This is a genomic window from Paenactinomyces guangxiensis (assembly GCF_016055185.1).
Lineage (GTDB): Bacteria > Bacillota > Bacilli > Thermoactinomycetales > Thermoactinomycetaceae > Paenactinomyces > Paenactinomyces guangxiensis.
On the sequence record NZ_JAECVR010000017.1, the window covers coordinates 1 to 57,671 of the forward strand.

Annotated in this window: 35 protein-coding genes and 1 riboswitch (1 of these 36 running past the window's edge); of the genes, 8 read left to right on the forward strand and 27 right to left on the reverse strand. The window is 46.0% G+C overall.

Annotated features, from left to right (window positions below):
* The 8 genes from I8U27_RS14825 to gcvT form a co-directional block, all read right to left on the reverse strand.
* Positions 1–1,554: condensation domain-containing protein (locus I8U27_RS14825; RefSeq protein WP_198065888.1), on the reverse strand; the 1,554-nt coding region annotated here is incomplete at its 3' end.
* A gap of 16 nt (positions 1,555–1,570) precedes the next feature.
* The gene (locus I8U27_RS14830) at positions 1,571–9,265 is read right to left on the reverse strand and encodes a non-ribosomal peptide synthetase (RefSeq protein WP_198065889.1); all 7,695 of its coding nucleotides are present in this window, start codon (positions 9,263–9,265) and stop codon (positions 1,571–1,573) included.
* A 55-nt stretch (positions 9,266–9,320) separates the two neighbouring features.
* Entirely contained in the window at positions 9,321–16,805 is a 7,485-nt protein-coding gene (locus I8U27_RS14835) for a non-ribosomal peptide synthetase (RefSeq protein WP_232345535.1), read from the reverse strand.
* Positions 16,806–17,473: 668 nt separating this feature from the next.
* Positions 17,474–18,241 carry a 2,4-dienoyl-CoA reductase gene (fadH, locus tag I8U27_RS14840; protein ID WP_181753457.1) on the reverse strand — a complete coding sequence of 256 codons (768 nt, stop codon included), beginning with the start codon at positions 18,239–18,241 and terminating at the stop codon, positions 17,474–17,476.
* 231 nt (positions 18,242–18,472) lie between these two features.
* Positions 18,473–19,522 (reverse strand): Ldh family oxidoreductase, encoded by a 1,050-nt coding sequence (locus I8U27_RS14845; RefSeq protein ID WP_181753459.1) that lies wholly within the window; start codon positions 19,520–19,522, stop codon positions 18,473–18,475.
* A gap of 200 nt (positions 19,523–19,722) precedes the next feature.
* The gene (gene gcvPB, locus I8U27_RS14850) at positions 19,723–21,171 is read right to left on the reverse strand and encodes an aminomethyl-transferring glycine dehydrogenase subunit GcvPB (protein WP_181753461.1); all 1,449 of its coding nucleotides are present in this window, start codon (positions 21,169–21,171) and stop codon (positions 19,723–19,725) included.
* Positions 21,168–22,514 carry an aminomethyl-transferring glycine dehydrogenase subunit GcvPA gene (gene gcvPA / locus I8U27_RS14855; protein WP_181753463.1) on the reverse strand — a complete coding sequence of 449 codons (1,347 nt, stop codon included), beginning with the start codon at positions 22,512–22,514 and terminating at the stop codon, positions 21,168–21,170. Before gcvPA ends, gcvPB begins: the two co-directional genes overlap by 4 nt.
* Positions 22,515–22,610: 96 nt before the next feature.
* A complete protein-coding gene (gene gcvT, locus I8U27_RS14860; protein ID WP_181753466.1) occupies positions 22,611–23,705 on the reverse strand; it encodes a glycine cleavage system aminomethyltransferase GcvT in 1,095 nt (364 codons plus the stop codon).
* Between the two features lie 153 nt (positions 23,706–23,858).
* A riboswitch (glycine riboswitch) is annotated at positions 23,859–23,951 on the reverse strand.
* 426 nt (positions 23,952–24,377) lie between these two features.
* On the opposite strand from gcvT, the gene I8U27_RS14865 reads away from it, so the two are divergent.
* The 3 genes from I8U27_RS14865 (at position 24,378) to I8U27_RS14875 (ending at position 28,417) form a co-directional block, all read left to right on the forward strand.
* Positions 24,378–26,105, forward strand: coding sequence for a DEAD/DEAH box helicase (locus tag I8U27_RS14865; RefSeq protein ID WP_181753594.1), 1,728 nt, complete (start codon positions 24,378–24,380; stop codon positions 26,103–26,105).
* A complete protein-coding gene (locus tag I8U27_RS14870) occupies positions 26,086–26,913 on the forward strand; it encodes a YqhG family protein (RefSeq protein WP_181753469.1) in 828 nt (275 codons plus the stop codon). The genes I8U27_RS14865 and I8U27_RS14870 overlap by 20 nt, the downstream gene beginning before the upstream one ends.
* Before the next feature lie 88 nt (positions 26,914–27,001).
* A complete protein-coding gene (locus I8U27_RS14875; RefSeq protein WP_181753471.1) occupies positions 27,002–28,417 on the forward strand; it encodes an amino acid permease in 1,416 nt (471 codons plus the stop codon).
* Between the two features lie 95 nt (positions 28,418–28,512).
* Here I8U27_RS14875 and I8U27_RS14880 read toward each other — a convergent pair whose 3' ends face one another.
* The 6 genes from I8U27_RS14880 to zwf form a co-directional block, all read right to left on the reverse strand.
* Positions 28,513–28,950: a helix-turn-helix domain-containing protein gene (locus I8U27_RS14880; RefSeq protein WP_181753473.1), complete on the reverse strand. Its 438-nt coding sequence runs from the start codon at positions 28,948–28,950 to the stop codon at positions 28,513–28,515.
* A gap of 4 nt (positions 28,951–28,954) precedes the next feature.
* Positions 28,955–29,491, reverse strand: coding sequence for a DUF6932 family protein (locus tag I8U27_RS14885; protein WP_181753475.1), 537 nt, complete (start codon positions 29,489–29,491; stop codon positions 28,955–28,957).
* A 189-nt stretch (positions 29,492–29,680) separates the two neighbouring features.
* The gene (locus I8U27_RS14890; protein WP_181753477.1) at positions 29,681–30,442 is read right to left on the reverse strand and encodes an amino acid ABC transporter ATP-binding protein; all 762 of its coding nucleotides are present in this window, start codon (positions 30,440–30,442) and stop codon (positions 29,681–29,683) included.
* 16 nt (positions 30,443–30,458) lie between these two features.
* Complete coding sequence (locus tag I8U27_RS14895) at positions 30,459–31,148, reverse strand: amino acid ABC transporter permease (protein WP_181753480.1); 690 nt, start codon at positions 31,146–31,148, stop codon at positions 30,459–30,461.
* Positions 31,149–31,368: 220 nt separating this feature from the next.
* A complete protein-coding gene (locus I8U27_RS14900) occupies positions 31,369–32,001 on the reverse strand; it encodes a cyclase family protein (RefSeq protein ID WP_181753482.1) in 633 nt (210 codons plus the stop codon).
* A 21-nt stretch (positions 32,002–32,022) separates the two neighbouring features.
* Positions 32,023–33,567: a glucose-6-phosphate dehydrogenase gene (gene zwf / locus I8U27_RS14905; RefSeq protein WP_181753484.1), complete on the reverse strand. Its 1,545-nt coding sequence runs from the start codon at positions 33,565–33,567 to the stop codon at positions 32,023–32,025.
* A gap of 396 nt (positions 33,568–33,963) precedes the next feature.
* On the opposite strand from zwf, the gene gndA reads away from it, so the two are divergent.
* A complete protein-coding gene (gene gndA / locus I8U27_RS14910; protein WP_181753486.1) occupies positions 33,964–35,379 on the forward strand; it encodes an NADP-dependent phosphogluconate dehydrogenase in 1,416 nt (471 codons plus the stop codon).
* Positions 35,380–35,726: 347 nt separating this feature from the next.
* Here gndA and I8U27_RS14915 read toward each other — a convergent pair whose 3' ends face one another.
* From I8U27_RS14915 to I8U27_RS14930, 4 genes are all read right to left on the reverse strand, one after another.
* Positions 35,727–36,515: a transporter substrate-binding domain-containing protein gene (locus I8U27_RS14915; protein WP_181753488.1), complete on the reverse strand. Its 789-nt coding sequence runs from the start codon at positions 36,513–36,515 to the stop codon at positions 35,727–35,729.
* A gap of 176 nt (positions 36,516–36,691) precedes the next feature.
* A complete protein-coding gene (locus I8U27_RS14920; RefSeq protein ID WP_232345533.1) occupies positions 36,692–37,468 on the reverse strand; it encodes a carbon-nitrogen family hydrolase in 777 nt (258 codons plus the stop codon).
* 55 nt (positions 37,469–37,523) lie between these two features.
* Positions 37,524–37,868, reverse strand: a complete 345-nt coding sequence (locus I8U27_RS14925; protein WP_181753492.1) for a hypothetical protein — start codon at positions 37,866–37,868, stop codon at positions 37,524–37,526.
* A 447-nt stretch (positions 37,869–38,315) separates the two neighbouring features.
* Complete coding sequence (locus tag I8U27_RS14930; RefSeq protein WP_181753494.1) at positions 38,316–39,641, reverse strand: anti-phage deoxyguanosine triphosphatase; 1,326 nt, start codon at positions 39,639–39,641, stop codon at positions 38,316–38,318.
* Positions 39,642–39,822: 181 nt separating this feature from the next.
* Here I8U27_RS14930 and I8U27_RS14935 point away from each other — a divergent pair, with 181 nt between their 5' ends.
* Positions 39,823–40,905: a PQQ-dependent sugar dehydrogenase gene (locus tag I8U27_RS14935; RefSeq protein WP_181753496.1), complete on the forward strand. Its 1,083-nt coding sequence runs from the start codon at positions 39,823–39,825 to the stop codon at positions 40,903–40,905.
* A gap of 37 nt (positions 40,906–40,942) precedes the next feature.
* Here the strand turns inward: I8U27_RS14935 and I8U27_RS14940 are convergent, their stop codons facing one another.
* From I8U27_RS14940 to I8U27_RS14950, 3 genes are all read right to left on the reverse strand, one after another.
* Complete coding sequence (locus I8U27_RS14940; protein ID WP_181753498.1) at positions 40,943–42,679, reverse strand: ABC transporter ATP-binding protein; 1,737 nt, start codon at positions 42,677–42,679, stop codon at positions 40,943–40,945.
* Positions 42,648–44,432 carry an ABC transporter ATP-binding protein gene (locus I8U27_RS14945; protein ID WP_181753500.1) on the reverse strand — a complete coding sequence of 595 codons (1,785 nt, stop codon included), beginning with the start codon at positions 44,430–44,432 and terminating at the stop codon, positions 42,648–42,650. Before I8U27_RS14945 ends, I8U27_RS14940 begins: the two co-directional genes overlap by 32 nt.
* 816 nt (positions 44,433–45,248) lie before the next feature.
* Positions 45,249–46,169 (reverse strand): LysR family transcriptional regulator, encoded by a 921-nt coding sequence (locus I8U27_RS14950; protein ID WP_181753502.1) that lies wholly within the window; start codon positions 46,167–46,169, stop codon positions 45,249–45,251.
* 212 nt (positions 46,170–46,381) lie between these two features.
* On the opposite strand from I8U27_RS14950, the gene I8U27_RS14955 reads away from it, so the two are divergent.
* On the forward strand, positions 46,382–47,701 hold the full coding sequence (locus I8U27_RS14955) for an APC family permease (RefSeq protein WP_181753504.1): 1,320 nt from the start codon (positions 46,382–46,384) through the stop codon (positions 47,699–47,701).
* A 99-nt stretch (positions 47,702–47,800) separates the two neighbouring features.
* Here I8U27_RS14955 and I8U27_RS14960 read toward each other — a convergent pair whose 3' ends face one another.
* Complete coding sequence (locus I8U27_RS14960; protein WP_181753506.1) at positions 47,801–48,340, reverse strand: AAA family ATPase; 540 nt, start codon at positions 48,338–48,340, stop codon at positions 47,801–47,803.
* Between the two features lie 284 nt (positions 48,341–48,624).
* On the opposite strand from I8U27_RS14960, the gene typA reads away from it, so the two are divergent.
* Entirely contained in the window at positions 48,625–50,454 is a 1,830-nt protein-coding gene (gene typA / locus I8U27_RS14965; protein ID WP_181753509.1) for a translational GTPase TypA, read from the forward strand.
* Positions 50,455–50,758: 304 nt separating this feature from the next.
* Here the strand turns inward: typA and I8U27_RS14970 are convergent, their stop codons facing one another.
* Positions 50,759–51,403 carry a flavin reductase family protein gene (locus tag I8U27_RS14970; protein WP_181753596.1) on the reverse strand — a complete coding sequence of 215 codons (645 nt, stop codon included), beginning with the start codon at positions 51,401–51,403 and terminating at the stop codon, positions 50,759–50,761.
* Between the two features lie 13 nt (positions 51,404–51,416).
* Positions 51,417–52,574 carry a homogentisate 1,2-dioxygenase gene (locus I8U27_RS14975; protein ID WP_181753511.1) on the reverse strand — a complete coding sequence of 386 codons (1,158 nt, stop codon included), beginning with the start codon at positions 52,572–52,574 and terminating at the stop codon, positions 51,417–51,419.
* A 701-nt stretch (positions 52,575–53,275) separates the two neighbouring features.
* Between I8U27_RS14975 and lepB the strand changes: the two genes are divergently transcribed.
* On the forward strand, positions 53,276–53,815 hold the full coding sequence (gene lepB, locus I8U27_RS14980; protein ID WP_181753598.1) for a signal peptidase I: 540 nt from the start codon (positions 53,276–53,278) through the stop codon (positions 53,813–53,815).
* A gap of 236 nt (positions 53,816–54,051) precedes the next feature.
* Here lepB and I8U27_RS14985 read toward each other — a convergent pair whose 3' ends face one another.
* From I8U27_RS14985 to I8U27_RS21065, 3 genes are all read right to left on the reverse strand, one after another.
* Complete coding sequence (locus I8U27_RS14985; RefSeq protein ID WP_181753513.1) at positions 54,052–54,684, reverse strand: FMN-dependent NADH-azoreductase; 633 nt, start codon at positions 54,682–54,684, stop codon at positions 54,052–54,054.
* 255 nt (positions 54,685–54,939) lie between these two features.
* Complete coding sequence (locus I8U27_RS14990) at positions 54,940–57,234, reverse strand: right-handed parallel beta-helix repeat-containing protein (protein ID WP_181753515.1); 2,295 nt, start codon at positions 57,232–57,234, stop codon at positions 54,940–54,942.
* A 333-nt stretch (positions 57,235–57,567) separates the two neighbouring features.
* On the reverse strand, positions 57,568–57,671 hold the 3' portion of the coding sequence (locus tag I8U27_RS21065) for a hypothetical protein (RefSeq protein ID WP_258567801.1). 31 nt of this gene lie beyond the right edge of the window; the window shows 104 of its 135 coding nt (coding positions 32–135); the start codon falls outside the window, past its right edge — the gene reads right to left on this strand; its stop codon occupies positions 57,568–57,570.

Below are 57,671 nucleotides of genomic sequence, written 5' to 3' on the forward strand. Positions count from 1 at the left end.
GATGATCTGATCCCGCCGGACCCCTTTTTCCCGCAAGACCCGGGCCAGCTGGTTGGCCCGTTCATTTAACTCCCGGTAAGTCAACTGTTCTGCTCCAGACACCACGGCCATATGATCCGGTGTTTTCTGCACTTGCTCTTCAAACAGCTGATGGATGGTTTTCTCCCGGGGATAATCAGCTTTTGTATCATTAAACTCCAGCAACAGCTGACGCTTCTCTTCTTCGGAGACGATTTCTATATCTTCCAGCTGAATGTGTGGATTAGCTACGACAAGCTCCGCTACTTTTTTAAAGTGTTTGCAAATGTTCTCGACAAACTCCCGCGAATAGATGAATGGATTAAAACTAAACTTCACCGTTAATTCTTTACCGGGATTGACAAGGACAGTAAAATCGTAGTTCGTCTGTTCAAAAACATCTACATCTATGATTTGGAAGTCAAGCGCTTTCATGCTGTTGTCCAGGGCATCCCTGTCTACAGGATAACTTTCAAAAGCGATAATATGATCAATGAGATCTCCGGATAGTGCCGTATTTACCTGGATATCAGCTAAAGATAAATAATCATACTCTTCTGATTGCAGGGCGGATCGCTGCACCCTTTTGATCAGTTCGCCAAATGTTTCTTTCTCCCGGCTCCGGACCCGCACCGGAATGGTATTGATGAATAAACCTACTATTTTTTCTACATCTTGAATCTCTGATGGCCGTCCGGATACGACCGCGCCAAACACCACATCTCTGGTATTGTTATACTTTTGCAGCAAAACACCCCAGATGGTCTGGAAAACAGTATTTAATGTGACCTGATGCATTCCGGCCAGCCTGGACAATTGATTCGTCAGCCCTGCATCCAGACGGCATATAACCTCTTCTTGGATATTTTTTTCGTTTCCCTTGCGGGCTTGTCTGGGGACGACTGCTGGCCGCTCATAATCCTGTAAATAATTTTTCCAGTATGCACGGGCCCTTTCCTGGTCTTGCTCTTCCAACCACTCTATATAATCACTGTACGGAGCCACTCTTTCCAGTAAAACCGGCTGTCCGTTTACCCGGCGCTGATACATCCGGAACAGATCGTTAAATAAAATTCCGATGCACCAGCCATCAAACAAAATATGATGAAAGCTGCAAATCAGTTGATAACTTTGGGAACCTGATTGTAACAGGGAGAAGCGAATAAGCAGATCGCGGGAGAGATCAAATCTTCTCTCCCGGTCTTTCTGTTTAAATTCTTCAATGCAGATCTGTTTCTCTTTGTCCGTCATGTACGAAAGATCTTTATAAAAGATCCTGGCTTTTCTCTCTTTTAACACCACTTGAAGCGGTTCATTCAAGTTTTCATAAAGAAAAATGGTTCGTAACAAATCGTACTTTTGAATCAGTCCATTCAGGCTTTCTTCCAGGCAGGAGATATTTAACTGACCCTCAATTGAAAGAGTTATTTGCTCAAAATAAGCATGACTTCGTTCATCTTTTAAGCTATGAAACAACATCCCTCTCTGCAAAGGGGACAATCCGTATATATTTTTCAGGTTCCTTCTGTCCACCATCTTTGGCACCCCATTCTTAGTAATCCCTGCTGTTCTCCAATACTTCCAAAACATGATCCAGATCTTCAAAGGTTAACCTTTTTGCAGTAAAATCACTTGGAGTCCATCCTTCTTCATTCTGTTCCATACAATGACGGATACATTGCGACAAGTAATATTTGTAACGATTTATCAAGCCTTCTATCGTTTTCCGCTGGTATACTCGCCGATTGTATGTGAATTCCATCTGCAATGTTTCGTTCGCAACTGCACCGTTGATATCCAATGCGTAAATAGACGTATTTTTAGAACTGATCCGTTCTCCCGCCGGCATAGAAGACAGACTCAGCCCTTCTGCTTGTTGGAGATCTTGATCAAATTGTCCCAGATAGTTAAAACTGATCTCCGGCTGTAATTGAAATGAGATCGATTCTTTTTTGTCCGGGGGAGTCAAATATTTCAGAATGCCGTATCCGACTCCTTTATCAGGGACCTGCCGCAACGTTTCTTTCACTAATTTGATCGTGTAAAACAGATCGTCTGTGTTAAGGTCAAAAACAATTGGATAGGAGGATGTAAACCAGCCTACCGTCCTTGTTATATCCACACCCTGTACAATTTCTTCACGGCCATGCCCCTCCAGGTTGACAGCTACTTTCTCTTCCCCGGTCCACTCTTTGATCGTGAGTCCAAGCGCAGTGAGTAAAAGATCATTCACGTCCGTGTGGTAAGCCCGATGGACATCTGTCAATAACCATTTGGTTTCTTCTGCGGTCAGACTCATGGTGATCGTTTCTGTGTCTTTTAACAGGTTTTTACCGGTTTCCCGCCGATCTTTCGGAAGCGCCGGAACAATCGTTTCCTCTACTTTTTTCCAGTAAGGCAGTTCTTTTAAAAGTTTTTCGCTGTTCGCATACTCCCGTAACCTTTGACTCCACATTTGATAAGAGCTGGTTTTTGGTGGAAGGCTGATCTCCCGATGCTGAATCGCTTGCCGATATCCTGTTGCCAAATCCTCCAATAAAATTCGCCACGAGATGCCGTCAACTACTAAGTGATGGATGATGATAAGGAGATGGTCTCCTTCTGACGTTTTAAACAATCCCGGCTGAATCAAAGGTCCACGGCTTAGGTTCAGGCTTTGTTGTAACCGGTTGGCCTCTCGCTCCACTCGTGCCCGTACATCAATTTCACCCGACAGATCTAACACTTCGAGTGTAAAAAGTTTTCCTTCTGGTGCACGGCTTGTTTGTACTACGGGACCTCTGCCTGAGGAATAAACCATCCGCAATGCATCATGGTGTTCCACAAGTTTATGAAAAACCTGCTCAAGATATTTCTTCTCCCATCCTTCCTTGCTATATAGCATCACCGCCTGATTCCAGTGGTGAGGATGAGCCAGTTCCTGTTCAAAGAACCACTGCTGGATCGGAGTTAACGGAACTTTACCTTCGATGAAACTTTGTTCAACCGCAGTTTGAATCAACTGAACACAGGGAGCCAGATCAAAGATCGTTGGATGCTGGAATAAGTCTTTCATCTCCAGCTTCCGGTTTTGTTTGTGGAGACGTGCAGCGATCTGGATGGCCTTGATGGAGTCTCCGCCGATTTCAAAGAAATTGTCATGGATTCCCACCCGTTCAATGCTCAATACTTCCTGCCAAATCCCCGCGAGCAGCTTTTCGGTTGGATCTGACGGAGCGGCATACTCCACACCTGTCTCCACTCGTCCCAACGGTTCGGGTAAAGCTTTTTTATCCACTTTTCCGTTTGTGGTCAACGGCAGTGTTTCCAGTTCAACAAAATACGATGGGATCATATAATCCGGCAGTGTTTGCCCCAAATGTTGCCGCAGTCCGGAGATATTCCAGTCTCCGTCTGTCACCAGATACGCACACAAGGCGGGGGAACCTTGCTCATCAGTCCGTACGGTCACCACCGCTTCCCGCACCGAAGGATGCTCCAGCAGCCGTGTTTCAATTTCTCCCAGTTCAATCCGGTATCCCCGGATCTTCACCTGGTCATCCATGCGTCCCAGGTATTCCAACTCACCGTTCGGAAGCCGGCGCACCAGATCTCCCGTTCTGTACATCCGTTCTCCCGGAACAAACGGGTTGGGCACAAACCGTTCTTCAGTCAGATCAGGCCGGTTTAAATACCCCCGGGTTACTCCCTCTCCACCGATGTATAATTCGCCTGGTATTCCCACCGGCTGCAATTGCTGATCCCCATCCAGCACATACATGCTCACAGTAGGCAGCGGTCGCCCGATATTGCTGGTATTGGACCGGATCTCCTCTGCTGTGATTTCCTTATAAGTCACATATACCGTTGTCTCTGTCGGGCCGTACATATTGACCAGCCGGGTTTCCGAGTACTTCTCTTTCCACGCTTGAAGCTGAACCGGTGCCAGCGCTTCTCCGGCAAAGATCAGGATGCGAATCTGCAAACCGTGGTCCGCCCTGCCCATCTCTTCATGTGACAACGGATAAAAGGCCGACGGGGTCTGGCACAGAACCGTCACCTGCTCCCGCCGCAGCAGATCCAGCATTTGTCCGGGGTCCCTGGCTGTCATCGCGGGAATGACCACCAGTTTCCCGCCGTTTAATAATGCGCCAAACATTTCCCAGACAGAAACATCAAAGCAGAAGGAATGAAACATCCCCCACACATCATGCTCGCCAAAGTCAAACCGGCTTTGGTCGTTAAACAGCAGCCGCACCACATTGCGGTGTTCCACCATCACTCCCTTGGGTTTTCCCGTCGAACCAGAGGTATAGATCATATAGATCAGGTCATGCGGTGTGTTTACTGTCTCTACATCAGACCCTTCTCCCCGGTATAACTCCCGGTTGTCAATGGCAAGAATCTCTCCGGTATACCCTGATGGAACCTTCACCTGCTGCTGTACCAACAGCCACCGGGCCCCGCTGTCCTCCAACATATACCGAATCCGGTCAGACGGATAGGCCGGATCAATCGGCACATAAGCCCCGCCGGCTTTGAGAATTCCCAGAATTCCCACGATCATTTCCACTGAACGCTCCACCAGAAGGCCGACAAACTCATTGCGTCTGATCCCTTTTTCCCGCAAGGCCCGGGCCAGCTGATTGGCCCGTTCGTTTAACTCCCGGTAGGTCAGCCGTTCCTCTCCAAACACCACCGCCATATGATCCGATGTTTTCCGCACTTGCTCTTCAAACAGCTCGTGGAGAGTTTTCTCCCGGGGATAATCAGCCGTATCATTAAACTCCACCAGCAACTGTTGTTTTTCCGGCTCTGTCAACAGTTCAATATCCGATAAATGGATGTCCCGCTGATCGACAACCTGTTCAAGGATGTGGACAAAATGTTGAGCCATTCTTTCTATAGTGGACCGCTTAAACAGATCTGTACTGTATTCCACGGCAAGCTCAAGGGTTTCCCCTTCAGCAACCGTCCAAGTCAAATCAAATTTGGCCGTCTTCCATTCCAGATCATAAGACCTGAAAGTCAAACCGGGAATTTCCGGCTCAAACAGATCCATATTTTGCATGACAAACAAAGTATCAAACAGCGGATTCCGGCTTAAATCACGGTTGACATCCAATTTCTCCACCAATTCCTCCAGTGGATAATCCGTGTGCTCATAAGCTGCCAAAACCTGCTCTTTCACACTTGCCAAAAACTGCACAAAAGTTTTATGGCGGATTGGATAATTGCGGATTGCCAGGGTATTGACAAACATACCCACAAGCTGTTCCAAATCCGGATGAGGCCGGCCGGCAACCGGAGATCCGACAATCACGTCTTCTTGACCCGTATATTTCATAAGCAGGATATTATAGGAAGCAAGGAGCGTCATATACAGTGTAGCCTTTTGCTCTGCGGCCAGTTGCTTTAACTTCTGTGTCAGTTCATCAGCAAGGGCAAACGTAAATAAATCACCGTTAAACTTTTGAATAGGCGGCCTTAAATAATCCGCGGGCAACTCCAGGACCGGCAGCTCCCCTGAAAACTGGTTTAGCCAGTACTTTTCTTGTTTCTTTATCCGTTCCGTTCCCATAAAACTCTGTTGCCATACTGCATAGTCTTTGTACTGAATCTTGAGCGGCAGAAGGGACTTTCCCTGATAAAGAGAGGCGATCTCTTGATACAAGAGCCCCGTTGATACTCCGTCCGAGACAATGTGGTGCATATCCATCAGCAACAGATGCCGCTCTTCCTCCACGTGAATCAGTCCCACACGAAGCAAAGGAGCCTGACTCAGGTCAAACGGCCGGATCAAGGACTCAATCCGCTTTTTGACATCTTTTTGATCTACCGTGATCTGTATGATTTCCAGCGGCACCTGTGGATGAATTTTTTGCACCAATTCCCCGTTGTTGAAATGGAACGAGGTGCGAAATATCTCATGCCTTTGTACCAGCGATGCAAAAACATTTCGCAAGCGCTCCACATCCAGAGGCCCTTCCACTTCCAGGACCACGGGAATGTTATAACCAGACCCTACATTTTCAAATTCCTGAATCACATATAACCTTTTTTGGCCCGAAGAAACCGGATAAAAATCACGTCTCCCCGCTGGTTCAATTGCTTGATAGCTGTCTCCTTCCGCTTCTTTGATGTAAACAGCCAATTCTTTGATTGTGGGCCAGGAAAATAACTCCCGTAAAGGGATTTCCGGGCCCAGTTCCTTATGAATTCTTGCCGCCAACTTCATGGCTTTAAGAGAATGACCGCCTAGTTCAAAGAAGTTGTCATGGATCCCCACTCGCTCTACTTCCAGCACATCTTCCCAAATCCGGGCCAGAATTGCTTCCGTCTGATTGGTCGGAGCCGTGTATTGTACACCTGTTTGCACTTGTCCTGATGGTTCGGGTAAAGCTTTTTTATCCACTTTTCCATTTGTGGTCAATGGCAGTGTTTCCAGTTCAACCAAATACGACGGGATCATATAATCCGGCAGTGTTTGCGCCAAATGTTGGCGTAATTCGGAATGATCCAATATACCATCCGGGACTACATAAGCACAGAGATCAGCCTGGCTCCGGCCATCTTTACGGGCAGTTACAACCGCTTCTTTCACTGCCGGATGCTTCAGCAGTTGTGCTTCAATTTCCCCCAGTTCAATCCGGTATCCCCGGATCTTCACCTGGTCATCCATGCGTCCCAGGTATTCCAACTCACCGTTCGGAAGCCGGCGTACCAGATCTCCGGTTCTGTACATCCGCTCCCCCGGAACAAACGGGTTGGGCACAAACCGTTCTTCAGTCAGATCAGGCCGGTTTAAATAGCCACGGGACACTCCCTCTCCACCGATGTATAATTCACCCGGTATTCCCACCGGCTGCAATTGCTGATCCCCATCCAGTACATACATGCTCACAGTAGGCAGCGGTCGCCCGATATTGCTGGTATTGGACCGGATCTCCTCTGCTGTGATTTCCTTATAAGTCACATATACCGTTGTCTCTGTCGGGCCGTACATATTGACCAGCCGGGTTTCCGGGTACTTCTCTTTCCACGCTTGAAGCTGAACCGGTGCCAGCGCTTCTCCGGCAAAGATCAGGATACGAATCTGCAAACCGTGGTCCGCCCTGCCCATCTCTTCATGCGACAACGGATAAAAGGCCGACGGGGTCTGGCACAGAACCGTCACCTGTTCCCGCCGCAGCAGATCCAGCATTTGTCCGGGGCCCCTGGCTGTCATCGCGGGAATGACCACCAGTTTCCCGCCGTTTAATAATGCACCAAACATTTCCCAGACAGAAACATCAAAGCAGAAGGAATGGAACATCCCCCACACATCATGTTCGCCAAAGTCAAACCGGCTTTGGTCGTTAAACAGCAGCCGCACCACATTGCGGTGTTCCACCATCACTCCCTTGGGTTTTCCCGTCGAACCGGAGGTATAGATCATATAGATCAGGTCATGCGGTGTGTTTACTGTCTCTACATCAGACCCTTCTCCCCGGTATAACTCCCGGTTGTCAATGGCAAGAATCTCTCCGGTATACCCTGATGGAACCTTCACCTGCTGCTGTACCAACAGCCACCGGGCTCCGCTGTCCTCCAACATATACCGAATCCGCTCAGACGGATAGGCCGGGTCAATCGGTACATAAGCCCCGCCGGCTTTGAGAATTCCCAGAATTCCCACGATCATTTCCACTGAACGCTCCACCAGAAGACCGACAAACTCATTGCGTCTGATCCCTTTCTCCCGCAAGGCCCGGGCCAGCTGATTGGCCCGTTCGTTTAACTCCCGGTAGGTCAGCCGTTCCTCTCCAAACACCACCGCCATATGATCCGGTGTTTTCTCCACTTGCTCTTCAAACAGCTGATGGATGTTTTTCCCTCGTGGGTAATTGGCTTCCGCATCATTAAACTCCACCAGCAACTGTTGTTTTTCCTGTACGGACACAATCTCTATCTCTTCTACAGGTATATGGGGGTTGGCAACAACAAGTTTTACAACCTGCTGCAAATGGTTAAACATGGTCTGCACAAACTTCGGCGAATAAACTTCTTTATTAAAAATAATTTTTACAGATAATGCTTCATCAGGATAAACAATCACGTTAAAGTCATAATTGGTCTGTTCAAAGGCATCCATATTGGTGATTACAAAACCGAGTTCTTCACTATTTTGATCAAAGGTTTCCTTGTCTAACGGATAACTTTCAAATGCAATAATGTGATCCATCAAGTTGCCCTGCGAGGACGTATTTGCTTGAATATCAGCCAGGGAAAGGTACTGGTACTGCTCCGATGCGAGGGCTGATTGCTGTACATTCTTTACCAGATCAATAAATGGAGCATGCTCCCGGCTATCAACTCGGACTGGAACGGTATTAATAAATAAACCGACAATTTTTTCCACATTGCGTATTTCTGCTGGTCTTCCAGAGACAACCGCGCCAAAAACCACATCTTTGGTACGGTTATATTTTTGCAGCAAAATGCCCCAGATTGCTTGAAAAACATTATTCAGTGTGACCCGCTGGGTTCGGGCCCAGTTTGACAACTCCCGGATCAACCGGGGATCGAAACGGAATACAATTTTTTCATGGACACAGTCCGGATATTCCTTCTTCACCCCCTGACGCGGGATTCCGGAGAGCTGCTCATATCCTTGTAAATATGTTCTCCAGTATGTACGTGCTTCTTCATCATCTTGTCCGGCTAACCACTTAATGTACTGACTATATGGGGTCACTCTTTCGATCAGTATCGGTTTATTGTCTATACATTGCCGATACATATTCAGCCAATCCCTTAAAAGCAGCCCAAGACACCAGCCATCCATCAGGATATGATGAAAACTCCAGATCATTTGGAAACGATTGGATTCTGTTTTTAGCAGGGAAAAACGAATGAGAAGATCTTTAGAGAGATCAAATCCCTTCTCCCGATCGCGCTGTTTGAACTCTTCAAGGAAGGCAGACTTTTCCTGTTCTTCCATGCAGGAGATGTCTTTGAAGTAGAGTGTCCCGGTTCTCTCCTTTAAAACGATTTGGATTGGCTCACTAAAATTTTTATGAAAAAAAGCAGTACGTAAAATATCATATTTCTGAATTAAGCCATTAAGGCTTTCTTCAACACGGAAAACATCCAACCGCCCTTCAATGGAAAACATGATTTGTTGAAAGTAAGCCGGGTCAGTGGGAGCTTTTAAATGATGAAACAGGATTCCTTTTTGAAGAGGAGATAGCTCATACAGATCTTGAATGTTTCTTTTATCGATCATATAGCAAACACCCCGGTCATCGTTTTCAAATGGGAAACGGGGAACCGTTTCCCATTCATTCTAAGGTTTCAAGAAATTCTTCCCATTCCTCCAGGCTTAGTTTACTGGCACTAAAATCACTGGGGGTCCGGGTGGATTCTTCCTGCTTCAGGCAATGATCTATAATTCTGAGCAGGTAATACTTGTAACGAAGGACCAGCCTTTCAATCGTTTTCCGGTGATAAACGAGCTGATTGTAACAAAAGCTGAATTCCATTCTCCCTTCTACCACCAACCCATTAATCTCTAATGGATAAGTGGGAGTAAGGGGGTTAAAACAATCCCCGATTGGAGCGGTGGCTGAGTCAAAGCCACCGATTTGCATATATTGGTCAAACTGTCCAAGATAGTTAAAGCTAATTTCCGGATGCAAGCGGAAAACCATTGATTTTTTCTGTTCCGGATCGGTCAAGTATTTCAGGATCCCATAACCGATCCCTTTATTGGGTACTTGCCGCAAGGTTTCTTTAACCGACTTGATGGCACGGGGTAACTCACTTGATTTCAAATCAAATACTACCGGGTAAACAGAGGTAAACCAGCCGATCGTTCGTGTGAGATCCATTCCCTTGATGATCTCTTCCCGTCCGTGTCCCTCCAAGTGTACGGCAACCAGATTCTGGCGGGTCCATTCCTGAATGGTCAATCCCAGTGCGGTGAGCAGCAAATCATTGATTTCAGTAAGGTAAGCCCGATGAACATGGGTAAGCAGTTGGTTCGTTTTTTCCTCTGTCAGACTGATCCTGATCGTATCGCTGTCTTTAAGCAAATAGGAACGAATCCCGTCCCGGTCTTTGGGAAGTTCAGGAACAACCATCTGCTCCACTTCTTGCCAGTAATCAAGTTCCTTTAATAATTCCTTCCCGTTGGCGTATTCTGTCAGCTTTTTTGCCCATGTTTGGAAAGAGGTCGTTTTCGCCGGCAGGAGGATTTCTTCTTGCTTTAATGCATATTGATAAGCTGTTGCAAAATCTTCCAACAGGATGCGCCAGGATACTCCATCCACAACAAGGTGGTGAATGATGATCAGCAAATAATTTCCTTCCCCGGTCAGGAACAATGCGAGCCGCACCAGTGGGCCCTGCTCTAAACAGATGCTCCGCTGCAACTTATTTGCTTCCCGTTCCATCTGCGCTCGTACATCAGCTTCCCGGGTGAAATCAAACACTTGTAGAGTGAAGTGTTCTTCTCCGACTCCCCGAATTTGCTGCACCAAAGGTTGTTTTTGCCGGGAATAAACCATTCTTAGCACATCATGATGCTCGACCAGTTTTTGAAAAGCTTGTTGAACTGCTTTATGATCCCAATTTTCCCGGCTGTGTAGCATTACTGCCTGGTTCCAATGGTGGGATTGGCTCATCTTTTGTTCAAAAAACCATTGCTGAATCGGGGTTAACACCACTTCCCCGGTAATGATTCCCTGCTCAGCTACTGTCTGGTTCATCTTTACAAAGGGAGCTAATTCAGAAATCGTTGGATACTGGAATAAATCATTCATATTCAATTTCCGATTATAATGGTAGAGTCGTGCAGCAACCTGTATTGCTTTTATCGAATCGCCGCCTAATTCAAAAAAGTTATCATGAATACCCACACGTTCAACCTTTAAAGCTTCCTCCCAAATTTGAACAAGAATTTCCTCTGTCCGGTTCGTTGGTGCCGCATATTGCGACTTGGTCATCATTCGTTCCCCCGGATTGGGAAGTGCTTTTCGATCCACTTTTCCATTTGCTGTAATCGGGAACTCCTTAACTTCCAGAAAATACGAAGGAATCATGTAATCCGGCAATATCAGACCAAGATGTTGGCGTAACCCGGAGATGGTCCATTCTCCTTGGACAACCACATAGGCACACAGATAAGATTCGCCTTGATCATCTGCATGTGCCATCACAACGGCTTCCCTGACTGCATGATGTTTGAGCAGTTGTGCTTCTATTTCCCCCAGTTCAATCCGATAGCCGCGAATCTTCACCTGATCATCGATCCGGCCCAGATACTCAATATTTCCGTCGGGCAGCCATCGGGCTAAATCACCTGTCCGATACATTCGCTCGCCGGGAACAAAAGGATTAGGCACAAATTTCTCCGACGTCAATCCGGGTCGATTTAAATAGCCCCGCGCCAGGCTCTCTCCGCTGATACATAATTCTCCGGTCACTCCGACCGGTTGCAGTTGCCGGTTGCCATTTAATATATACACATGATTATTGGCAATCGGGCGGCCAATCGGAAGCACGGTTGCATATGGATCCACCTGGCAACAGGTCGTCACCACCGTATTTTCCGTAGGTCCATAATTGTTCACGATACGATAGTTTTTTGCCTGAACCCGGTGTAACTGATCTCCCCCTACCAGCAATGTCCGGAGCGACCGGTTATCCAACTCCATAAACTGTTCGGACAACTGGGTTGGCAAAAAACTGATCGTAATTCCGTGTTCCTCGTAGTATTGGTTTAAGGCTTTCAAATCATAGTGAATCCCGTCTTCAATCACATAGATGGAGGCACCTGCAAGCAGATAGGGAAAAATCTCCCATACTGATGCATCAAAGCCGAATCCGGCAAATTTTGTGCTTCGGTCCTGTTCTGTTACTTGATAGTACCGATTATGCCATGTAGCAAGGTTGACCAAAGAGTGATGTTCAACCATGACCCCCTTAGGCTGGCCCGTCGATCCCGAAGTGTAGATCACGTACGCCAAGTCATGCGGCCGATTCACTTTTTCCAGGTTGGAGCCTTTCCCTTGCTGCCATTTTTCATCATCGATCACCCATCGTTCCCCCGTATATCCTTCGGGAATCTTTATATGTTTCTGAGTCAGTAACAGCCGCGATCCGCTGTCCTCCAGCATCTGATTGATGCGCTCGGACGGATATTTGGGATCGATCGGTAAGTAAGCTCCACCCGCTTTGAGAATGCCCAAAATCCCGACAAACATGTCCAGGGAACGGTCCACTAAAATACCTGCGATTTGTTCCCGCTTAATGCCCTTTTCGCGCAAGACCCTGGCCAATTGATTTGCCCTGGTATTTAATTGTCGGTAGGTGAGTTGCTTTTCCCCAAACACTACCGCAATATTTTCCGGAGTTTTTTCCACCTGCTCCTCAAACAGTTCATGAATCGTCTTCTCCCGCGGATAATAAGCAGCCGTATCATTAAACTCCATCAATAACTGATGCCTCTCCGACTCTGTTACCAGTTCAACCTCAGACAGGCTAAGCTGCGGTTGATCAGCAATCTGTTCCAGGATATGAGTGAAATGGCTGATCATTCGTTCTACAGTGGTCCGCCGAAACAAACAAGTATTGTATTCCACTGAAAATTGAAGTGTTTCCTTTTCCACCGCTTCCCAGGTTAAATCAAACATAGCTTTTTTCCATTCCCATTCATAGGGGGTGATGGTCAATTCCGGAATGGAGATCCCGGGTATATCCATATTTTGCAAAACAAATGCTGTGTCAAACAATGGATTTCGGCTTAAGTCCCGCCGGGCATCCAGCTTTTCCACCAGCTCATCAAACGGATAATCTGCATGTTCATGCGCTTGATAAACCTGCTCTTTGACACTTGCCAGAAACTCACAAAAAGTTTGGTTGCCGGTTACATTACTTTTTAGAACCAAGGTATTGACAAACATGCCAAATACAGGTTCAAAATCGGCATGGGAACGTCCGGCAACCATGGTTCCCACAACGATATTTTCTTGATCCGTATACTTAGATAAAAAAAGCTGGTAGGAAGCCAGAAGGGTCATATAAAGAGTGACACCTTGCTTTGTTCCCAGTTGCTTGATCTTGCGGGTCAGATCAGGACATAGCTTAAACTCAAGTTTTTCACCTGTGAACTGTTGAACAGGAGGACGGGGATGATCAGCAGGCAGCTCCATGGCCGTCAAGCCCCCTGACAATTGCTTAAGCCAGTATTTCTCTTGTTCTTTAAACCGTTCCGTTTGCATCAAATGTTGTTGCCACACCGCATAGTCTTTGTATTGGACCCTGAGTTCCGGCAAAGACTTCCACTGATAAAGCAGCCCGATTTCCCGGTGGAGAATTCCCATTGATACTCCATCCGAGATAATGTGGTGCATATCGATCACCAACACATGCCGCTCTTCCTCCATCTTAATCAGCCCGACACGAAATAAGGGAACCCGGTTGAGATCGAATGGGCGTATAAAAGATTCTATAAGCCTATTCACTTCTTCTTCATTTGCTGCCTCCATTTTCGTAATATTCACATGAACCCACGGATGAATTTTTTGCATCAATTCCCCCCCCACAAAGTGGAAGGAGGTGCGAAGAGCCTCATGTCTTTCAACAAAGGAGGCAAAGGCTGATTGTAAACGATCAATGTCCAGCGGACCCTTTACTTCAACAATTGAAGGAGTATGATAGGTGCAACCAATCCCCTCTAACTGCTGCATAACATACAACCGTTTTTGGGCGGAGGAAACGGGATAAAAGTCTCTTTTCCCTGCCGGTTCAATCGTTTCAAACGCCTGACCTTCCCAATTGTTGATATAATCGGCTAATTCCTGAATCGTCGGACTTGCAAAAACCTCCCGTACAGATAGTTTGACTCCAAAACCTTTCTGAATCCGCGCTGCCAGCATCATCGCTTTGAGAGAATGTCCGCCCAGCTCCAGGAAATGATCATGAATGCCCACATGTTCAATTCCCAGTACATCCCGCCACATACCGGCTAATATTTTCTCCGTCGAAGTCGTTGGTGCCACATAGGCTGCACCTGTTTCAACTCGCTCCCCCGGCTCAGGCAATCTCTTTTTATCCACTTTGCCGTTTGCGGTCAGCGGCATCGTTTGCAACTCCACAAAACAGGACGGAACCATGTAATCGGGCAGTGTCCGGGCCAGATGGTGACGCAGCTCGTTTACGTTCCAATCTCTGTTCACAACCGCATAGGCACAAAGATAAGGAGCGCCCTGTTTATCAGTACGGGCCGTTACAACCGCCTCCTGCACTGTCTCATGATTGAGAAGCTGTGTTTCAATTTCTCCCAATTCAATTCGATAGCCACGGATTTTCACCTGGTCATCGATGCGCCCAAGATATTCAATGCGTCCGTCAGGAAGCCAACGCACCAGATCTCCCGTTTTATACATTCGCTCGCCGGGGGCAAAGGGATCCGGAACAAACTTTTCTGCTGTTAACTCCGGGCGGTTCAGGTACCCGCGAGCCAAACTTTCCCCGGCAATGCATAACTCACCCGGCACCCCAATCGGTTGCAACCGATAATGCCTGTTTAAAATGTAAACACAGTTATTGGCAATCGGGCGTCCGATCGGAAGCACAGATAATCGCGAATCTACCGGACCACTCGTCGTTACAACGGTATTTTCTGTTGGTCCGTAATTATTTACGATGAGATAATTCTTATCCCGGACCCGGTGCAAATGGTCTCCACCGACCAACAGGACCCTTAATGAGCGGTTCTCCAGTTCCATAAACAGTTCCGCCAGCTGGGTTGGTAAGAAGCTGATGGTGATTCCCTGTTCCTCATAATACTGATTTAAGGCTTCCAAATCGTGACGGAGAGGTTCCGGAATAATATATACTGAAGCACCTGTGATCAGATAAGGGAAGATCTCCCATACCGAAGCGTCAAATCCGACTCCGGCAAGCTTGGTGCTCCTGTCTTGCGGCGTTACCTGATAGTAGCGGTTATGCCATGAAGCCAGGTTCATGAGTGAGCGGTGTTCAACCATCACTCCTTTGGGATTACCCGTTGAACCCGATGTATAGATGACATACGCCAAATCACGAGATTGATTAATCTTATCAAGGTTGGAAGACTCTTCTCCGTCCCAGGCTTCATCCAGTGACAGAATCTCGCCCGAATAATCTTCCGGGACCGGCATCCGCCGTTCGCCCGTGAGCAGAAGCCTTGTACCGCTGTCCCTCAGCATGTAAGCGATTCGCTCGGCCGGATACCGGGGATCAATGGGCAAATATGCCCCGCCTGCTTTGAGAATCCCTAAAATCCCCGTGAACATGGCCAGGGAATTCTCCACTAACAGCCCCACAATCTCTTCACGTTGAACCCCTTTTTTCCGTAAGATTCGTGCCAATTGGTTCGCCTGTTTGTTTAGCTCCCGGTACGTGAGCATCTGCTCCCCGGACACCACCGCGATATTTTCCGGTGTTTTCGCTACCTGTTCCTCAAACAGTTCATGAATTGTTTTTTCCCGGGGGTATACGGCCTCTGTATGATTAAACTCGGTCAATAATTTGAACTTTTCTGTTTCAGTCACAATTTCCAGATCATCTGCAGGGTGATTCGGATAAGCAACCACAAGACTTATGATCTGCTGAAAGTGTTCAGCCATTGTTTCCACAAATTCGGGTGAATACACAAGATTGTTGAAAGTGAATTTTACAACAAATTCTTCACCAAGGCGGACACGTACCTGAAAGTCATAGTGAGCCTGTTCAAAAATTTGAATATCCGTAACCTTTAGCTCAGGAGCACCGGGGACTTTCCTGGTGTTCACCGTCCCTTTCTCCACTGGAACAGCTTCAAAGGCGATGATATGATCAACAAGATGATCGGAAAAACATGTACTCTCCTCAATATCGGCGAGAGACAGACATTTGTGACTCTCAAACGCCCGTACCGCCTGATCAACCTTTTTTAACAGATTTACAAACGTCTCTCTCTGTTCACTCCTGACCCTGACCGGTGCCGGATTCACAAATAATCCTGCCACTTTTTCCGTAACTGCACCTGCTGGCAGGCACTCGGACACCATTGTGCCGAAAACCACATCTTCCGAATTGCTATACCTTTGCAACAAAATACCCCAGACTGTTTGAAAAGCGGAGGCCAGGCTCACTTGATACTTTTCCGCCAGTTCCGACAGTTTATTTGTTAAATCTGTATCCAGTTGAAAAACGAGCTCTTCCATTCTTTGATTTGAGTTGTTCCCATCTGCTCTTCGTTGTATCGGAATGCTTGCCAACTGTTCATAACCATGCAAATATTTTTTCCAATATTGGCGGGTTCCCTCTTTATTATGCTCTGTGATCAACTCAAAGCTTTTACCGGATGGAGATTTTTCCGCGAAAAAAGTTTGCCGGGAATCTCTCTGCCCATATAGTTCAAATAACTTTCTGATTAAAATCCGCAGGCTCCATTCATCCAGCCGAGTCCAGTGATAACTGCAAATAAGGGAATAGCGATCATGATCTGTTTGCAAAACGGAGAAACGGATGAAAGGTTCGTAAGGATCACCAAAGCCTTTTTCCCGATCATTTCTTTTAAAATTTTCTATGAACCGCTCTTTCTGTTCATCGGCTAAACAAGAAATATTTTTAAAAAAAGCGTTTATTTTCCTTTTCTTGCGCAAAAAATATTCCCTCAAAACATCATTTGTATAAAACAATAAATTCAAACTGTTATTAAATGATATAATATCAAATCGCCCTTGAAGGTGCAGTACCACCTGCCTCAGATCAGCATCATTTTTTTGATAAATCATCTGAGAACCCACAGCTTTTTGTGATGATAATAAATAAACAAGATGATTATTTTTCAACCCTAAGACCTCCAACCATCGAAAAAATAAGTTTGTTTATAACACAATCTGATCGCTTGATCTTTTTTATATGGCGGATCGGAACATTCCCTAAAAATTAAATTACTTTGACAGTTATGAGAATATAATCTTAAAATAGGGATCTATTTACCAAATTAGCTTATAACAACTTTATTGGTTAAAATATACATTTCAATATATAAAAAACCAACTAGATAAAGATACTTTCATCTCCCATCAACATTTTTATATCAAAAACCAACCTAAAGCCAGAAAAATATAAACGAATAACATGCGGTTTATAAATAAAAATCATAAAATACCATGTTTTCAGAGTCATACACATAATTAATCAATTTAAATTTTATTATATACTCCGAAAAATATCGTATGAAAAAGAACATCAATTGTCAATACGAGAGAGGATAATCATTAATTTACATTAAAGTCGGATAATTCCGATTTTATTCTTAAACCATGTTTTACTAAAAAGAAAGTGGTTTAAAAGTTTTACAATCCAAGCCACGTGCTTCCTTTATTGAGCAGAATAACCCCCTTAATTTTTCATCAGAAAAATAAGGGGGTTGGCACTCTGTTCGACAAGGAAATTTTTATACAAAACGGGTTCCGGACAACCAGTACCCACCGTCCATGGTTATGCACTCTCCATTGATATACCCGGCTTCTTCAGATAATAGAAAACGTGCCAGGGCGGCAATCTCATCAGGCTGTCCCAATCGCTTCAATGGAATGGAATGTTTCAGAGCCTGATACACCTTCTCATCAGCGATCAGCTTCGCCGCTCCCCCGGTATTTTCAATCGCACCGGGTGCAATACAGTTCACACGGATTCCGTATCTGCTCCCCCACTCGACGGCGAGCGATTGGCTCATCGCCAATACACCGGCTTTCGCAGACGCGGAGTGAACAACACCGGCGGCACCTGTCCACGCATAGGTAGCAACAATATTGAGAATAGAGCCTTTTTGGCCGTTGGCGATCCAGTCTTTTGCAACCGTTTGGGAACAGTACCAGGTTCCGTTTAATACAATATTGATCACGGAATGCCATCCGTTATATGTAAGATCTTCCGCAGGGACAATAAAGTTTCCTGCCGCATTATTCACTAAGTGATCAATGCGCCCGAATTTTTCTTTTGTTTGCCTGACCATGTCTTCTACCTGACTGATCTCTCGCACATCCATCGAAACAGTAAAAACCTGCCCGTCCAGCGACTCCATCTCTGCTTTCGCTGCTTGCAATCGCTCCCGGTTGCGGCCGGAGATCACAACATTGGCCCCCTCCCGGCAAAGGCGTTTGGCAATTGCCTTGCCCATTCCGCTGCTTCCGCCCGTTACAATTACCGTTTTTCCTCTCATCGCTCCCGCCCCTTTTTTGAACATTCAATATTCATTAATGAATCAAAATACATCTCTATTTTCAGCTTAACTTTTTTTACCTCATGTTGTCAACTCTTTCACCCGATAACAACCACCTGTTGGATCTCATCGGGAAGATTTGAATCCCTTCTCGCAAAAAAGCGGGATATGATAACTGATTTATCCTTTCGATTCAAGTTTTTTATTTTCAGGAGAAGGGAAATATGTTGATCACCACTTTAACCTGCGGACAGGGATTCCGTACATAGCGGCGAGTTGCTTCAACTCTTCCCATACTTCATCAGACAGAGAGATTCCCGAATGCAACGTTTCTAAATATCTTTGATATCTCCGTTCGCCGGGGTAATAAATTTCGTCTGCATCCCCGGCTTTCGGGGCCGATTTCAGCTCTTCCACAAATTGCTCAACCCGCCGGTAATATCCCTCCATCGGCATCCAGTGGGGGATATGCAACAAGAAGAAAGTATGCCCTACATTTGCCTTCTTTGCCTTGTCATCATAGATATTTTGTACATGGGGCCCAAAGGCTGCCCCGCTCAATACTCCGGTCAATAGTTCAATCGCGGTGGCCAGCGCATACCCTTTCGCACCCCCAAACGGGAGAACAGCACCGCTGAGAGCCTCCTTCGCATCAGTCGTTATCAGTCCTTCCCGATCTACGGCCCAACCGGCCGGAATTTTTTCCCCCTGTTTAGCAGCCAGTATTATTTTCCCCCTTGCGGCCACACTTGTTGACATATCAACAATAATGGGGGGAGAGGTTCTGGCCGGAAAACCGAATGCAATCGGATTGGTCCCGAGAAATGCTTTTTTTCCGCCTGTCGGAACAATTCCCGGCGGAGAATTGGTCATACCGATCAGAATAATCTCTTCTTTACACGCGATCCGGCAGTAGTAAGAGGCGGTGCCATTATGATTGCTGTTACGAACAGCTATAGCAGCAATCCCCTCTTGTTTGGCGAGAGGAATCGCAGCTTGAATGGCCCGAAAAGTGACAACGTGCCCGAGACCGTTTCCACCGTCAACCTTTAGGACATTTCCTGCCCGCTCGATGTGGATATTCGGATTTGTTTCGATTCTTTTTTCCATCATTCGCCTGGCATAGATGGACAGGCGGCTGATCCCGTGACTGCTGATTCCCTCCAGGTCAGCCTGTACCAGAGCATCCGCTACTACAGCGGCGTCCTCTTGAGGTACACCGATACTCTCAAGGATGTGAACGGCCAGGTTGATTAATTCTTGTGGTTGATAATTTGGCATATCCCTTTTTCCACCCCAATCATCTATGATTATTCAGAGTAAACAAGAAATTTTCTTCCTCCCCTTCATCCAATTTCAACAAATAATCCGTTACGAAAAGATTATATATTTTATATTATTTAATTATTCAATCCAGCAGTCCGCACAGGAAATGTAAAACAAAAAACCCCGCTGGTAAAGCGGGGCCCTTCATTCTCTATTTATTTTTCCCAGCGCAATACTGGCTTTCTGGCTGCAGTCACCTCGTCCAGCCGTTTAACTACCGTATGGTGGGGGGCTTCCTGGACGATTTCCGGATTTTCTTCAGCTTCCTTTGCGATTTGAATCATCACGTCAATAAAGTGATCTAATGTTTCTTTGCTTTCCGTTTCAGTTGGTTCGATCATCAGACATTCATCAACAATAAGTGGGAAGTAAATCGTCGGCGGATGGAAACCGAAATCCAACAGGCGCTTCGCCATATCAAGGGTACGGACGCCAAGCTTTTTCTGGCGGTTTCCGGACAAAACAAATTCGTGTTTGCAATGTTGCTTAAATGGCAATTCAAAATACGGCTCCAGCCTTCTCATCATATAGTTGGCGTTGAGAACAGCATTTTCAGATACCTGGCGCAGCCCATCCGGCCCCATGGTGCGAATATAGGCGTAGGCCCGAACCAGAATGCCAAAATTGCCGTAGTATGCTTTCACGCGTCCGATCGAGTTGGGCATGTCATATTCGAGAACATATTTGCCTTCTTCTGTTTTAGCTACCAACGGTTTGGGCAAGAAAGGAGCAAGCTCTTGTTTGACGCCGACCGGACCTGAACCGGGACCACCGCCTCCGTGTGGAGTGGTAAAGGTTTTGTGCAGATTCAAATGAACCACATCAAAGCCCATATCTCCCGGGCGGGCAATTCCTAAGATGGCGTTTGCGTTGGCTCCGTCATAATAGAGAAGCCCGCCCGCTTCGTGAACCAGGTCCGCAATCACTTTAATTTCCTCTTCAAACAGACCGAGTGTGTTGGGATTGGTAAGCATCAAAGCGGCTGTATCGTCACCCAGCACTTTTTGCAGTTCTTCCACATCGACCAGGCCTTTTTCGTTGGAAGGGATGGTGATTGTTTTAAAGCCGGCTACTGTGGCGCTCGCCGGGTTGGTTCCGTGAGCGGAATCGGGAACAATCACTTTATTGCGTCCGGACTCCCCGCGGCTCTCATGATAGGCACGAATCATCATCAGCCCGGTCCATTCCCCTTGTGCACCGGCAGCGGATTGTAAGGTAACTTGATCCATCCCGGTAATTTCAGCAAGATCCCGTTGCAATTCGTAAAGAAGTTGCAACGCACCTTGAACCGTTTCTTCCGGCTGATAGGGATGAATGTTCGCAAACCCCGGAAAACGCGCTACATCTTCGTGCACTTTTGGATTGTATTTCATCGTGCAGGAACCGAGAGGATAAAATCCGTTGTCAACACCATGGTTCCGCCGGGAAAGTTCAGTATAATGACGCATTAAATCCAGTTCCGATACTTCCGGAAGTTCTGCCGGCTGTTCACGCAGCAGTTCTTTTGGCAAGACATCTGTCTCCGGGACATCGGACTCCGGCAAGCTGTAGGCGACACGCCCTGGTTGGCTCATTTCAAAGATGAGTGCTTTTTGTTTGCTCACAGTAGACCCTCCAATACTTCAGCCAACTGATCAATCTCCTCTTTGGTACGCACTTCTGTCACTGCAATCAACATATGTCCGGCGAGTTCCGGGTAGTTGCGCTCCAAATCATATCCACCGATGATACCTGCTTTGAGCAGATGTTCATTAACTTCCCGGACCGGGCGATGCAGCTTGACAACAAACTCGTTAAAGAACGGGCCGTCAAAAGCGGATTCCACTCCATTTACTTGCAAGAGGCGTTTTTTCGCATAATGAGCTTTTTGGATGTTCAGGCGGGCTACATTCTGCATTCCCTGTTTTCCCAGGGCTGACATGTACACCGCAGCCGCCAGGGCGTTGAGAGCCTGATTGGAACAAATATTGGATGTCGCTTTATCGCGGCGAATATGCTGTTCCCTTGCCTGCAGGGTGAGAACAAATCCGCGTACACCCTCTTCATCCACAGTCTGGCCGACGATCCGTCCCGGAATCCGGCGCATCAATGCTTTGGTGGTTGCAAAGTAACCACAGTGGGGACCGCCAAACGATTGGGCAATTCCCAACGGCTGGGCATCGCCGACAACGATGTCCGCCCCGTATGCACCGGGTGGTTTCAGAAGACCCAGCGAAAGCGGATTGGCACTGACAATAAACAATCCTTTATGCGCATGAGCTATTTTTTCAACCCTTGCCAGATCTTCGATATTACCGAAGAAGTTTGGAGATTGTACGATTACGGCAGCTGTTTCCTCATCAGCAGCCTCTCTCAACTGATCCGGATCTGTGACCCCATTTTTGTACGGAACCTCCACAACAGTAAGTCCCAAACCTTTTGCACTGGTCGTCAATATTTCACGTGCCTCCGGATGTACCGCACGTGAGACAACGATTTTCTTTTTGCGGGAAGCCGCTGAAGCCATAGCGGCTGCTTCTGCGAGAGCCGTCGGTCCATCATACATGGAAGAATTGGCGACATCCATACCGGTCAGTTCGCAAATCATGGTCTGAAACTCAAAGATCGCCTGCAATTCTCCCTGGCTGATTTCAGGCTGGTATGGAGTATAGGCTGTATAGAATTCCGACCGGGAAATCACGTGGTTGACCACACTGGGAATGTGGTGTTCATACACCCCTGCACCGAGAAAAGAGGTGTACCGGTTATGAGAAGCGTTTTTGCCTGCCAGGCGGTTCATGTGACGAACCAGTACAGGTTCGGCCATTGGCTCAGGGATATTCAATTTTCCTTTAAAACGGACATTTTCCGGGATTTCAGCGAACAATTCTTCCACCGATTGGACACCGATGGTTGACAACATCTCTTTCCGGTCCTGCTCTGTCATCGGCAAGTAACGAAATTTCATACCTTCATCCTCCCACAGTTGATCTGCTGTCTGTATTTGATCGTGACGCGCAATATCGGGCAAAACAAAATGTTTGAATCTTTCAGCAACCCCCTGTTACCTGGGCCGTTTATAGAAAGGGGTTTTGACGATTTTGGCCTTAAGGCGTTTTCCCCGTATCTCTACTTCAACGATTTTCCCCAGGTCTGCGTACGCTTTCTCGATCAAGGCAAGACCCACATTTTTCTTCAATGTTGGCGACTGGGTTCCCGTTGTTACTTCACCGATTTGTTTCTCTCCTGCAAACACAGGATAATGGGAACGGGGAATCCCGCGGTCGATCATTTCAATGCCAACCAATTTGCGCGGGGCTCCCTCTTCTTTTTGTCTGGCCAGCACTTCCCGGCCGATAAACTCCCCTTTTTCCGGTTTGACCGCAAAACCGACCCCTGCTTCGATGGGAGAGATCTTTTGCGACAACTCCTGGCCGTATAAAGGCAGACGTGCTTCAAAGCGCAAGGTATCACGTGCCCCCAAACCGCACGGCAATACGCCTTCTTCTTTTCCGGCGTCCAGGATCCTGTGCCAGAGAACAGGGGCATGTTCGGCTGCAAAATAAAGCTCAAACCCGTCTTCACCCGTATATCCGGAACGTGAGACCAATGTTTTGATTCCGGCAATCTCAACCCTATTCTTAAATTTGAATGGCTTAATTTCGGACAAATCCGTTTGTGTCAGTTTTTGTAACACTTGTTCTGCGAGTGGTCCCTGCAGGGCCAATTGTGCGGTTTCGCCAGAAATATTTTTTACAGTCACGTCGCCCGATTGATGCCGGGTAATCCACTCCAGATCTTTTTCGATATTACCAGCATTGATGACAAGCAGATAAGTTTGTTCACCTGTACGGTATACCAGCAAATCATCCACCGTGCCGCCATCCGGGTAGCACATCATGGAATATTGCGAATCACCGATGGAAAGTTTGGAAGCATCATTGGTTGTTAATTTTTGTACCAGTGCAAGAGCATCAGGTCCGCTGATTTCCACTTCACCCATATGGGATACATCAAATAATCCGGCTCTGGTGCGGACAGCCTCATGTTCCTGTTTAATTCCCGAAAATTGGACAGGCATTTCCCAACCGCCGAATGGCACCAGTTTGGATTCGTTTTGATAAACCTTAAACAAAGGAGTTCTTTTTAAACCGGTCATCCTGTACACCTCCGTAAATAAAAAAACAGAGAAATTCCCTATCATTAAAGTCTAGGTGAATTCCTCTGTCCTATATACCTGAGAGTTTACTCTGCCGCTCCCGGCAAAGTTGCCCCGTGGGTGGCCCGGTCAACCGGGCACTCTCCAGAGATGCGTCCAGCGGGCCTCCTTTTGCCTGAGAGATTCACCCGGAAAATGGGTTTGCTCCTTCGGCGCCACAACCGTGGTCTCTCCTCCCGCTTTCAACCGCCGAACAATATAAAGCTGACTCATACACATTGTGCCACAAATTCCGTTACATTTCGATACTTTCTTCAAAAAAAGTACGCCTTTTGCTGTGAAAGTGTGGGGAAGGCAGAATTCTGTCTCGCTCCTGATCGGCGCCCTGCAGGGAGCCAGAGATGCCCGCTCCAAAAACTGCACAAGGGGCGCAGTCAAAGGCAAGGAAGCGAATTCAGTGAAGAGTTGCCTCGCCTCGCTTTTTCTCATGTTCCGTTTTTTCCGCTGGGTTGGTCGCCGAAAGGTTACCCCTAGAATTCTGCTTCTCCGGCATGTTCAAACTTTCATGCCAGAGTTATGCGGACAAGTCATAAGGTTGTCCTGTATACATTTTCGGCATAGAAACATACTAAATCTGTCATAGATTGCTGTAGAAAGGCGGAGAGGAACTTGATGCAATCGCTCCCCATCCGTATGGATCGCCAGTGGTTGAACCGGTTTCAACACCGGATCGAAAATGACACAGACTGGTCTAGCTGGGAACAATTTCAATTAGCCTTGGAAGCAGCTGAAAAACAAATCGTCCCTACTTTTGACTCTATCCAAAGTTTACAACAAATTCAAGGTTTTGAACCGCTTCCCCATCAAATTGAGGTGGTGCGCCGCGTTGTCAACGAGATGAGGGGCAGGGCAATCCTGGCGGACGAAGTGGGGCTTGGGAAAACAATTGAAGCCGGGCTGATCTTAAAAGAATACATCATTCGCGGCCTGGTAAAAAAAGCATTGATTCTGGTGCCCTCCTCCCTGGTCCTGCAATGGACCCGGGAACTCAATGAAAAGTTTCAAATTCCTGCTGTAGCCCAGAAAAAAGAATGGATGTGGGATAAGTACGATTTTATCGTTGCCTCGTTAGATACTGCTAAACGGGATCCCCACCGGCAATATGTGCTCAACAAACACTATGATCTTTTAATTATTGATGAAGCACATAAATTAAAAAACAAGCGAACCAAGAACTGGCAGTTTGTAAATGAACTTCAGAAAAAATACTGTCTCCTGCTCACAGCCACACCGGTACAAAACGAGATTGAAGAGCTGTATAACCTGGTTACCATCCTTAAACCCGGACAACTGGGCAAACAATCCCGTTTTCAGAACGACTATGTGGCCGGCAAAAGAAAAGCGAAAAACGAAACGCAATTGCGGGAAGAGATCAGCCGTGTCCTGATCCGTAACCGCAGGCGTGACGGCAACCTCCATCTCACCCGCCGTATAGTTAAAACGATTCCCGTCCGCTTATCGCCAGAGGAACGGGCTCTGTATGATGGAATTACTCAATTTGTGCGCAGCCGTTATCAAAGTCATGCCGCTGATTTAAAAAGCATGCTGGCTCTTCTGGTCCTGCAAAAGGAGGTTTGCAGCAGCAGAGACGCTGTTTTTCATACCTTATTTAAATTATTTCAGCGCAAAGAAAGCGGAAAGGAAACCCTGTCTCCTGAAGTCACACATTTAGCGGGGCTTCTGCGGGCCGTTACCTCCTCTTCCAAAGTGGATGCCGCCATTGAATTGATTAAAGAAATTTCTCCCGAAAAAGTTATTCTTTTTACCGAATACCGGGCCACTCAGGAAATGTTGATCCGGGAGCTGGCGAATGTGGGCATTCACGCAGTTCCTTACCGGGGCGGATTTAACCGCAATAAGAAAGACTGGATGATGGAGTTGTTTCAGAAAAGGGCACAGGTGATGGTGGCAACAGAGGCCGGAGGGGAAGGAATCAATCTGCAGTTCTGTCACCATATTATCAACTTTGATATGCCATGGAATCCGATGCGCGTCGAACAACGCATTGGCCGGGTCCATCGCCTGGGGCAGTTGAATGATGTACATATTTACAACTTCGCAACGGAAAATACCATTGAAGAGCATATTATTTGGCTTCTTCATGAAAAAATTCAACTCTTTGAAACAGTGATCGGAGAACTGGAAACTATTCTGGAAAAGTTAGAAGCAGAAGAAGGGCTGGAGCAAAGCTTAATGCGCATCATGCTGGAAACGGACGATGATCAGCAAATGCGGGATCGTTTAAACAGCCTCGGAGAGTCATTCCACAGAAAGAAACAAGAAGTTCAAGATCAAAAAGAGAGACAGGAAGTGCTTCTCTATGGATCAAAAGGAGATTAGATCCTTTACTGAACGCTACTTACAATGCCATGATTGCCATATTATCGAGTCCGCTCCCACTCACATCGTGACCCAACTGTCAATTCATGCAGATAAAGATTTACTCAACCGTCCCTTTTATTGGATGTTTGTGGAACGGATGAACATGGAACCCCAACCGGCACAACTGTGTTTCTGCTTTGACGCTGACTTGAGGCCCGAACATGGCCGGGTGGAGCATTTATTTTACGGATCACCCCGTTTTGCGCAAATGTTGAATTCCGCTCAAAAAAACGGACAATTTGTCCGTCTTTATCAACAACCGCAGGGCTGGGAACGCCGCAACTATATTTCAAAACCGTATACCCCCTGGCTGGGGATAAATTTCAAAATTTCCTATATCTGTGACCAGAAAATGGATCGAATCAGCTATGTGGGCATAAACCTGCAAAACGGCGAGGTTCGTGACGGTTTTTATCAAATGATCCAATCACTTTCCTGGACTTCCAAACTCCCGGCACAACGGCATATTTTATCCCCCCGACTCACGATTCCTGAAGCGGTGGGAGAACTGGAATATTACCTGCAAGAACAGATTGAAAATGAAGACCTTACCTGGGCCGATGAGGCGATGCAACGACTGGAAGCGGAGTTAAATCAGCTTGACAGCTATTACCCCGATGAAACATCGATGTCAGAGGAGACGAGAAAAGAAAAAAAACAACGGCGCCGGGAAACGATCTGGCAATATCATCCGCGGGTAGAGATAAAAACGATCAATTCCGGGCTTTTTTATATAGAACAGTTGCCTGAGTCCGGACAACACTAATGAAACACCGTACTCTTCTTTCATCTGAACAATCATGAACAATATCTTTTAAATTAGAAAATCCAGGGATGACAGAGGGGTTAGTGAGATGAAAATAACCAAACCTTATGTTTCCATTCATCGCCCACACACCCATTACGAAAAGAAAAAAGCAGAGCGGCGAAACAAAAGTGGAATTACAGAAAATCAACTCGTTTTTATCGGAGTCGGGTCCATTTTAGGTGCCGGTTTTTTCCTGGCCACTGCTAATCTTATTCGCGAAACAGGCCCGTCTGTATTGCTGGCTTACCTGATCGGTTTATTTGCCGTATGGACTATTTTTGAAGCTATGGGTGAGATGCTTGTCCTGGAGCCTGGACACAAGGGATCCTTTTTATCTTATGTGGAGAAGTACTTGGGGAGGGGTTACGGATTTGCCGGGGGATGGTTGTACTGGATTGCCGGCATTTTAATCATGTCCAGTGAGGTGACTGCAATCGGCCTGTTTACGCAAAAATGGCTGCCGTTTATACCAGTTTGGCTGCTGTCTGCCATTTATACTTTACTGGCACTGGGGATTAACCTGATCGGCTTAAAAAACTACGGGAAAATAGAATCTCTTTTCGGAGCCGTCAAGATTGGCGCGGTTATTTTATTCACAGTTATCGTGATTGGCTGCTTGCTGTTCGGACATACCAGACCGGCAGGAGTTGTTCACGCTGCTGATAACAGCCTGTGGTTTACCCGTGGGCCTGCCGGATTTCTAAGCAGCCTCAGTATTATGTTTTTTACATTTGGCGGTGTTATTTCTACAGGCATGGCTTCTTCGGAGATCGAAGACCATCAACGGATTCCGTCTGCCTTCCGCAAACTTGTCGCTTTGTTGGGAGTATTGTATCTGCTTTCTCTCGGCACAGTGTTGGTTACAGCACCCGTCAATCTGATCTTCGCCAACCAAAGCCCGTTCGTTACAACGCTCATGTACTTAAAAGTGCCCTTTGCAGATCATATCCTTAACGCTGCCATGATCACCGCCGCTTTTTCAACGATGACAGCAACAATGTTTGCAGTTTCAAGGATACTGGTCAATTTAGGCCTAAGGCATGAAGCACCTTCCAGCTGGGCAAAATCAAACCGAAAAGGAATTCCTCTGAAGGCACTACTCATCAACATTGCCGGGTTATTCATTTCCATCGTCATTTCCTTTTTCTTGCCTGACGTGATCTACGAGCTATTAACTACTGCGGCCGGAGTCGTGCTTTTACTGCTATGGGGTCTGATTCTCTGGACACAATACCGGTTCAGAAGAAAAAATGATGCACAACCTGCCCTGATGTGGGGATATCCCTTGAGAAGCCTTGCAGCGATCATCATCATTGCCATTGCTATAATAAGTACTGCTTTTGATCCTGAACATATGATCAGTTTAACTGTCAGTATCGGATTAGCCGTTCTGGTGACGTTTATATATTTTTTAATTCGCGAGCGTATTGAAGAGGGAACAGAAAACATTGCAGAAGAGTGATGGCCCTTTCTGTATCATGATCCGGTTACTTTGACTACACCCGGATAACAGAAAAAAAAGCGACTAAGTAGCCGCTGATCACATCACCTGTATGTTTACACGGAAACTTTGTTCAACTCACTCGGCACAATGACAACTTCCATATCCAATGCCTTTAAAACCTGCTTCACCTTCTCCATACTGGCCCCTCCATACTCATTTCTCTCATCTCTGGAAACTTGCGGGGCGGAGACACCCAATCGTTTGGCTAATTCTGCCTGGGAAAGCCCTCGATAGATCCGGAAAGCAATCAGTTGCCGGCCGATATTGTCAAACATGCAGGTCATATCAAAATCACCGGACTTATAACGCTCATACTCTTCCACTTCCGCCCGTACCCGTTCCTGAAACAAGCGCGCCGGACCAAGTCCTCTTTCTACTTGTTCTTCCGTCAGCCCCATCTGTTCCAATTCTTTCCGCTGTTCAGCCAGCAACTGTTCATGGTGCTTGATCTGTTCAAGAGAGCGCCTGTACTCTTGTTCCGTTTTGATCATGAAATCACCCTTTCACCAGTTTGACAATTCCCTTAGGAATGAGAAAATCCCGATCTATGCGGAAAAACTCGTCAAACTTCATATTTTGCCCCTGTTCATTCGGGATCCCGGAGTAAACCCCTTTACAATGGGGATAAAGCTCAACCCGATACCGATGCCACATCTCCAGTTGCAGATTCCCGTACTCATCAAATCTTTGCCGCTCCCACCCCCAGCATTGATAGGGGTCCAGCTGGTTTAATCTCATCGCCAGTGTTCCATCCATGATTTCTGCCGGATCGGGCGGAAGGAAATATCCGTCAATATCATTAGGCTGGTATTTATCGGTACAAAAAGATCCGTCGATAAAGATTTCCTCAATCCCGCATGCCCACAATTGCCTGACACAGATTTCCAGATTATCCACCAGCCTCTTCCGCCAGTAACCGTCCCACGGGAGCAGAGAATTCTCTTCACCTTTTACTAAAATTGATTCCCGCAACTCGGAAAATGTCATGGCATAATCTTCTGGTGCTAACAGGCCGTATTCATTAAACCTCATTTGTCAGGTTATCCTCCTGCATACTATCCTATTCATATATAAGGGAGATGATGACGGTTATCCTTAACATTTATGTTAACATAACGAAACAAAAAATGATATATTCATACTTATTTGATAACTGGAAAGAAAAAAGCCGGCACTCAGGTTCCATCTTATTGGTACCTGGCGCCGGCGCTTACACTGCCTTTATGAAAAAACAGTGTCAGAACCAACCAGAAACTTAGATAAAAATTGCTGTGTCCGCTTTTCGTTTGGATGGACAAAAAGTTCTCCGGGTGAATTGATCTCCACAATTTTCCCGTCATCCATAAACACAACCCGATCAGCCACATCCCTGGCAAACGACATCTCATGGGTAACAATAACCATGGTCTGTTCTTCCTGAGCCAACTCTTTCATCGTCTTTAACACTTCACCGACCAGTTCCGGGTCCAGGGCAGACGTAGGTTCATCAAACAACAGCACATCAGGCTCCATGGCCAGTGCACGCGCAATCGCCACCCGCTGTTGCTGCCCGCCCGAAAGACGGGCCGGATACACGTCTTTTTTGTTCAACAAGCCGACTTTGGCTAAGAGACCTTCCGCTTTTTGAACCAGAGCCTTTTTTTCTTCTTTTTTAACAACCAGCGGACCTTCCATCACATTTTCCAGGACGGTTTTGTGGGGAAAGAGATTAAAACTTTGGAAAACCATGCCTGTTTTCGCCCGAAGCAGCCGTTGTTCTTTTTCCGATACTTGATGAGTATCAAAGGAAATTTCTGTATCATCGATCCGGATCTTTCCGGCACTCGGGATTTCCAATAAGTTAAGACAGCGGAGCAGGGTTGATTTTCCCGATCCACTCGGTCCGATCACACAGACAACCTCTCCCCTGCCAATTTGCAAATCAATCCCTTTCAACACCTCAAGCTGGCCAAATCTCTTTTTGAGTGCCTTCACCTCGATCATTGGACCACCTCCTCCCTTATGCTGCAAACCTTCCATAACGCTGTTCCAACTTGTTCTGCCCGTAACTCAGGAAGGTACAGATAACCCAGTAGACAATGGCGACAAGGATATAAACAGTCATATAATCAAATTCACGTCCGCCGACAATTTTTGCCCGGTACAACAACTCTGCCACCGTAATCGTTGACAGCAGTGACGTATCTTTCACTAAACTTAAAAAGGTGTTCGCCAATGACGGCAATGCGACCCTGGTTGCCTGAGGGATAATGATCCGCCGCAACGTCTGCCAGTAAGTCATGTTGATCGACTTCGCCGCTTCCCACTGCCCTTTTGGAATAGATAAAATCGCTCCGCGTATCGTTTCTGCAGCATAAGCACCCACATTGAGGGACAATCCGATAATTCCGGCCATTACAGCAGAAAGGGTAATTCCGATCACAGGCAAACCAAAATACAAAATAAACAGTTGCACCAGAAGGGGGGTTCCACGAATGATTGAGATATAAGCACGAGCAGGGTATCTTAAAACGCGGTAACCAGACATCCGCCCCATCGCAGTGATCAATCCCAAAACCAAACCAATTCCCATCGTAAGCAGGCTGATCCAGAGAGTACTTCTTAACCCCTGTAAAATATAGGGAGCAGATTCAACAGCCAATTCAAGGTCAAATAAATTTTCCCACTGAATATATTTCCAAGTATCCATCTAAGACAACCCCATTGTTATAACCAAGGATTCTGATATATTTTATTATTATATAGCATGTTTTTTATCATAATCCCCTTTCTTTCTTCTTGTCAATCAGTCTTTTTATAAGTTAATTACACAAAACCAAATATAAAAAAGCCACAAACCCCTATAAGTAACAGGGTTTATGACTTTAATCCACAGTTAGTAAATCTATTTTGACACTACCTTTTAACTATTAACTACTCACACCTTCCAATAAAACAACACGGGCGGGAGCCGCCTCCGTATTGACCAGTTTGATCGGAGCTGCAACCATAAAATACTTCCCCTCGGGTACTTCCTTTAACCGGAGCCCTTCAATGATGAGAATATCCGCATGAAACAAATTTTTATGTGTGGGATGTCCGGGTTGGGAGCGCTCAACTCCCAGTGCATCAATTCCGACTCCGTGAACCTGCTTTTCCACCAGGTATTTGGCTCCATCTTCTGCGAGAAAGATAAATTCAAAGTCAAATTCATCTTTAAAAGAGTTTTTCGTTTTCAAGAGCAGAAACTCTCCCGCCTGAATGTCAAACCTCTCCAGATCTTTCCGGGTAATACCGCCGCTCACATCGGTACAGTCCAATACGCGGCAAGGACGGACCAGACGCTCTAATGGCAGAGTTTCCATTGTTCCTCCGTCTGGGATCATATGGAGCGGGGAATCAACGTGTGTACCGGTATGAACATCAAGGTCAATGCGGGACTCCCTGGCAGACGCGGTGTCAAAATCCTGAACAACGCGGATCTTTGGTTGCTTTTCCGGTTTATTTTTGTAGACCGGCATCCCTTCCATAATCGGCATAGAAACATCGTAGATTTTTACCATCATTTATCTCTCCCTGTTCATTTAAATTTTTGCCATTTCTCTTGCTCTGACAATGCGATGGCGCCGCTGAGTGGATATCGGCCACCATTTATGCCCCTGACCGGCCAACAGTTCATGGGCAGCCTGAGGTCCCCAAGATCCGCTTTCATAAAATTCCATGGGGGCTTTCTCCTGATCCCAGGTACGGCGAATCGGATCAATAAATTTCCATGCCAGCGACACTTCTTCCCAATGGGTAAAAAAAGTTTGATCTCCTATAATGGCATCATGGAGTAAAGATTCGTATGCTTCTGGTGTTCCCTCTTCGCAGTTATTACAAAACTCCATCGCCACCGGAGTAATCTCATCCACCGAACCCGGCTTCTTCGCATTCAGTGTCATATACATGCCTTCCATCGGATGAATGCTGATCACAAGCAAATTCGGACCCAGATCATTGTTTTTATTAAAATAGAGATTTTTGGGCATCTCTTTAAATTGAATAACGATTTCGGTAGCCTTTTCTGCCATTCTTTTGCCGGTACGGATGTAAAAAGGAACTCCCGCCCAGCGTAAATTGTCTACATACAACCTTGCAGCCACAAATGTTTCCGTACGCGATTCCGGGTTGACATTTTTTTCATCCCGATATGCCGGTACCTGCTTGCCGTTTATCACACCTGTCACGTACTGGCCGCGAACCACATAATTCCCGATTTCATCTTCCTGATAACGGCGCAAAGAGCGCAATACCTTTACTTTTTCATCATGAATCGCTTCTGTTTTAAGGCGGCTCGGGGGCTCCATACACACCATCATCAGCATCTGCAAAATGTGGTTTTGCACCATATCCCTTAAAGCTCCTGCCTCATCATAATAATTGGCCCGGTCTTCTACACCGACAGTTTCACTTGCAGTGATTTGTACCGATTCAATAAAATGATGACTCCACAGCGGTTCAAATAAGGAGTTGGCAAAACGGAGCACCTCGATATTTTGTACCATTTCTTTTCCCAGGTAGTGATCGATGCGATAGGTTTCCTTCTCTGTAAATGATTGCTTAATCTGTTCATTCAACACTTTTGCGGAAGAATAATCGTGTCCGATCGGCTTCTCAATGATCAGCCGCTTCCAACCGGCTGTCTCCGTTAAACCGGATTTTTTGAGATTGAGTGAAACGGTGGCAAACAGGTCAGGAGCAATCGCCAGATAAAACAAACGATTGCCTTTTCCCTTCACCCCCAGGGCTTGTTCACGTTCTTCGACTGTCTTTTTAATCCCCTGGTATTGGACGGGGTTATTCACATCGGCAGCGGCATAAAAAAACCGACTGGCAAACTCATTCCATTGGCTTTCATCTGTCACCTGCAATCGGGCAAATTGATTGATAGAATCCCGGACTTCCATTCTAAATTTTTCCGCAGTTCTTTCAGATCGTCCCACTCCGACAATCGTAAAGTCGGAATTTAACAACCCGTTCTTAAACAGCATAAATAAAGCGGGAAATAACTTACGTTTCGACAAATCACCGGTTGCCCCAAATATGACCAGAGTAAACGGTTCTGTCTTCTGAATATGTATGGACATGATTTCACTCCTTTGCACATTATAATCGATTATCCCGTCCCTTTTAAGGTTTAATATGTGTGGAAAGTGAACCTAATATCCCACCCTGTTACCGGTTGCCCGCTTCAGAAACGGCGGCAACGCGGTTCCCGATCCAATTCTGCCCGCCAATGACTATAAGATAACTTTCCAGTAACAGCCATAAATATAGTAACAGAACTCAAACAAATTGTATCTGATTTCTATTAAAATCATACTATTGGAAAATTAAAACAGCTAAACAAGAATGGATTCGCAAGCATTGAGCACATTAATCGCAAAGGAAACTTTTAAGCACAGGTTATGGTATACTTGTGTCACGAAACCAACCGCCTCAGAAAATATTTTTGAAGTGAATGAAAAAAGGTGGGGATCATGTTGCCAAAAAGTCAAATCGGGGTCATCGGCCTGGCTGTTATGGGAAAAAATCTGGCTCTGAATATTGAAAGCAGAGGCTATATCGTGTCTGTGTTTAACCGGTCTCCGCAGAGAACGGAGGAATTATTGAAAGAACAGCCCGGGAAAAATTTAGTTGGAACTTATACAATGGAGGAGTTTATTCACTCCCTGGAAAAGCCGCGAAAAATTATTTTGATGGTTAAAGCCGGAAAACCGACCGACGATATGATTATGCAACTTAAACAATACCTGACTGAGGGAGATATTGTTATTGATGGCGGCAACTCCTTCTTTCAGGACACGATCAGAAGACATCATGAACTGCAAGAGAAAGGAATCCATTTTATTGGGACAGGTATCTCCGGCGGGGAAGAAGGTGCACTCAAAGGGCCTTCCATCATGCCTGGCGGCAACCGGGAAGCATATCAACTGGTAGAGCCGATTCTCACAGCAATCTCAGCCAAAGTAAACGGAGAGCCTTGCTGTACATATATCGGACCTGACGGAGCTGGCCATTACGTAAAAATGGTCCACAATGGAATTGAATATGGGGATATGCAATTAATCTGTGAAACTTACCATTTACTCAAGCACATTTTGCGAATGGACGTCTCGGAGTTGCATGAGGTATTTTCTGAGTGGAATCAAGGAGAGCTGGACAGTTATCTGATTGAAATTACCGCTGACATCTTTAGCAAAGTCGATCCGGAAACGAATCAGCCGCTGGTAGATGTTATTTTGGATACGGCCGGTCAAAAAGGGACCGGAAAATGGACCAGCCAAAGTTCTCTCGATCTTGGGGTTCCTCTGTCCATCATTACGGAATCGGTCTATTCTCGTTTTCTTTCCGCGATGAAAGAAGAGCGAGTGACAGCCAGTCAGCTGTTAAAAGGGCCGACACTTCCCAACACCGTTGTTTATGACAGAAAAGCATTTATTGAATCTATCAGAAAAGCCCTCTATGCCAGTAAAATCTGTTCTTACGCTCAGGGATTTGCCCAATTGAGAGCTGCTTCCGAAGAGTTTGGCTGGGATCTTAAATACGGCGATATTGCCATGATTTTTAGAGGCGGCTGTATTATAAGAGCCAGATTTTTACAGAATATCAAAGATGCCTATGACCGAAATCCGGAGTTGAAAAATTTATTGCTGGATCCGTACTTTAAAGAAGTGATTGAAAATTACCAGGAAGCGTGGAGAGAAGTAATCGCGACCGCTGTGGTCAACGGTTTACCCGTTCCCGCGCTCTCCAGTGCCCTGGCCTATTTTGACAGCTACCGGTCAAAAACACTACCGGCCAACCTTCTGCAAGCCCAACGGGATTACTTTGGTGCCCATACCTATCAACGGGTGGATAAAGAAGGAACTTATCATACCAACTGGTTGGAAAAATAATTTTCCAAAACGAAGGCCCCATCAGAGGCAGCAGGTGGGCCTTCGTTTTATACCGGAGGGATATCCAGAGAACTATCTGACCCAGCTCCTCCCTCCGACCCCATGGATTTTGAGCTTGTCCATTGTAATTCGTAGAAAGCTGCCTCCTTTTCTAAAAAATTATAGAGTACAAAAATGGGCAAATAACCCCAAAATCGGTCTCAGCTACATCCATTCCTATTTAAGGATTACATCACTCAATCCTACTTCTGCGGCCTGTTTGGGAAACGACTATCTAATCCATAAAAAAAGTGGCGCCCCTTGATGCCACAATGATTCCCCGTGAAACACAGGGAAACCTTCGTCTATTATTTTGAAATATCTTCGCCAAACCATTTTTCGGAGATTTTACCCAGTGTCCCGTCTTTTTTCATACTTTCAAGAGCTTTATTTATCTCTTTGACCAGATCAGGGTTTCCTTTCGGCACCGGAAAAGCACTTTCCGATTTTTCCATCGGCTCGCCTACTGTTTTTAAAGGCAGATGGGTTTCTTTTAACATTTCCGCAATCGCTAATCGGTCGTTCATGCTGAAATCGATTCGTTTAGCGGCAACATCTTTCATCGCGCCCATCATATCTTCATAGGCGACAATGGTGGCACCTGCTTCTTTTGCCATTTTTCCGTAGTTACTGGTAGGTGTCTGGCCGGCACGTTTGCCTTTGACCTGTTCAACCCCTTTGATTTCCTGGTTGTCTTTGTGAACAACGATTAGGCCGTAAGAGACCGTGTAAGGATTGGAGAAATCAAATTTCTCCTTTCGTTCTGGTTTGATTCCGACCTGGTTTGCAACCATATCAATTTTGTTTGTCTGTAAACTGCTCAACATCCCATCCCAGGGAATTTCCACAAATTCTGCTTTCACACCCATTCTCTTCGCGACTTCCCGTGCCACCTCTACATCAAATCCTGTGAGCTGGTCTGTTTTCTCATCATGAAAGCTGAAGGGTTTGTATGTCCCTTCCGTACCAATTCGCAATGTTCCTCTTTCTTTAATCTTGCTTAAAAGTACCCCTTCTTTATTGACACTGCAGCCGGATAGCAAAATGAACACTGCCAGACCCATCGCGATCCATATGCCAGGTTTAAATGTAAACATTAGAACTCTCTCCTGTTCTCTGTTTATATCCTACTTTATTGGTAGGTTTTTGGTTATATTAGCATTTTTATATTAACGATCTATGGAACAACTGTCAATCTATATATGAAATCTTTATTTTTGTGTTCCCTGTCAAAAGAAAAAACCGCATTCCCCGGAATGCAGTTTTTTATCTGCTAGAGATATAACTCTGGTCGGCGATCCTCAAAGACAGGAATCTTTCTGCGTACACGCTCAACTTCAGACAGATCAATCTCCACCGTCAAGATGCTCTCCTCGTCCCCGCCTTCAATCAATACGTTCCCCCACGGATCAATCACCATGGAATGACCAAAAAATTGATTGCCTCCTCCTTCGCCGACTCGATTAACCGCCACTACATACATCTGGTTCTCAATCGCTCTGGCCTGATTCAACAGCCGCCAATGATTTAACCTGGGGGAGGGCCATTGTGCCGGGACAAAAAGAATCGAGATTCCCTGTAAAGCAAGGGAACGAACCCACTCCGGAAAGCGAAGGTCATAGCAGATGATTGAACTTGCCAAATGCCCGTCAATAGAGAAAAAAGCCTTTTCCTGACCCGGTTGAAGGTACTTTTCCTCCTCCATCAAGCGAAATAAATGCACTTTGCGATAGCTGGCAATCTCCTTGCCATCAGGCCGGTATACATACGTCTTGTTATAGATTCCGCTCTCTTCTTTTACAGCGACGGAACCTGCAACCAAATAGATACCGTGCTCCCCGGCTAATTGCCCTAACCACTGGCGCAATTCCCCTGTATCAGCGATTTCCTCCAGCCGTTCCAAATCATAAGCGGTATTCCATAGTTCCGGCAACACCACTACCTCCGCACTCTCAATCTGAGCTGCCTGCTGTACCATTTTCCCAACCTGTTGTTTATTCGGCTCCGGTTGGCCAAAAGCCATGTCCATCTGGATCAACGATAACCTCATGACGAAAACCCCTTTCCAAAAAGAAACCATGGCCCCGGTGTAACATCGTTTTGATCTACACTTTTTCTCCATGGCGATATGATATGTAAAGCACCCGCAGCAAGACCCGATACCGCTGATTCACTTCCTGCAGATAGATATGAAATGATTCACCGTTCATTCGGAGCAAGCTAAAACACGCCAAATCAAGGTAGTAGACCACTTCGTGTAACTGTGAATGTTTTTTTATCAAGTTTCTCGCTAATAATCTTTCTAATGACCATTCTACTTTTTCACTTATTGTCTCAACAACACCTAATCCTTTCTCGTCTGAAAAGTGGTTTAATAAACGTACACTCTCATCGACTACTTTTAAAATTTCTCCCAATTCATTGGAACGAGTGTCCAATTCCAATGCCATTCCTACACCACCTCAGAGGAAATCTCACACTGATCCGCAGAGAACTTCATAAAACGACAGAATATATATAAAAATTCATTTTAATAAATGAATTCTATTATGGGGAGAAATATGCGCTACATAAACCCTATAGGATCGTAATGAGCAATTGAGATGCGAAATAAGTTTATTTATTTTTAATTTAAAGAATCAAAATTGTATTTTCCGTTTTACCCGGTCTATAGCTACACTATATCTTCCTTCGCCTTCAAGTCCCGTTTACCTTCTTTTATTTTTTATTTTCGTGTAGAAAAATGAGTCGGGATTTCACTAAATCTGTCGAATCATTATGGGAAAGCCCTTATCACAAAATATTTTTGTCGAGGCTGTCGCATAAAGCGCGTGAAATCGACTCCCTTTTGTTCTTTCCGGCAGACTCAGGGTTACAGAAAAGAATACAACAACCTTTCAGTAATCAAAAAAGTTGCGGCTTTGCCCAAATAGACGGGCATACATTTTCATGGCGAAGGAATCAGTCATCCCGGCAATATAATCACAGACAATTCGTGCCCTCTCTTCGTCGGAGAAAGTGAATTCCATTTGGTTGCGGTCATTTTCCGGCAATAATTTAGGCTCATTCATAAAGGCTTCAAATAGCTGTTGAATAATATAACTCCCTTTCCAGGCTACCGTTTGCACTTTTTGCGAATCAATCACTTTATCAACCACTAATTGTTTCAGCTGGTCCAACAATAGACGAAGATCCGGCGGAAGTTGGACTTGATACTTGAGGCGCGGGGACACAGGTTTGTTTCTAATTTCTACGCAAAGACGGGTAATAAGGGTGGAGATGATCGCAGAAAATATTTTCTTTAAACGATATTTCAATTGGTCCTGATCAGGGTCTAACTGATCCAGTTCCTTGAACGCATGTATTAATTCCGGGTACTTATTTTTCCTGTAGACAGGGTCCATCAGCTCTTTAAGTTGGGCAATGCGTATGAGACCGAGATTAATTGAATCTTCAACATCATGCGTACCATACGCAATATCGTCGGCCAACTCAATGATAGAGCATTCCAATGTTTTGTTGATCGTTTGCAGATGCCGGTCCGAAGGTTTTATCGTTTTCATGAAAAATTCTCTTTCTTCCTGTGTGAAGGAAGCCAGTGTCCAGGCAAACGCCTCTTGGTCACACAGAAAAGCACTGGCTTTAGGGGGATGCACCTTTCCCTGCTTTACATATTGCTTGGGACAGACAGCATCATCCAAGAGAATGGGATACTTCATAATTGATAAAAGAAGCGCCCTTGTCAAATTAAGCCCATTCTCCTTATCACCTTCCAAACGGGTCAGAATGCGGAAAGTATGAGCGTTTCCCTCAAATCCGCCGTAATGCTGCATACATTTATGCAATGCCTCTTCTCCCCGATGCCCGAAAGGAGGATGCCCCAAGTCATGAGCTAATGCAGCCGCTTCAATCAGAGACGCGTCCAGTGCATAATCTTCTTTAAATACAGGGTGATTGGCATTGAGATGGATCACGATTCCCCTGGCAATCTGCGCCACTTCCATCGAATGGGTCAGACGGGTACGGTGAAAATCTCCTACATCCAAGCCGATTACCTGTGTTTTCGATTGCAAACGGCGAAAAGCGGCACTGTGGACGATACGCCCATAATCTTTTTCAAAAGAATCCCGAGCATCTCTGTCATTCATTGAGGCAGAGTTTTTTTTCCGTTCAACATCCGCTGGCAGATATAAACGATTTTTTGTCACTGGCCTGATGATCATACGAATCCCCCCGCTTAAAATAATATTCTTATCAAAAATATTTAGTCAATCACTGTACTTTCTGAAAACCTGTTATTCAACAAGCGGAAAAATTCAATCATCTGATAGATCAAGATATAATGAAAAGAGATTATACCTCTTTTGAAACATCATCAAATATATTTTGACAGGAGAGAATTACATGAGAGTTATTCGCTCCCTCTTCCTATTTGCTCTGGTTTTCACACTGGCTTCCTGTACACCCGTCTCCGAACCCCCGGCAGCGGAGGAGATTTCAGGCATTCCGGACCTTAAACCAGAGACTGTTGCCCAAAAGCTGAGAACTCCCTGGTCAATCGCTGTTCATGACGGAACTTTTTACATCAGTGAACGATCCGGAACTATTGTCAAAGTTAATCAAGGAAACTCTGAACGCCAAAGATTAAAATTAAAACATCTGGTTTATGAGGAAGGGGAAGGAGGTTTTCTTGGTATTGTTCTGGCACCGGACTTTGCTCAATCCCGTCTCGCTTATGCTTATTATACGTACAGGGAAAACGGGCAGACGTACAATCGGGTGATCATGATCAAAGAATTGGAAGCTGACGGCTTGTGGACAGAGACAAAAACATTAATAGATAAAATCCCTGGTGCCGTCTTTCACAATGGCGGAAGGCTGGCAATCGGGCCTGACCAGCACCTTTACATAACAACCGGAGATGCGAGACAAGAAGAGTTGGCCCAGAATGTCAGAAGCCTGGCCGGAAAAATATTACGCCTGAAATTAAACGGGGAAATCCCTGAAGATAATCCATTTCCCCATTCCTATGTCTATTCTTACGGCCACCGTAACCCTCAGGGGCTGGCCTGGGATGCGGACGGAAACATGTACAGCTCGGAACACGGACCCAGCACTGTTCCGGGCGGGCATGATGAAATTAATCTCATCAAATCGGGGAAAAACTATGGCTGGCCCAAAATGATCGGGGATGAGAAGAAAGGAGAGATGATTTCTCCCCTGTATCATTCCGGGGATCACACCTGGGCTCCCTCAGGCATAGCCATTGATCAAAAGAAGCAGATTTATGTAGCCGCTTTACGGGGTCAACAGCTGCTAAGATTCTCAACATCCTCCAAAAAGGCAGAAACTGTCCTGGAAGGGATGGGCAGATTTCGTGATGTTTATATTTTAGACGACGAACTCTATATACTCACAAACAACACAGATGGCAGAGGTGTTCCCGAAGAATCAGATGACCGCTTATTGAAAATCAAACTACCATGATATCTGCATTGCCCGGAGAAAGATTACGGCACCGTAATTATGACGCGGTGCCGTATGCCTGCAACAGATACATTTTATGGTAAAGCCCCTGCTTGGCCAACAACTCCTGATGAGTTCCTCTTTCTACAATCTCCCCACGGTGCAAGACGATAATCAGGTCAGCATCTTGAATCGTAGATAAGCGGTGTGCGATGGCGATGGTTGTGCGTCCTTTTCTCATTTTTTCCAGCGCGGATTGGATTGCTTCCTCTGTCTCTGTATCAACACTGGCTGTAGCCTCATCCAATACCAGCACTTTGGGATTCATCGCCATCGTGCGGGCAAAGGAGATCAACTGTCTCTGGCCGCTGGAAAAGGTTGCTCCCCGTTCCCCGACCGGCTCATCATATCCCCCCGGCAGTTTCTCAATAAACGGAGCCGCCTGGACGAATTGAGCCGCTTCTTTCACCTGTTCATCTGAAATCGATTTATTGTGCAAACGGATATTGCTTTTCACGTCTCCGACAAAGAGGAATGGATCTTGCAACACCAAACCGATCTTTGCGCGTAATTCTTTGTCGTCAAAGGAGTTGAGCGGTTGTCCGTCAATCTTAATCGTTCCCCGTTCGACAGGATAAAAGCGCATAAGCAAATTGATGATCGAACTCTTTCCGCTGCCCGTATGCCCGACAAGGGCGACGGTTTGCCCCGGTTCGGCCACAAACGATATATTTTTTAACACATCATGCCTGCCGTCATAAGAAAAGCTGACATTATCAAATTCTATCCGCCCCGAAGTAATCACCGGGTTGCCATCTCCTTGCTTCTGTGGAGCATACTCGGTCCGGTCCAACAGTTCAAACACCCGTTCAGCGGAAACAATCGCCTGCTGCAATTGTGACAGCCGCATCATCATCTGGTTAATCGGTTCAAAGATCCTGTCCAATAAGTTTAAGAATCCGTACAACACACCAATTTTAACAGCACCGGTGAACGATTGAAAGCCAAAGAAGTTGAGGACAACCACCACCGTAATCACGGACAGCAGCTGCGTCGCAGGGCGCAACATTAACGCAAACAATTTTAAGTTTTTAATCGCCGCTCGGTAATGATCATGGTTTAAGGCCCCAAATTCTTGCCGCATCCGCTCCTCCTGGCGCAAGGACTGAATCATATTCATTCCTTGGATGGATTCATTCAGCTTGGCATTCATCTGGCTTAGCTTCTGCCGCGAAATATGGTATATTTTAGAACTTAAGCGGCGGTACCACTGCATGATGGTAAAAACAACCGGCAACAGGAAGAGGCACCACAAAGCCAGCTGTACATCCAATACAAACATGGCAATAAAAACGCCGATCAAAAGCACCATATTTTGCATAAACGAAGACAATACATTGATATATAGATCTTTTACCGCCTCCGTATCGTTGGTAATCCGTGAAACCAGCGAGCCATCCGGTATGCGGTCAAAGAAGGAAAGGCCCAGATGCTGCACCTTGCCGAAGACATCCATTCTCAATTGCCTAATCACCCACTGAGCAATCGTTTGAAAGGAAAGAAGCTGGTAGTAGTGCAGCCCTGCTGAAATAAATTGTAACAGCAAGTACCCCCCGCCAAAAAGCAGGAGTGATTCCCGGTTAAAGTTGCGCGGAACAAGATGATAATCAATAAAGGTACTGACAATGAGCGGACTGACTACATCTGCCCCCGTTGCCGCCAATAATGCGGCAAAAGCAATCCAAAATCTTTTTTTATAGGTTTTAAGATAGCGGAGAAGCCGTTTGATGGCCAAATGTTCCGCCCCCTTCCATCACGAGAGATTCCAATTGTTGTTGCTCATACATCTCTTTGTACCAGCCGTTTTGCTTCATCAGTTCCTCATGTGTTCCGCGTTCTGCGATCCGTCCTTCTTCCAAAACGATAATATGATCCGCTTTCTCCACGGCACTCAAACGATGGGCAGAGATCAGCGTTGTCTTATTGGTCCGATTTTTCCGCAGCGCTTCAAGAATGGCATGCTCCGTTTTCGCATCCACTGCGGAGAGGGAATCGTCCAAAATAAGAATTTCCGGATTCAGCAACAGGGCACGGGCAATGGAAATCCTCTGCTTCTGACCGCCCGACAACGTTACACCGCGCTCACCCACAACTGTTTCGTACCCTTGATCAAAATGCAGGATGTCTTCATGAATACAAGCCAGCCGGGCGACCTCTTCAATTTCATCACGTGTGGCATCCGGTTTGCCAAAGGCAATATTTTCAGCCACTGTTGCCGAGAACAGCACGTGATCCTGTGGTACGTAGCCGATCGCCTCCCGTAACTTCAGCAGCTTCATATTTGTCACGGGAACCCCGCCAATCGAGATCGCTGAGGGAGCGGCATCAAATTCGCGCAGCAGTAACCTCAAGAATGTGGTTTTTCCGCTTCCTGTCTTGCCGACAACTCCCAATGTTTCCCCCCGTCTTACATGCACAGAAATATCTTGTAGCGCGGGCGTCCGGCTTTCAGGATAAATAAAGGACTTCAACTGATACTTGATGTCCCCCGACGGCACCCGGTCGATTGCATCTGGTTGGTCCTCAATATCGGGCTGAATATTTAACAGCTTGTCAACACGGTCATAAGAGGCTCTCCCCCGCTCCACAATGTTAAATAACCAACCGAAGGCGAGCATCGGCCAGATCAGATGACCAAGATAAATCGTGAATTGGGTAAGTTCCCCGATGGAAAGGGTTCCCTCCACAACACCCACAGAACCATAAGCAACCGTAAGAAAGAATGAAATCCCCACCACCAGGATGATCGTAGGGTCGAACAGCGCATCAACACGGGCGACAGCAATATTTTTGTCTACCACATCATCGAGGAGCTCTTTAAATTCCTTTTTTTCATGTTCCTCTTGTCCAAATGCTTTAATGACCCGGACACCTGAAATATTTTCCTGTACTTTATCGTTAGTGATTGAAAAAGCTTCTTGCGCTTTATGAAACCTTTTATGCAACATGTTTCCGTATTTGCTCGTCGCCCAGGCCATAAAAGGCATCGGGATTAAAGCGATAATCGTCAATTTCCAATCAATAAAAAAAGCCATGGTGAAAACAACAATTCCACCTGTGATGATCGAGTCCGCCAACGTGAGAACGCCATCTCCTGCCGTCATGACAATTGCCTGGATATCATTGGTCGCATGGGCCATCAGGTCACCGGTCCGGCGTTTATGAAAAAACTGTGGCGACATTTTTGTAAAATGGTTATACAGGCGATTCCGCAGCAGTCTTCCCAGACGGTTTGAAGCCCCGAACAACATGATCCGCCACAAGAAACCACAACCATAAGCCATAACTCCGACGAGCAAACTGAGTGAAGACCAAAAGATCAGATCGTTCAACGTCAGTGTATCCGCAACCATCTTGTCAACAATGACACGGACGGCAACAGGAGTAAACAGATGCAGCAAAGCGATTCCCAAAAGAGTGAGGATCCCCAGAATATAACTTTTCCTCTCCAACTTAAAAAACCACCATAAGTCTTTAAAAATACTCAAAATTCCCCACTCCTTCACAATAAAAAGAAGCCATTGGCATCCTATGGCTTCTTTCTCTATTTCACCGTATTTTTCCAACCACAGCAGCCATATGGAGCCAGCCACCGAGTCTCAGCTGAGATCTTCGAGGGTCGGTGATCCCTTTCGTTCAAAATCGCATGCGGAGGCAGCTCTACGCCGATATGAAATTGAAGAATAAACAAAAAGCCGATCCAAGCCCATTGCCGGGATATCAATCATGACATAGACCTCCCATCCTCATTATTTAGCGAGTCTAATGTTACATAAAATAAGCAATTTTGTAAAGAAAAATTTATGTAAAATATGTTAAGTAGCGAATAAGCCTGAAACAATACTTTTTGACTCTAAATAATTATACCAAAATTGCGCATACAATTTCAAACGTATGTTCCCAATCCCATAAACAGATGACAACGACCCGGGTATTTAGTATTCTGATTTCAGAACATTTGTTTCCAATCCGTAAACACAAATAATCCCGATCCCTTCTTCCTTATCTGCCATATGCACGACATCCTTGCCTGTGCAAAGTTTTACATAGATCCATACAGGATGAAGCTGGCCCGGAAAAAGAAAGCAGGGTTTTTCATGTCCAAACTTCTATGTTTCAGATATTGAAAAAGCAAGGCAACATTTGCTGAACCATGGGGGTACATTGAGTGAAATCATTTGATGAATCAGATGTCAAATGGCTCTGGTTTTTTGACCTCGACGGTAACCGCATGGAATTGTGTTGCTTTGCGGAGTCATAGATCTTGTGCCAGTCACAAGGTCTATGACTCCTCCTTCTCTCAATCAATTCACGTACTCCTCTTGTTTTTTCCTCCATTTTTCCGCATGCTTTCGGACAAAGCCAATCCACTCGTTTAAAGCGGGAGAAATCCATTTTCGCCTGTGGTACGCCAATTTTGTTGTCACGCGATAAGGGCGGTCATCCCAGTTTAACATCGCCAGTTTCCCTTCTGCGATCTCTTTTCTCACCGTGATGAGAGGCAAATAGGCAATCCCTACCCCGGCATAGGTACAATTTTTAATTGATTCAATGCTGGAAAATTCAATCGCCGAGTCGGCTTGGATTCCATTTGTTCGCAAATATTGTTCAAAAATCGTGCGATAGCTGCATCCCATTTCCGTAAACAGCAAAGTTTCCTGTTTGAAATGTTCTGCTTCCACACGTTCTAAGCGGGTCAATGGGTGATCTGCAGGGGCAATGATCCCCATCCGTTCAGTGATGAGAGATTCCAAATGAATGTCACTCTCTTCGGAAACATCCGGTTCCATCAAAAAAGCCATATCCAGTTCCCCTTTTCGTACCAATTGCCTCATTTCCCAGCAGTACCCCGGTTTTAGAATGATCTTCACCTGCGGAAACGTTTGTTTGTACTCTTGAATGATCGCCGGCAGGCGAAAAGAGGCCAGTGATTCAGGGGTGCCGATCATAAGAGTACCGCCGGGGATCGATTGAGAACGAACCGCCTCTTTTGCTTCTTCATGGGTTTCCAGCATCCGTACCGCGTATGGCAACAACCGTTCACCGGCAACAGTCAGAGCTATTTTTTTGCCCAGCCGGTCAAACAAAGGGGCTCCCAGTTCTTCTTCCAGAGCCTGAATCTGTGCGGTTACACTGGATTGCGCATACCCCAGATGCTCTGCGGCACGCGTAATCCCCTTAAGCTCAGCCACCACCTTAAACGTCAGAAGATTTTTCAGTTCCAATCTGTCTCTCCCTTTCCATCGAAAATATCGATCTAAATGATTTTATATATCTATTTTACTGATATATTCATCTTCATGTAAGATAAAAACAGAAAAATCCTCCTGACAGAGTCCAGCCTTAAAGAAACTCTTTCAACGAACCAGGGGACAATATCTTCGCCAAAGCACAAAAAATTCTATTTTATCCAACAAAGTTGAGAGGAGAGACAAAGATGAAAGTAAAGCAGGAACTGGAGCGAACGATCCGCTTGCCGCAAGCCGTGGCTTTATATATAGGAGCAGTGATGGGTTCAGGAATTTTACTGGTGCCGGGAATGTCTGCCGAAATGGCCGGTCCTGCTTCTCTGTTGGCATGGGGTGCAATGGTCATATGGATGCTGCCTATGGCTTTGGTCATGGGCTGGCTTGCCGCCGCGTACCCCCATGCCGGGGGAGTGGCCCATTATGTTTCGCGGGCATTTGGTGAAAAAGCCGGAGTCTATGCCGGGTGGTTCTTTCTGATGTCCGTGGTGATCGGCGCACCTGTGGCCGCCTTGACCGGGGCAGGTTATTTGAGCGCTGCCCTCGGGTGGGGGAATTTTGAGGTAATCATTCTTGGGACAGCCATTTTACTCATCGGTTTGACAGTTAACTACAGGGGAATGAAATTGAGCGGGCGAATTCAGGTAACCATCATTGTCGGCATTGTGGCGGTTTTACTTCTGGCCATCATCGGTTCCGTCCCCCACATTGAATCGCGAAATTTCACTCCGTTTATGCCGGCTGGCTGGATCAGTGTCGGTCAGGCTGCCTCCATCCTCTTCTGGTGCTTTATCGGCTGGGAGGCCGTCTCCCACCTTTCCGAGGAATTCGTCAATCCGAAACGAGACTCTGTCAGAGGTGTAATCATCGCCTCAACCGTTGTGGGATTGCTTTATTTCCTAACCGCCTTTGCCACCGTTGGTACAAAAAGTTACGGTACAGAGATGGGGTCAGATGTTGCTCTGGTGAAAGTAATCAACCAGATGTTTGGCTGGGGTGGTAGTATTTTGGCCGGGGCAACCAGTTTCCTGATCTGTTCAGCTACAGTTATCGCCTATGTGGGAGCTGCTTCACGTCTCGCGTATGCAATTGCCCGTGACGGAAACGCACCATCGGCCCTCGCCCGCTTATCGAAAAAATATGCCACACCTGTTGGTGGACTCACCTTTTTGGCTGTCTGCTTCCTTATGATCATTACTCTGTACGGAGCAGGGTGGATTTCTCTCACCACTCTGATTCAATTGCCGAATGCTACATTTATCCTGACTTATCTTGCAGGATGTGCCGCCGGGGTCCGCCTGCTGGCAAACTCACGCTGGGGCTTCCGCATCAGCTGGATCTCCCTGATATTAACGGCAGCTGTTTTCCCCTTTACCGGCTGGGCTATTGTGTATCCGGCGATGATTGCCCTCTTTGTCTGGCTGAGTTACCGGTATTCAAAATCGAAAAATCCCAATCGGGCAGCAGTGGCGGCATCTTGTAAAAAAGACATGAAGATGGAACGAACTTAAAGTTATTTAAGAGTAAAAAAGACACTTATCAAAATGGATTCTATTCCTGCACGGCCTTGAGCAATCCGGGAGCCAGGGGCGACTGAAACAGCTTAGAGCCTATGTTCTATGTGTACCCGGAGTGCCCCCTTCATCTCTTTCAACTGTTACCTGATCCGTCTCCGTCGGTGATGATAAAATATAAACACCTTTAAACCCTTCATCTTTTAACGTTTGAAGGGAATGACGGAGATTTTTCATCTGGTTGCTGATGGCGTGAACAGGAACAGTCCGGTAGGTTCTGACTTGATTTCTTTCCTGGCAAATTTCTTCAGGAAAGTTAAAAACTATCGCAACAGATGGACAATCATATCTCTCTGCGATTTGCAACAGTTGTTTTCTTTGTTCTCTCTTTACATTAGTTGCATCTGAAACTGTGAGCTTTCCTCGTTTTAAACGTTTCTCGGCAACATCATATAGAAGCTCAAATGCATCTCCGGATGCGGAAATATCATTTTCATCATCGGTAATCAGACTGCGAAAAAAATCGGATGACAAGATCTCCGTAGCCCGAAAATGCTTTCTGGCAAAAGTTGATTTTCCACATCCTGCTGCTCCGATCAACACAACCAATGAAAATTTTGGAATCCGGATATTCATACAGGCATACTCCCTCAGTTTTTACCTATTTAAACCGTACTCATCATGATTTTTCACAACACATCCGGTTTATATTCTCTCACCCCTGATTCCCTTGTTTGAGGACCTATGGGGATTCTTTTTTTTGTAAAACATGATCTTTCGACAACTTACAACAAAAAGAGCTTTTTTTGTTTTTATAGAAAGTGGTTATGGTATCTTGCTGCTAACATATGGTACGATTGCGGTTGAGACTAAATTTTATGGGTGAAGAAGGGGGTTGGGAGCCTTAGGCTCCTCACCAAATGAACAAACCAGAAGAGATTCGCAATATAGCTATCATTGCACATGTTGACCATGGGAAAACCACTCTGGTGGATGCGATGCTAAAACAAAGCCGCATTTTCCGCGAAAATGAGCAGGTGGACGAACGGATTATGGACTCCAACGCCCTTGAGCGGGAACGGGGGATTACTATCCTCTCAAAAAATACGGCGATTCAGTATAAAGGGATTAAGATCAACATTGTAGACACTCCGGGACACGCAGACTTTGGCGGAGAAGTTGAACGGGTTATGAATATGGTGGACGGGGTTCTGCTCCTGGTAGATGCCGTAGAGGGCCCGATGCCGCAAACTAGGTTTGTATTGCGTCAGGCAATTGAGCGCGGGCATAAAGTGATTGTTGTCGTCAACAAAATTGACCGTGAAAATGCCCGGCCGGACTATGTGATCAACACAACGTTTGATCTGTTTGTCGATCTGGGTGCATCAGATGAGCAATGTGAGTTCCCCGTGATCTATGCCAGCGGGTTGACCGGCTCCTCCGGACGTGAAGCAGATGCTCTTGAACCAACGATGGAACCGCTTTTTGAAGAAATTATCTCTTACCTGCCGGCTCCCAAAGCAAATGTGGATGGTCCCGCCCAGTTGCAAGCCACCCTGCTCGGTTTTGATGAATATAAAGGGCAGATTGTTATCGGGCGCTTGAACAGGGGAAAAATTCGCCGTAATCAATCTCTGGTTTTACTCACAACTGACGGTGGAAGCCGCCCCGTTAAAGCGGCTCACGTTTTTACCCACCAGGGTTTGCACCGCCAGGAGACGGAGGTAGCAATTGCCGGAGATATTATCGCCTTAACTGGCCTCGGGGAAGTGGGGATCGGAGACTCCATTGCCGATCCGGAATATCCGGAAGCTCTCCCCCCCATCCGTGTGGAAGAGCCAACACTACAGATGACTATCGGGGTTAATACCAGTCCGTTTGCAGGCCGCGACGGCACCTACCTCACTTCCCGCAAAATCCGTGAGCGACTGTTTCGGGAAGCAGAGAAAGATGTTGCCCTGCGGGTAGAAGATACCGATTCAGCAGATCATTTCCTGGTTTCCGGACGCGGAGAACTTCATCTGAGCATCCTGATTGAAAACATGCGCCGTGAGGGTTACGAGTTCCAGGTTAGCAAACCTGAAGTGATCTTGAAAGAAATGGGCGGCGTCAAAGTTGAACCTGTGGAAACCGTGGAGATTGAGGTCAGCAGTAATCACCAGGGGGCCGTTGTTGAGCTTCTCGGAAAACGAAAAGGACAGCTTCAGGATATGAGTGTACAGGAAAACGGAAATATCCATTTTACTTATAGAGTCCCGTCGCGCGGATTGCTTGGATTCAGGCAACAGCTGTTAACCGCTACCCGCGGGGAGGCGATTATGAATACGTTGCTGGCCGGATATGAACCATATGCGGGCGAGATTGACACCCATGAATACGGGTCCCTAATCGCCTGGGAGTCAGGGACGGCAACCACATATGCCCTTCATTCCGCTCAGGAGCGCGGACAGCTTTTTATCACTCCGGGTACGGAAGTATATGAGGGAATGGTTGTCGGCCAGCACATCAGGGATAATGACTTGGAAGTGAATGTATGCAAAAAGAAACATCTCACCAGCATTCGCCGCGCTACCGCCGAAGAAGCTTTACGGCTGGATACTCCCCGTCTCCTGTCCATCGACGATGCAATTGAGATACTCAAAGATGATGAATTGCTGGAAGTAACCCCCAAAACATTCCGCCTGCGAAAAAAATACCTGTCCAAAAACGAACGGGCCCGTCAGGCAAAGCAAAAAAGCTTTCAAAAATAATCAAAGGAAAACACCATCCTTTTGATCTGGACATCAGGGGATGGTGTTTTTTATCTCAAACACAGAGAAATGCTGTTTTGGGTGACTACATCGCCACTGAAACAGCGTGCTTCTCGCGCATCATCCAGTGCAGTAACCTGCATCCATCTGCGAAGGCACACACCATGCCTGATATTATCCGGTTTCCCGGGGCTTCATTCTCACGGTAGTTTTCATGTTCCACGCACTCAATGGCTATACCAGGCTCTTCCTTTCATCTCAACAATCAATTAGGCGGGTCTTTTCACTTGCAATTTATAAAACACTATTTCCTCTGTTTTCCGGCCAGCCACTCGTCATACGGCAGACGAGGCAATGAGAATGTTTCCCCCAACTTGCCATAGGTAGTTCCTGCCAGCCTGCTGACCGGGTCCAAACGAAATGTGTCAATTTTCCCGTCGAATATTAGAGAGTCATCAATATGAAACAGAACCACTTCACCAATGATTAAATCCGTGTTTGGATTCCCATCTTCTCCCCCAAGGGGCATCATCTGGTGGAGGCGGCATTCCATCTGTATCTTCGTTTCGGCAATACGCGGCACTTTCACCACCTCACTGGGCAACAGATGGAAACCAACCGCTTCCGCCTCACTCACATCAGATGGAAATTCAACCGAGGTATCGTTGACAAGATTAACATTCTCTCCATCTACAACATGAACGACAAACTCCTTCTGTTCAGCTATATTGCGAGCTGTATCCTTCATTCGCCCCCCCGGTTTACGGTTGACAGCTACACTGATTAGAGGGGGTGCGGTGCCGGCGACGTTAAAAAAGCTAAACGGGGCTGCGTTCACAAGTCCATATCCGTTTACAGAGGTTATGAAGGCGATCGGGCGGGGAAGAACACTGCCGATCAGAAGTTTGTAATTCTCTTGTTTCGTTTGCTGTTTTGGATCAATGCGCATTTTTTTCACCTGCTTACTCCGGTAGCCAGCTGTACATGTAGGCCGGGTCCTCGATTTCCAGAGCCGCTTTTGTCACCTTTAAAGGCTTAAATGTATCCACCATGACAGCCAGTTCTTCCGTCCGTTCCTTACCGATACTCGCCTCGGCTTTTCCGGGATGCGGACCGTGTGGCAAGCCGCTGGGATGAAGCGTGATTGATCCTTCATTGACTCCTTTGCGGCTCATGAAATTTCCTTTGACATAGTATAAAACTTCATCACTATTTACATTACTGTGAAAATATGGGGCGGGAATGGCAAGCGGATGATAATCATACATTCTTGGCACAAATGAACATACCACAAAATTTGGGCCGGCAAATGTCTGGTGAACGGGGGGCGGTTGGTGGATCGAACCGGTGATTGGTTCAAAATCTTCAATGTTGAAGGCCCAGGGGTATAAATATCCGTCCCATCCGACCACATCCAGGGGATGAAAATCGTACGTATAAGCATGAAGCTGATTTCTTGACTTCACGCGAACTTCAAAGGTACCTGTTTCATACCGGGGATTCAGCTTCTCCGGAATGCGGATGTCCCTCTCGCAATAAGGGCTGTGTTCCATCAATTGACCAAATTCATTGCGGTATCTCCTGGGCGGAGTAATCTCCCCAAATGACTCAATCACCAAAAAGCGAGATTCTTTACTCCTCATCTCCAATCGATACGTCGTCCCCACCGGGATCACCAGATAATCTCCCGCCCGATAGGGCAAATCGCCGAAGATCGTCTCAAGTGTTCCTTCTCCCTCATGAACAAAGATCACTTCATCTCCATCGCTGTTACGGAAAAAATAGTTCATCGGTGCAGTTGGTGTTGCCGTGGCAATCGCCACATCATCATTTACCAGCCAGTGGATCCGTCCATCAATCGGATCGCTCCCTGCTTTTGCGCGAAAAGTGAGCAGATGGCGATGGCGATTGACACCCGCTTCCTCTACCGGAACCGTCCAATCCCTGATGAGCCGGGCTTCTCTCACTTGTGCCGGTGCATGAATATGGTAAAGAATAGACTGAATCCCCGAAAACCCTTTTGTCCCCATCACCTCCTCGCGATACAGGCTCCCATCTTCCTGCCGAAATTGGATGTGCCGTTTGGCAGGAATTCTTCCCAACCGATGATAAAATGGCATGTTCTCCCCTCCAATATTTCTGCAGTCGAAATGTAAGCGGATTCATTTTTATTTTAACGTTTTTTGCACCAGAAGTCTCTTCATTCTAACGGATAGGTTGAATGCGGGTAGTGCTCACCAGCACTTTTTCAGCCATTCCAAAGCGGCAGATATGGTTGCAGGAAAATAAAAATGGATGCCGAATTATATACTACTGCCAGTCAGGTGATTAAATGGGAATTTATGTAATTAAAGGGTGTATTTAGTATAACCTGTTCTAAGGGAGTGTCATTGTTATGCCGAAACCTTTCCAAAGTCAATTTCTGAACCGCACTTTGGACCATCTTGAACTGGAATGTCCGAAATGCAACAGAAACTTTGAGCAATTATGTATTGTGGAAGACAGACAAGAAATGACATGCCCTTTCTGCGGTCTCAAACAAAAAGCTTCTCAATTTCTCTCTCAACAGACAGTTGAACAGATGTTGATCCTCGCACGCTACAAAATGTCCTTGGCCTGTAGTAAAACAGAAGAGAAGAGTTAAAGAGGAAAGAGTTTTTTTAGGCTAACAGATTGAATTAATAATGGAAATATTTAATGATAAAATAGATAATAAGAGATTTGTCTTATAAAAGGAACAGAGTTTAATCAAAATGATAGAAAATGAGAATAATCACGTTCGTTTAATCTTGTAGAGGAGTGGATCATTCCAGTGAAATTGCTGAAGGAAGTTTACACATGGTTTAGTTCAATCACAATTGGTGTAACCGTTGCTCTGATTATCAGTATTTTTGTCTTTCAACCGACAAAAGTACAGGGTAGTTCAATGGAACCAACTTTACATGACAATAATCGAATCTACGTCTCCAAACTTCCCCGCGCCTTAAAATATCAACCCAACTATGGAGATATCGTGATTATTGACAGCCGTATAAACAGGGAGCGGACACTGATCGACGACCTGGAGGACAGCTCCATCTACAAACTGTTTACCGGGAACGAACAACATAATATATGGGTTAAAAGAGTGATTGGCAAACCCGGGGATACCATCGAATTTAAAAATAATAAGATCTATCGAAACGGAAAACTATTGGAAGAAGATTATATAAAAGAATCGATGATGAATACACCGAATGAGAAATACAAGGTACCCGAAAATCACATCTTTGTAATGGGAGATAACCGGAACAACAGCCGAGACAGCCGGGAAATCGGTTATGTTCCCCTCGATCATGTTTTAGGAGTTAAATTGTTTTAAAAACAGGACGAACTCCCCGCCGGAGTTCGCTCTGTTCTATGATTAGCCCTGTTTCAAGTTTTAACCTTCCGGGAGATTCAGGAAGCTTTCTAAAAAGTGAATCATCATTGTATTTGCTGCTTTCCGTGGGAACTATTCTCAGTGACCCCGTATCGCGGCATCTGCCTGTTACTCCTGTAAAGCCTCACGGATTTAAAAATATAGCATCTCTTTGGGTCATCAATCTAATCATCCCCTTACCGTCTTGCGAACTGTCTGGCTACTTCTTTGGCACGCAGCAAAGCATTATGTAATATCCATGAATAGTTTTCAACTGTAGACGTCCCTTCAGCAATGATCGACTCAAGATCTGTAACCCCCATAAACGCAAGAATGGAACGAATATAACTGTCTCCAAACTCCATGGTTCTCTCTTTTCCCTGTGAATAGATCTCTCCCCGGGCCTGAATGTGAACAGCGTTTTTATTGATGAGCAATCCCTTAACCCCGCTATCTGTATACTTAAAAGTCTTACCCGCGATGCAGACTGCATCGAAGTAAGCTTTCATTTTCGGCGGTAAACCAAAGTTCCACAATGGTGTGACAAATATGTATTTATCTGCAAATACAAATTGATCGGTTAATTCATTGATCCGGTTTAACTTACGCCTTTCCGAAATGTTTAACGGAAACCCCTTCACTGATTTTTGCCAACCTTTAAATACGTCACTATCCAAGAGCGGAATGTCGATCTTGTAAAGATCTAATTCAATAATTGTATCCTGAGGATTGACTGATTTATAGGTGTTCAAAAATTCCCTGCCAACTTGTAAGGACACTGACAGGTATTCCGGTTTTGGATTGGCAGTTATATATAGAACTGTAGCCATTACATGACCCCTTTCTCTATCCATGTAAACAACTAATGAATATTCTCCTTGTTTTCTGATCACCATGTCTTCATATGATAATAAAATTATACAAGAATAAATGGCGTTTTTTCACGAAAAAAAAGAAAAAGATCAAATTTTGTGATTATCGGCTGAGATAATTGCCCATACCGCTCTGCGTGGACGCAAAAAGACGGCTCCACCTACAGGACCGTCTCTGATTGCCTCCTCATCGAAACGACATGAGTAGATATATTAATGTTTTTTCAACTCTTTCAGCCATGAGTGATCTCCGGGCTGAATATCTGATTGTTCTTTTACCGACAGATCTTCGGATAGAAATGTAGTCAACATCTCCCGGGTTCGCTCCTGCTTGGGAAGCTTTGAACATCTGCGGCTATGAACAACTTTTACCTTTTGAAAATACTCCTTCACACGGGCTGCTTTGCTTTTTGGTCCCGGCTTATTCCATAACCGGCGCATTTCTTTCTGCAGGGTTGGCATGGCCGCCGGATGAACATGATAATCTTCATCTGCAGCAATCCGTTCCAACATCACGGCCATCTCTTCAGGGGAGTAATCGGTAAACACATAGTGATGCTTCAGTTTGCCGGCAATTTGAGGATAGGAATTGATCCATCCGGCCGTCTCCGGCTCCGGACCCGCGATGATAATCGCCAATTCCGGTTCTTCCTGGTTCAGTATTTGTTGCAGGTGATCCAAAAGCACTTGCACGGAATCAAACGGCCACCTTCCCGGGGTGAGCAGATGAAGATGGTGCAGGTAGAGGATTCCTCCTTTTGCCTCCTGAATATATTGTTTAACCATTTTCCCGGTTGTCGCTTTTTCTTCATGAATCATGTCTGTGCTTCCGGCAATTACCACTTGGCCGGTATTGAGAAATCCCATTTCTTTCATGATCTGCCCATACAACTCTGCCACCCGCAGCTTCCCTGTATCAGGCGGACCCGTAAATAAAGCATGGATATTCAATGGCTCAGTCGTCTTAAAGCCCAGGCGCTTCCGATCCTGCAGATAATCGAGATAAAGAACTACTTCACGCAGGGTTTCTTTTACCTGCTCTTGTCCGATTACCTCGTCCAATTCCGTAAAAAGACGGTAGACTGGTTCACTAAAGGCGATGGCATCATTGTTATTAACTGGCACATCCACTTCCCGGCCATCTTCCTCTTTGCAGTGGCGAATCACCGGTTGGCTTTCATGAATATCCCAAACGGTTTGTTTCAATCCTTTAAAAGAGCACTGTTCAAACGTTCCCCGCCCATTTTCCTTTATTTCCGCTCCCAACAGACTGTCATACACCCGGCAATGGACAAACAGAGGATCAGCTGCCTGTGTGACATGGAGAGCCGCTTTCCTGGGAATGAGATAAACCTCTGTATCTTTAATAATCCCTTCTCCCTTTTGCGCCATATAGATTCCATGTTCATTCCCGTTGTAGATTTTACAGCGCAGCAAATCCAGTTTACCCGAATGGATGACTGATACGATATTTCCGTTAAACCCGTATAAATCGCAGCTTTCCATCAATCCTTTGCCCGCATCATAACTGACAACCGCTTCATAGTTGCCGTCATGGATGCGCGAACGCAAAAATTGCGGTTGGGCTTCACTCCTTATGGTTACCGCCGGCTTATGGATAAATCCGAACAAATCACAACTTTCAACAATTCCGCCCGCTTCCTCTTCAAATAAAAAGGCACCGCCTTGGCAATTTTTAATTGTACAGTGTTGAAAGCGCGGTTGGGAATGCTGAGATACGCGCACGGCAGGCAGCTCTTTCCCAAAGCCGAACAGTGTGCAATCCTGAAATACTCCTTTCCCCTGATGGATGGCTACTCCGCTCTCTAACCCGTCGTGAATCTTACAGCGAATAAAAGAAGGATTTCCCCCATCGATTCCAATCGCCGGACTGTAATCGAAGCCGTATATGTTACACTCCTCAAACGTCCCCTTCCCGTTCTCCTCCACAAACACACCATAACCCGGATTTCCAGTGAGGGTACAGTGACGAAAAACCGGATTTCCGTCAGCAATAAACACAACGGAGACATCACTGTGACTGGATAGATGACAATCTTCCAAAAGCACTTTGCCATTGCTTTGGTTTAAAATAGCCACGTTTTTGACGCTGAAAAAACGGGAACGGCGGAAAACGGGCTCAGCCTCATTGCCGATGATCGACACACATGGCCCCAATTCCGACAAAACTTCACAACCGTCTAAAACCAGTGATCCCCGGGTAACAAGAACCGTTGCTGATCTGTTTCTTTTTGACTGCCGTAAAGTTACATTTTTAATCACCGCATATTCAGTTCCCATCTCAATCGCGGCTTGTTCTGTCCCCTGGATGATAATCTCTTCTTTCGGCCCTGTGCCGATGATTTCTATGTACCGGTCAATCCAAATATCCTCTTTATAAATACCCGGCTCAACCTCAATTACACTTCCCGCCGGTGCGTTTAAAATCGCTGTCTGGATACTGCGGTATTTAGCAAACAATTTTCGTGACACGCGAATTCTGGACACCTTCTTTCCACCCGCCTTTCTCCTTGTGTCCATCCCTCTCTATCATGTTCATCCATATGATTTCTTTTTAACAATTTCCCTTCAGTTTCAAATATATCACGCTTGTGGGTGAAAACATAATATATGTTCCTCTTTTATCGTTATCAATCGCCGGATCCTTTTATGTTCCTTCACATTTTATTTTTGCGGGGAAGTTGATTGCCCAAAAGGGAACATATACTTTCGCGATCCGGACGGAACATCTTGGTGGTGTACCGGTAACACGGCAAGCCCAACCATTCGCCGTGATTGAAAAACGGCAAAAAGCCGCAGGGTTGTTCCCGCGGCTTTTTCTTATTCGTAATACTTTAGCAAATATTCACGGATCATATCGCTTTCTGGTTGATTGTTTGTCTCTTTTGGCTTTAATTCGGCCCCGCACACCTCACAGCGATGAT

Bases quoted from the DNA above. Each gene is read 5' to 3' on its own strand.
- I8U27_RS14900 (WP_181753482.1), bottom strand. From the start codon at position 32,001: ATGGTAAAAATCTACGATGTTTCTATGCCGATTATGGAAGGGATGCCG.
- I8U27_RS14925 (WP_181753492.1), bottom strand. From the start codon at position 37,868: ATGGCATTGGAATTGGACACTCGTTCCAATGAATTGGGAGAAATTTTA.
- I8U27_RS14875 (WP_181753471.1), top strand. From the start codon at position 27,002: ATGAAAATAACCAAACCTTATGTTTCCATTCATCGCCCACACACCCAT.
- I8U27_RS14960 (WP_181753506.1), bottom strand. From the start codon at position 48,340: ATGAATATCCGGATTCCAAAATTTTCATTGGTTGTGTTGATCGGAGCA.
- I8U27_RS14845 (WP_181753459.1), bottom strand. From the start codon at position 19,522: ATGCCAAATTATCAACCACAAGAATTAATCAACCTGGCCGTTCACATC.
- zwf (WP_181753484.1), bottom strand. From the start codon at position 33,567: ATGTCCATACATATTCAGAAGACAGAACCGTTTACTCTGGTCATATTT.
- I8U27_RS14920 (WP_232345533.1), bottom strand. From the start codon at position 37,468: ATGAGGTTATCGTTGATCCAGATGGACATGGCTTTTGGCCAACCGGAG.
- gcvT (WP_181753466.1), bottom strand. From the start codon at position 23,705: ATGACCGGTTTAAAAAGAACTCCTTTGTTTAAGGTTTATCAAAACGAA.
- I8U27_RS14890 (WP_181753477.1), bottom strand. From the start codon at position 30,442: ATGATCGAGGTGAAGGCACTCAAAAAGAGATTTGGCCAGCTTGAGGTG.
- I8U27_RS14865 (WP_181753594.1), top strand. From the start codon at position 24,378: ATGCAATCGCTCCCCATCCGTATGGATCGCCAGTGGTTGAACCGGTTT.
- I8U27_RS14835 (WP_232345535.1), bottom strand. From the start codon at position 16,805: ATGATTTATCAAAAAAATGATGCTGATCTGAGGCAGGTGGTACTGCAC.
- I8U27_RS14885 (WP_181753475.1), bottom strand. From the start codon at position 29,491: ATGAGGTTTAATGAATACGGCCTGTTAGCACCAGAAGATTATGCCATG.
- I8U27_RS14915 (WP_181753488.1), bottom strand. From the start codon at position 36,515: ATGTTTACATTTAAACCTGGCATATGGATCGCGATGGGTCTGGCAGTG.
- I8U27_RS14895 (WP_181753480.1), bottom strand. From the start codon at position 31,148: ATGGATACTTGGAAATATATTCAGTGGGAAAATTTATTTGACCTTGAA.
- I8U27_RS14830 (WP_198065889.1), bottom strand. From the start codon at position 9,265: ATGATCGATAAAAGAAACATTCAAGATCTGTATGAGCTATCTCCTCTT.
- gcvPA (WP_181753463.1), bottom strand. From the start codon at position 22,514: ATGAAATTTCGTTACTTGCCGATGACAGAGCAGGACCGGAAAGAGATG.
- I8U27_RS14935 (WP_181753496.1), top strand. From the start codon at position 39,823: ATGAGAGTTATTCGCTCCCTCTTCCTATTTGCTCTGGTTTTCACACTG.
- I8U27_RS14880 (WP_181753473.1), bottom strand. From the start codon at position 28,950: ATGATCAAAACGGAACAAGAGTACAGGCGCTCTCTTGAACAGATCAAG.
- fadH (WP_181753457.1), bottom strand. From the start codon at position 18,241: ATGAGAGGAAAAACGGTAATTGTAACGGGCGGAAGCAGCGGAATGGGC.
- I8U27_RS14975 (WP_181753511.1), bottom strand. From the start codon at position 52,574: ATGCCATTTTATCATCGGTTGGGAAGAATTCCTGCCAAACGGCACATC.
- I8U27_RS14955 (WP_181753504.1), top strand. From the start codon at position 46,382: ATGAAAGTAAAGCAGGAACTGGAGCGAACGATCCGCTTGCCGCAAGCC.
- I8U27_RS14985 (WP_181753513.1), bottom strand. From the start codon at position 54,684: ATGGCTACAGTTCTATATATAACTGCCAATCCAAAACCGGAATACCTG.
- I8U27_RS14930 (WP_181753494.1), bottom strand. From the start codon at position 39,641: ATGATCATCAGGCCAGTGACAAAAAATCGTTTATATCTGCCAGCGGAT.
- I8U27_RS14970 (WP_181753596.1), bottom strand. From the start codon at position 51,403: ATGCGCATTGATCCAAAACAGCAAACGAAACAAGAGAATTACAAACTT.
- typA (WP_181753509.1), top strand. From the start codon at position 48,625: ATGAACAAACCAGAAGAGATTCGCAATATAGCTATCATTGCACATGTT.
- I8U27_RS14870 (WP_181753469.1), top strand. From the start codon at position 26,086: ATGGATCAAAAGGAGATTAGATCCTTTACTGAACGCTACTTACAATGC.